The organism is Nostoc sp. 'Peltigera membranacea cyanobiont' 232 (genome assembly GCF_002245985.1).
Taxonomy (GTDB): Bacteria; Cyanobacteriota; Cyanobacteriia; order Cyanobacteriales; family Nostocaceae; genus Nostoc.
The window spans coordinates 1-57,671 of record NZ_NOLK01000014.1 but is presented as its reverse complement, the minus strand read 5'-3'; the positions used below and the strand labels follow the sequence as shown (position 1 = coordinate 57,671).

Below are 57,671 nucleotides of genomic sequence, written 5' to 3'. Positions count from 1 at the left end.
ATAATCCACAGATTTTCCAAATACTTGTTTTGTATGACTACTAATCAGCCACGTTTAAGCATCGGATTACCTGTATACAATGGTGAAAAATTTATCAAAGAAGCCATAGATTCACTCTTGGCTCAAACCTTTGAAGATTTTGAGCTAATTATTTCAGATAATGCATCTACAGATAAAACTGAGGAAATTTGTAGAGCTTATGCTGAGAAAGATAAACGTATCTGTTACTATCGCAACGATCAGAACATCGGTTGCGCCCGTAACTTTAATCGCGTCTTTAAATTGTCTTCGGGTGAGTATTTTAAGTGGGCAGCTTATGACGATCTACATGCTCCAGATTTTATCAAGAAGTGTGTTGAGGTGCTTGACCAAGACCCTAGCATAATCTTGTGTCACTCCCAGACATATTTCATTGATGAAGAGGGGAGTTTTCTCCAAAACTACAATATTAAACTCAAGGCAGATGCACTAAAATCACACAAGCGTTTTAACGAATTGCTGACGAAACATTTATGTTATCAATGTTACGGAGTAATTCGCTCTAATGCCCTGAGAATGATACCGCAGATGGGTGGTTACGGTAATGCAGATGGAATTCTTTTATTAAGACTTGGTATTCTTGGTAGGTTTTATGAAATCCCTGAATACCTGTTTTTTGCTAGAAGCCATCCGCAACAATCAATGAGTATGTATTTTCCTAATTATATGTTGTTTGCTAACAACACTAAAAAACCCTCATTGAGTATGCTACCTGATTTTTATGCCTATACAGTGTGGTTTGATTCAGCAAAGAAAGGACAAATTTTATTGCCACATTGGAGAATAATTTGGGAGTATTTACTCTCTATATGGCGTAGTCCCCTGAGTTGGGATGACCGGCTGCGTTGTCATCTAAGTCTATATCGGCAGTTAAAAGGGACAGAATATCTTTTGCTGAAAGATTTACTAAAAGTGCTGCAAGTACTTTGGAAAGGTTGGCAAGCAGCATCAATTAAAAAAACTAAAGTTTTACATTGAACAATTAGTTAAAAATAAAAGCTACTAAATATAGCTTTTATCCAGCCCCAAAACCACCTATTCTTTACTACAAAACTATGCTGAAACTATCTCAATTATCTCATTTTTTACTTGCTACTTTAGTGAGCTTCAGCTTTGCTAAAACGGTAAATGCAGAACCAACTGAAACACTAAGTGTTGTGGTAAATGGCATACAACACAAAAAAGGTGAGATTTGCTTCAGAGTTTACGCAACTGAAAAAGGATTTCCGATGAGTAATTCTAGTGGATCTCAAAGTGGCTGCGCTAAGATTACTGGCAATTCTGTTAAAAAAGAATTCTCAGGTTTGAAGCCTGGAACTTATGCTGTCGCCGTGGTTGACGATCAAAATGGCGATCGCAAACTCAATAAAGACTTTTTTGGTATTCCCACAGAAGGTTTTGGGATTTCCAAAAATCCAACTGTGTCCATACAAACAGGTTCACCAAAGTTTCGTGATGCCAGTTTTGTTGTAAATAAAAATACAACGGTCAACATAATCATGAAGTATTCGCTGGATTCATAGAGGGTACTGGGTACTGGGGACTAGGTACTGGGGACTGCTTCTCTAGAAGATACTTTTGATTTCTAATCCTCAATCTCCAATCTCCAATCCCCAGTCCCTAATCCCCAATTCCCAACAATCAAGGCAAGATTCTACCGGAGATTAAAAATTTAATGGAAGATTTGGCGATATTTTTGTCTAAGTCTTTGATGGGTTGGCTGGTTATTCAGGTGTGTTTTACGCTTGTCTTTATATGGTATCTGCGCTCATCCAAAAAAAACTTATTACCAGATGACCAGTTACCCAAAACAGCAGTGATTCTTTGCCTACGCGGAGCCGATCCGTTTTTGCCTAGATGTTTGCGATCGCTCCTGAACCAAAACTATCCACACTATGATTTAAAATTGATCGTTGATAGTCACGAAGATCCCGCTTGGAAAATTGCCAGTGAAAGCATCACAGAGCAAGAAGCGACCAACGTTCAAATTAGCCCTTTGCGAATAGTACGCAACAATTGTAGTCTCAAATGCAGTTCTTTAGTCCAAGCTGTCCGTGAGTTGGATGATTCCTACAAAGTGGTTGCCTTAGTAGATGCTGATACCATAGTCCATCTGAATTGGCTGCGAGAATTAGTTAGTCCTTTAAGTGATGCTAGAGTAGGGGCAACAACAGGTAATCGTTGGTACGTTCCGACAGGTAGGTATTGGGGATCTTTAGTACGGTATATCGGCAATGTATCCACAGTAGTGCAAATGTTTATCTTCCAGATTCCTTGGGGTGGGAGTTTGGCTGTGAAAACAGAAGTGCTTCGCCAAACAGAATTGCTAGATAAGTGGGGACAAGCTTTAGGCGAAGATTTTATGATGCACGACATCCTCAAAAAACATGGATTCCAGGTAAAGTTTGTGCCTTCGCTGCTGATAGTAAATCGTGAAGAGACTGATTTATCCAACTTAATCGACTATCTCAAGCGCCTAATACTTTATTCTCGACTGTATCACCCGCGTTGGTTAGCTTTAGTCAGTGAAGCTGTTTCTAGCATTTTGTTTCCTACGACACTGATCGTTTTAGTTCTAGAGTCCTTCTTAGAGGCAAAATGGGAAGCTGCGGCTCTCTTCTTGGTCTGTTATGGTGTCTATACTTTAGGATTACTGTTGATAATGCTCGTGTTGGAATTAGAGATCCAGCGAGTGGTTCGCTCTAATGACCAGACGATGCCTATGGGCAAGCCGTTGCACGTCTACGCCAAATTATCAGCTGCTACAATTATCAAAATGTTGATTGGGATTCCGCTAACACAGTGGGTTTATGGGTTAGCGATGCTATCATCTATTTGGATTTCAACAGTCACCTGGCGCGGTGTCTCCTATCGAGTTCAAGGGCCTTGGAATGTCCGGTTAGTGGAATATCGCCCTTATCAATGGTTAGATCAGCCTATTGATAGCAAGGTTTCTCTTTGAGTTGAATCACTAAATATGAACTAGGGCATGAAAGTTATTACACTAAACATTCCCTAGTATTCAAGTTAGATTATCTTATATTTAGTAGAAATATCCTAGCTATAACCCTTGTCAAAATACACGTTTTTTTGCGAATTTTCAAATTCCATTTGCATTAATAGCAAGGGTCTAGACAAATATATTAAGGGGAATTTTGACTTAGTACTTTGGATATTCTGATAGTTTAAACCAAGGTTTATAAGCATCCACTTCACAACCCACGCTTTCGACTGTTTGACAATGTTAAAATCCTTGATTTAACAGTATTGGTGGTAATTTCTGAGCTAGATAATCAGGATGCTCATGAAAGATTTGCTGTGTAAATCCTAAATTCAAAACCCGTATTTTCGTGAAATATTCCCCTTTTTTATGACTAAGCAAAAACTTCGCATTGCACTATTTACAGGATTGTACGCTCCTTTCTTGACTGGTGTTTCTGTTGCAGTTCACCAACGAGTTCGTTGGTTGCTAGAGCAGGGACATGAGGTTTTTCTAATCCATCCGCAAATCAACGATCGCTACCCCAAAAATGTAGGCGATCGCCCCATGCAAGGTTTAGAGGAAATTCAGTCTTTCCCCAACTTCTCTGCTTACGCATTCCCCACTGAACCACTGGTATTCTACAAGTCTCTTCCTCAACCATTGAACTATCGACATTGGAGCGATACCAAGTTGCTGGAGAAATTCAAGCCTGATATTATCGTGGTTGAAGAAGCAGCGCAAATGAGAGGCTTATACTCATTTTTCTTGCAAGGTTATGGTCGCCCAATTGGCACTCAATACGCAAAACGAACAGGCACGCCAATAATATCACTCTTCCATACAGATATCGTTGCGTATATCAAATATTACTTTGGAGACAGGTTCTTCAATTTAGTTCGTCCCATCGTTCCCGTTTTAGTTAAGCAATTTAGTGAGTCTTATGACTTCAATTACTTCTCTTCTAAAGAACAACTGACTAAATACGAAGAACTGAAATGCCAACGCGCTGAATACGTCGCTTATCAAGGTATCGATTGCGAAAAATTTCACCCGCGAAACATTTGTTATGACCCCATTCCCAATGACAATCGACCGACTCTTTTGTTTGTCGGACGCATCACACCCGAAAAGAATGTCAACCAATTGCTTGATATATTTCCAGTCATAGCTGCCAAAATCCCTGATGTCCATCTGGTGATTGTTGGTAGTGGCCCGCTAGATGAAGAGATCCGTCAGCGGGCTAAAAAGTTTGGATCGGGTATTACTGTATGGGGCGAGTCTCACGGTACAGAACTTTTAGGTTGGTTTGCTAGAGCGGATATTTTTGTTAACCCCTCCGTTACCGAGAACTTCTGCACTACAAATAATGAAGCACTGGCTTCTGGAACGCCTCTGGTTGCTGTTGTTGCACCTTCAACCTCAGAACAGGTATCTCCTGGTCATAACGGCTTTCTTGCTCAACCTAACAACCCTACAGACTTCGCCCAAAAGGTGATTTCGATTCTAGAAAATCCTGATTTGAAAGCAGATATGACTCGGCACGCTCGCCCCTCTATACTTGACTTTGATTGGTCAGCATGTATGCAAAAATTTGAACACAAACTTTACCAGATTGTTGAAGGATCGCAGAAGGTGGAGGTCGGTACAGGTGGTATAAGACCATAACGAGAACAAACACGATCGCTAACACTGCAACTTTTTGTATCAACGAGTTTTAGGATTAGGGACTTCCAATTAAAAAAATATCCAATTTTGTAGGGTGCGTTAGCGACAGCGTAACGCACCGCCAGATATCTCGGTGCGTTACGGCTTTCGCCTAACACACCCTACTGTATATTTTATTTTTTGGAAGTCCCTTAGCAAAAGCTGTGAATTGATAAAACTTTGAATTTTTCCCTTCCCTACCAGGCTGCAACTTAGATGCATTGACTTGCAACTTAGTTATATCGACCTACAACTTAGATGCATTGACCTACAACTTAGATGCATTGACCTGCAACTTAGATGCATTGACTTGCAACTTAGATGCATTGACCTGCAACTTAGTTACATTGACCTGTAACTTAGATGCATTGACCTGCAAAAATAAAACACCTTACTAGCGTGACAAGAGTAGTAGCATTGGCGTAGCCCACCGTAGGTATCGCTTGCTGGCAGAACTAAAATTAATTATCTTAAAACTTTGTAGTATAAATTATATAGAAATAACTCTGTGTCTTACTCATACTAAACACATCCGACTCGTACTGCGGTAGTTGCAGCCTCAGTGCGGTTCGTTACCCCTAACTTATTTAATACCTGGCTGACATGATGCCTAATGGTAGAAGGACTCAATTTCATCCGTTGAGCGATCGCTTCATTACTCAATCCTAAAGCCAGCAGTGCTAAGACCTCTTGCTGTCGCTTACTCAGTTCATAGATAGCTTGGGATGATGGTTTGCTTGGTTGCAGCAACACCTGAATCACCTCTGCTGCCAATATAGACCGACCGATCGCAGCGGCTCGTATGGCATTCGCCAACTCATCAATCGAGATACCCTTGAGCAAGTAGCCAATAGCTCCGGCTTGCATTGCTTTCTGTACCAAGTCATTCGCTAGAAAACTCGTCAAAATTAAAACTTGAATTTCTGGGTATTTTTTGCGGATAGCCCTTGTTGCTTCTGCCCCATTCATTCCCACCATCATCAAATCCATCAGCACCACATCTGGCTGCAACTGTTCGCACAAATCTACTGCCTCATCTCCATTACGCGCTTCACCCACTAATTCCATGTCATCAAACGCCAGCAAGACAAATTTAATACCTCCCCGCAGGATTGCATGATCGTCAACAGTAATCACCCGAATTGGTTTCAATGATTTATCTTTTTCCATATATAAATCCGAGTATTAAAACTATTTTTTATACATTTACATTATTGCTCTGTTTTCCATATTTATCCGTGAGATTCTTAATCTTTAGTTTTTCATTTCCTGCCAGTCAATCACACGAAAATCCCACAACATAATATCAAAATCTGTCTTTTCTAAATAAGTTGATGGAAATAAACATAACTATGTTAAAAAGCAAATACGCCTAAAACTCTTACCAATGACAAATGACAAATGACAAATGACAATCCTAGTAGTTAATTTTATTTGTGCCCAATACCCAATTCCCTACTCCCCACTCCCTATTTTCAAAACAGCGATTGACCAACTCAGGACAATCTCAGTCCCCTCCCCTGGATAGCTTGACAAATGGAAAGTAGCACCAATTGACTCAGCCCGTTCTTTCATAATTGCTATCCCAAAATGACCAGATGGTATTTTGTTGTAGTCAAAACCACAGCCATTATCGCTAATCCGCAAGATCGTCTTTTGTGAATCGCCGTGGAGGCTGACTGATACAAGCGTTGCTTGGGCATATTTAATAATATTATTTAGTGCCTCTTGAGTAATCCGGTAGAAGACAAGCTTCACCTCATTAGACAAAGAGCGATGATCGCCTTCCATCGTCGTTATTACCTGTAAACTTGCCCGTCCTTGAATTCCCTTCGTTAACTGCTGTAGCAATTCAGCTAATGGTTTATCTGCCAAACCATTAGGACGCAACTCAATCAATAGATTCCGCATTTCTGCTAACGCCCCTTGTGTCATTTGGGCTAGTTCCTCTAATCCCTGTTGGGCTACCTCTGGGTTGCGTTTCCACACCCTTGGCAAAGCTTCGGCAATTGTGGCCACAGTAAACAATGTCTGCGATACTGAATCGTGTAAGTCACGCGCAAGGCGATTTCGCTCCACTTCCACAGCAATCTTGCGTAGCCGTTCGCTTTCCATCAATTGTTCGCGTAGCTTCACCGCTTGCATCAAGTCTTTGACCAGGTTTAGGCTCATAATTACCACGAAGACCAAAAATCCATATTCAGCAATGTATATGGATTTGATCGTCCCCAAATCCACTAGGCGATCGTGTTGAACAGTTCCGACAAAAATCGCCAAGCTCAGACCTAGAGTCAGCCCAGCTTTCTTTTCACCACGCTGATATTGACGATAACAGGCGTAAAATGCGAAAACTACATTACTGATTAAAGCTAAGAATTGGAACCCTAATAGAGGATTGAGTGTACCTTCTGGCTGGGTAATCGGTTCACCCCAAGGCAAAGTAATACTTGATAGTCTGCTGATATGGGAATAGAGAATCCCAGTGGGTGAAATTTGGTTAATTAACAGACAGATGAGGTAGAGGCTATTCAGTACCAAAAGTAAGCGCACAGGCTTAAATTTAGTATATAAAGCCACAAACCAGATAGTAATAATCGCGTCAATATATCCCAAAGCAGATAGCAATTTTCTGGCATTTATATAATCATCTACATTCATGGTTTTATATTTGGCTATAAGAGCCAAGATATAACTAAAAATTACCAAGCAGGTTAACCCAAAAGATAAGTGCAGCGAGGGTTTTAATCGCCCAGAGGCAATTAGCAAGTGTAATAGACCAACATAAAGGCAAATACCAGCAAATATATTTAAAATAGTTGGAACAAGAGTCATTACTTGTTTGATGAAAAATTTATATCTAGCAACAAATAAGTAATATCACCTGAATAGAGACTTTTCACATTCTCTATTCATAAGTAATAGTTATATAGGACATTGATCCTAGTCAAAAATAGGACATCCGTCCGATGCATCGATCGAGGCGATCGCTGTACAATCCATTACACCAATGATTTAAGCAAAACTTTAGCGATCGCCTCGCCTCTGCGGTCAAAACCCGCAGGTGCAAAAGCTTGTGTGCCAATACATTTCAGTAAAAACGTTGCATTGCGTAGAGATGTTGCAATACAACATCCCTACAAATGTTTACGGGAAAATACCTCTAAAGTAACTACATCTGTGTAATCAATTTAAAAAGAAAATGAATAAAATCTTGTCTTGCAAAACTTTGTTGTTTAGTTCTGTTATTGCTTCCACACTGCTTGCCACGCCTAATATCGTTAGGGGTAATGAGTTGTCAGCACTAGAGACTAATAATACAGCACGTTGTAGCCAAAATGTCGGCGGTTCTTATCTGACAACAATCTTTAACTCAGATGGCAAAATCGGATCGCGTGGAGTCATAACACTTACCGAAGAAGGTAACTTTTTTGTCATTGACTCCAATCAAGGTGGTGTTACCAACGTCTTTAATCCCTTTAGCAATGGACAAGGTGCTTGGAAGTGTAATAGCAAAACTGGGGTCAGCGCCAGATCAATTACCTTTGCTTTTCCAGGAAGTGCAGGATCTACTGGTAGCATTGCCCGCTCTGACTATCAAGCCAGCTTTAATCCCCAAACGCAGACAGTACAAGGGACTATTACACTGCGTTTTTTCAACCTCAATGCTAATCCCTTATTAAATAATGTCCCGCCTGTAGCAACATTCAACTTTTCAGGGCAACAAATCAAAGCCGCCAATTAAACATAATGACTTATAAAATCCACTTTATCTCCGGCTTACCTCGCTCAGGTTCCACCTTGCTTGGAGCCTTACTGCGGCAAAATCCCCGGTTTCACGCCAGCATGACTAGCCCCGTCGGTAGTCTGGTGAGCCGAATGCTAGAAGCGATGAGTGAAGATAATGAATTTTCAGTCTTTATCACCCCAGAGCAAAAACGGGCATTAACCTTAACTATATTTTCTACCTTTTACGAACCCGAAGCTCAAAAAGAAGTCATCTTCGATACTAATCGCTTGTGGTGTGGCAAACTCTCCTTAATTCAAGAGCTATTTCCTGGCTCAAAGGTGATTTGCTGCGTGCGGAATGTCGCTTGGATTATGGATAGCATCGAACGGCTGATTAGAAAAAACGCTTTTGATGTGTCGCGGATGTTTAATAATGCTGGTGAACGCTCCACAGTTTACACTCGCACCGAAGCCTTGAGTCAAGGGGGACGGTTAGTAGGGTTTGCTTATAACGCCCTCAAGGAAGCATTCTATAGCGAACACAGCGCCTCTTTGCTTTTGGTGGACTATGACTTATTAACCCAAGCACCTGATAAAACCGTATCGCTGATTTATCAATTCTTACAAGAGGAACCTTTTAAGCATGATTTTGCCAATGTGGAATACGAAGCTTTGGAATTTGATAATCGGCTGAATACTAAAGGACTACATCAAGTGCGTCCGAAAGTTGAGTTTCAACCGCGACTGACGATTTTACCGCCGGATTTATTTGCTCAGTATGATTCGTTGTCTTTTTGGAAGAACCCTAGCAATAGTTTGGCAAATGTGATTGTCGCCCAGCCGGTAGAAGCGGTGAGTAAATAAAGCTTTCAATCTTAGAGATTGTTTGAAAAGTGGTTGGCTGTGATTTTAGGCACTTACCGATCCCCCCTAGCCCGCTTACAAAGGCTACGGTGTCTAGACAAGTCAAATTACCCCCCTTAATCCCCCCTTATAAAGGGGGGAGACCGGAAATCTAGTTCCCTCCCCTTTATAAGGGGAGGGTTAGGGTGGGGTAAAGCTAACACAAAAAACCAGGTGAGTAAACTATTTCAGACTTATGCATACACCGTAGCCCTAGAAAGGGAGGAACTTTTCCTACCAACCTGCAACTTTATTGCACCAACCTGCAACTTTATTGCACCAACCTGCAACTTTATTGCACCAACCTGCAACTTTATCGCATCAACCTGCAACTTTATTGCATCGACCTGCAACTTTATTGCATCGACCTGCACCTTTATTGCATTCACCTACAACTTTGCTGCATTCACCTGCAACAAAGTTGTACTGACCTGCAACTTAGAAACTTCCAACAAACAAATTATCCAATCTTGTGGGATGGGCAACATCAGCGCCCCTAGTTCAAGGCGACCGAGATGCCAATTCCACAAGAATTAATTGAGTATTTTTTATTTGGAAATCTCTTAGATGCATTTGCCTACCTGACAAATAACTCAGATCCCCGACTTCTTCAAGAAGTCGGAAATCTAAATCCAGCGATTTAGTCACTGACTATTTCACTCTACAAATAACTCTTCATTTACCTAAAACAAAGGAAAAAAATCAAATGACAAACTTCATCGTCAACCAAGCCACCGATGACGGCAGTGGTTTAACTACAGGCACTCTTAGTTATGCAATTCTCCAAGCGAACCAACTAGCAGGGGATGACACTATTACCCTCAATAATGATGTGCGTGTGACTGGAATAACGCAAACCTTAATTGACAGTAACATTACTATTGTGGGCAACAACCACAGCATCAGCGGCGATGCCAATAATAACGGCATCAACGACAATGGCGACGTGCGCCCCTTGTTCATCAAATCTGGAACCGTCGATATCTCTAATTTAACCATCACCAACGGACGATCCGAGGGCGGCGCTGGTATGGGCGGCGGCGGCGGCGCTGGTATGGGCGGCGGCTTGTTTATCTATGATGGCAACGTCTCCTTAAGCAATGTTGCTTTTAGTAATAACACAGCCCAAGGTGGCGCTGGTCTGTCCTACGGCAGTGGCCCCATAGTCAGCGGCAACGGCGGCGGACTTCTTGTTTCGATCAGCGGCTTTGGCAACGGCGGCGGCGACGCGGGCTTCGGCGGCGGCGGCGGCTACGGTGGCAAGGGCGGTTACGGTGGCGGCGGCGGCTACAGCGGCTACAGCAATGGCGGCAACTTCGGCGGTGCCGGCGGTTTTTCTGGTGACGGTGGTGGCGGTGCTGGGCTGGGGGGCGGTATCTTTGTCCGCAGTGGTTCTTTAACCCTCAGCAACACCAGCTTTACCAACAACATGGCTACGGATAATGTTGCAGTTTCTCGCCCAGGTCTAGGCTTAGGTGGGGCAATCTTCATCATGCAATCGCTCACCAATACCAACGGTAATAACCAGGGAATGCCCACCGTCCTTGGCACGATCAATTTTGTGGGTTCATCTACCTTCAGCGGCAACAGTGCGACTGACGATGCAGGAACTCTCACCAATAACGATGATGTTTACGGCACACAAATACCTTCCACCGCTCCTACTGTCAGCATTACTGCACAAACAGCCACAGCCAATGAAGGTGGTAGCAACGGTGTCTATCGCCTAACTCGCACCGACACCACAGGGGATTTAACGGTTAACCTCACCCTTGATGGCAGCAGCACAACCTCTACTGCCGACTATACCCTCAGTGGTGGCAGCGTCGCGGTTTCTGGCAGCACCTTAACGGCGACCATTGCTGCTGGACAAAGCTTTGTTAATATTAACCTAGCAGCCATTGACGACATCGCCGCCGAAGCAGACGAAACCCTCAAACTCAACTTGGATACTGGCACAGGTTACACCGTCGATGGTACGAATAATACCGCCACCGTCACCATTGCTGCCAACGATACCGTCGTCACTAACACCAACGATAGCGGCGAAGGTTCCTTGCGGCAAGCGATTCTCAATGCCAATGCTAATCCAGACGCAAATACAATCACCTTTGCAGGCAGCGTGTTTACCGATGGTACTCCTGATACCATTACCCTAACTTCTGGGGAATTAGACATTACCAACGCGCTAACTATCAACGGACTAGGGGCAAGCAATCTCAGTATCAGTGGCAACAATGCCTTCGCTGTTTTCAATGTGGATGATGGTAATAGTAGCAATGAAATTGCCGTAGCAATTAACGGACTGACGATTAAGGATGCGTCTGATTTCGCTAGCATCGGCAATATTGAAAACCTGACTATCAACAACAGCAGTATTTCTGGTAATGCTGGGTTCTTCGGCAGCATCTATAACTTAGGAACAGCTACTATTACCAACAGCACCATCTCTGGTAATTCTGGGGGCTACGCTGGCGGCATCGCTAACGCAGGAACAGCTACTATTACCAACAGCACCATCTCTGGTAATTCTGGGTTGGGCGGCGGCATCTTTAACGCAGGAACGGCTACTATTACCAACAGCACCATCTCTGGTAATACGGGAACAGATATCAGCGGCGGCATCTACAACCTAGCTATACTGAACCTAAGCAACAGCACTATTACCAATAACACTGCTGACTCTGACAACAATGGCAGTGGTGACGGTGGTGGTATATTCAATGATGCTAGTGGCACTGTCACCGCCCAAAACACGATTATCGCTGGCAACTTTGATTCTGGAAATGAAGCTCCTGATATTTTTGGCGCAGTAACAGGCAATGCCAACAACCTCATCGGTAGCTTGACTGGGGCATCTGGTACTATTGGCACTGGCAGCGATATCACCTTTGCCTCGGCTGGCATTACCAATATTAACCAAGTCATCGCCTCTCTCGCCAACAACGGTGGTGCTACCCAAACTCACGCGATAGTTTCTGGTTCGGCTGCCATCAACGCGGGAAACAATGCCCTCATCCCAAGCGGTATCACCACTGACCAACGGGGTACAACTCGCACCATTGGCGGTACTGTGGATATTGGCGCTTATGAATCAGGCTTCATCGCTCCTGTTGCCGCCAACGATACTGCCACCACTAATGAAAATACTGCTGTCAACATCAACGTCTTGGGCAATGACACTGATGCTAATGGCGACAGCTTGAGTGTGATTAAAGTTAATGGCAACAGCGTCACAGTCGGTACACCAATTACCCTAGCTTCTGGGGCGCTACTTACTCTCAACGCCAATGGCACTTTTAACTATAACCCCAACAGTCAATTTGAGTCTTTGGGTGTGGGTGCAACTGCCAGCGACAGCTTCACTTACACAGCTAGCGATAATGGTAAGGGCGGCACTAGCACAGCAACAGTTAACCTGACTATCACTGGTGTTAACGATGTAGCCACTATTACAGGTACAGCGACAAAATCTGTCACCGAAGATGCAACTACCCCCAATCTCACCGCTACAGGTTCTCTCACTGTCAGCGATGCCGATGCAGGTCAAAACATCTTCAACACCACCGTCACTTCAGCTACAGGTAATCTCGGTAGTCTCAGCATTACCAATGCCGGAGCTTACAGCTACAGTGTTGCTAACAGTGCGGTGCAGTTCTTGGGTGCGGGTCAAACTAAAGCTGAAACCTTCACTGTAAAATCTGTTGATGGCACAGCTACGCAAAACATTGTCGTTACCATCAACGGTGTTAACGATGTTGCAACTATTACAGGCACAGCCACAGCAGCAGTTACCGAAGATGCAACTACTCCCAACCTCACTGCCACAGGTTCTCTCACTGTCAGCGATGTTGATGCAGGTCAAAACATCTTCAACACCACTGTAACTTCAGCTACAGGTAATCTTGGTAGTCTCAGCATCACGAATGCCGGAGCCTACAGCTACAGTGTTGCCAATAGTGCAGTGCAATTCTTAGGTGCGGGTCAAACTAAAGCTGAAACCTTTACTGTAAAATCTGTTGATGGCACAGCTAGCCAAAACATTACTGTCACCATCAACGGTGTTAACGATGCACCAACTGTAGCAAATGCCCTGCCAGATAAAACCACCATTGAAAATAGTGGCTTCAATTTCACCGTTCCCGCCAACACCTTTGCAGATGTCGATACAAGCAACACCTTAACTTATACCGCCACCTTAGATAACGGTAACGCCTTACCCAGTTGGTTAACTTTCAATTCCAGTACTCGCATCTTCAGCGGCACACCTGTGGCTGCTAATGTGGGAACCATCGGTGTCAAAGTTACCGCCAAAGACAACAGCAACGCTACTGTCAGCGATATCTTTAACCTGACAGTTACTCCCCTCAACTTGACGGGAACCCCAAATGCTGATACTCTCACAGGCACAGCCAGCAACAACACCATTAATGGATTAGCTGGTAACGACACCATTACAGGTAACAAGGGTAACGACACCATTACAGGTGGCACTGGTCAAGATAGATTTGTCTACAACTTGGGCGACGGTGTTGACACCATCACTGATTTCGGTGGTGTCGGTCAAGGGGTAAACCCATCACCCGCAGTCATTGCCGCAACTGATACTCTGAAATTCCAAGGAACTGGCTTAACTGCTCAAAATCTGCTGCTGACTAAGAATGGTAGCAATCTAGAAGTCTCCTTTGAAAGCGTCGTCAATAGTCCTAAGGTAATCCTGCAAAACTTTGCCTTGGAAAACTTGGATAACCTCCGAAAAGTTAACGGAGCTAGTGTTGACTTGGGTAACATCTTGTTTAATGGGCAAACCACCATTCAAAATGACTTTGATGTTTTCGATGTCAACTCTACCCAAACTACTATTTCTAGGGAGAATATAGTCACCTTCCTTAACGACAGCAACAACACTGTTGACGGCTTTAACAACTCCAATGATGTGATTAACGCTCAAGGAGGTAATGACCGCATCGACGGCAAGAGTGGCAATGACCTACTGCGCGGTGGTGCTGGTAATGATATTCTCATTGGTGGTAGCGGTAATGACATCCTCATTGGTGGTGCTGATAATGACACCCTGACTGGCGGTAGTGGTAATGACCAGTTTGTTTACCAAGCTTTCAGTGACAAGGGGACTATTGGTGATACCATAACCGACTTTAACAAGAACGACGATAAGTTAGTTTTAACTGACCTGTTCAAGAGTTTAAGCTACAGTGGCACCAATGCGATCGCCGATGGCTACTTACGATTTGTGCAATCGGGTACTTCTACTAGAGTTCAGGTTGATGCCAATGGTGGTGCTGATGCTTTTAGTACTTTGACAACTTTGAATAACTTCACCGCGACAAATTTGGTGATTGGTAGTAACGTCTTCGTTTAGTCCGATATGTGTGGGGTGGGCAAATATTTGCTCACCTTACAACCTGCACCGAATGGCACTAAGAAAAGGGAAAATCGTTGAGGCCGCAGGGGTGCAGGGGTGCAGAGGGGAATTTCTAAATATCCGACCGCAATTGCCTAAAATTTCTTCTTTCTCCCCCGCTCCTCTGCACCCCTGCCCCTCTGCAATCCTTACGCCGCTTACCCTTCAGCTTAACTTAGTGCCATTCCAACCTGCACCTTTGATGTATCGGCTTGCACCTTTGATGTATCGACCTGCACCTTTGTTGCATCGACCTGCTTCTTTGTTGTATCGGCTTGCACCTTTGATGTATCGACCTGCAACTTAGTTGCATCGACCTGCTTCTTTGTTGTATCTAAGTTGCAAAAACGAGCTTACCCTTTCTTTAACCTTATTTTATCTAAAAACTTCACCTTACTGATATCTTTATGGTTGTAATGGGTACATTAAATATGTACCTTAGAGCAGTATCCTGATATGTCTACCCAAGATACAACACGCCGTTTGCGCCCTCAATTAATTAGTGAAGATGTTATTTCATGGCACGGTTTGCAAACCATCAGTACATACGACACAAACCGTGCTGATGCCTCTGTTGCAAATTTACAGCAAGCTTATCAAGCTATGCTGACCCAGCAACAAGCTGAAACCGAAAAATTAACTTTATACCGTGCTGCTGCTGATGCTGCGCGATTAGCAGAATGGGAATTTCACAATGCAGTATTAGCAATGAAAGAAGTTGTGCGCGGACAATACGGCTCAAATAGCGATCAAGCCCAAGCGGTAGGATTGAAGAAAAAATCAGAGTACAAGCGTCCCAGCCGCAAAAAGTTAGTCGCATCATGAGTGTCAACCTACAGTCAGGGCGGTTTCTAAATTGCTTAGTCTAGGGCGAATGGAATTGCCTGCGGCACACTGCGTGAACGCGGCTACACAAACAAAGTCCACCTCCGTGGACTAAGAGAAAATCAAGTGGTAACTTGCAGAGGTGGGTTTTACCTGTGTAGACGCGGTTTCTAATTCTACAATTGATGCAAGCTAGTTTTAGCACCATGCCACCCATGCAAAATCGGCATAGTAAACAATCCCCATGCCAAACCAGTAATCAACCCAAAAGGCGTAACCACATAATTATTAAAACTCCACAAACCGAAAATCTGTGCTGCTAATTCCAAAGGATAAGCCATCATCAGCACACTAGCTAAAGCTGCACCACTCCCACCATACTGACTTAACCAGTAAAATCCCTTACCACGAGTTACGCCATACAGCAGACGAGTAATCAGCAAACCCGTGACAGTGCCGTAGCAGCGCATACATACAGCCATAATAAACGGTGGTGCTAAATCTAACCCCATATCTGGTTGCGGACAGACATGATTACCCATGAAATAAATGATGTCCGCAATGCCAGGAAGCAAAGACACTCCAGACGCAGCCAAAAAGGGAGCGATAGGCGGGCCAAAAACCATTCCTAACAACAAGAAATCAGCAATCAAACTGACCCAATTAACCTGCAACTCTTCACTGAAAGCTACTCTTGTCATCTCCCTTTCTCTGCGTCCTCTGCGCCTCTGCGGTACCCTACGGGAAGCCCTTTCAGGTCTACGTTTTCCTAACCTACCTTATTTACATAAGGACTTGTCAACTTATCCAACTGCTGAATCAACAGACTGAGGAATAATCCCACATCCGTCACCACACCCACCGATTCTACAGAACCGCGATCGCTTAACTTAGTCACCACAGCTGGATTAATATCCACACATACCATTTTCACACCCGCCGGAGTCATATTCCCCACGCCAATGGAGTGCAGCATCGATGACAACATCAAAATCATCTCTGCACCTTCTAAGTGTTTGGCATATTCCTCCTGTGCTTGAATCAAATCCATTACGGTATCAGGCAAAGGCCCGTCATCCCGAATCGATCCCGCAAGCACAAAAGGTATATTATTGTGGACACATTCATACATCACGCCACTTTTAATTGCTCCCGCCTCCACAGCTTTGGGGATGCTGCCATAACGGCGGATACTATTAATTACCTTGAGGTGATGGCGGTGTCCACCCCGAACGGCGACACCCCGCTTCATGTCCACACCCAAGGAAGTGCCCATGATATTCTGCTCGATGTCGTGAACTGCGATCGCATTTCCACCAAGCAGCGCCTGTACATATCCTTCTCGAACCAGTTGCGCTAGGTGTTCGCCGCCACCAGTGTGAATCACCACGGGCCCAGCCGTGACAACTACTTTACCGCCAGCATCGCGGATTTTTCGTAATTCCCAAGCCACTTGTTCAACCACCAATTCTACGCGCCGTTCGCTGGAAACGCCCGCCGACATGAAGCTGAATTCTTGGGTGTTGCGGAGTTCGCGCGATTCTGTTTTGCGAATGGTACGGATACCTAAAACGTCTACAATTACCTGTTCGCCAACTTTTAAATCGCGGAGTATTTTACACCGAGCAACGAAGCCAGTGGGAGTTTGGGTAATTGCGATCGCGCCATCCATCCGTTGATTTTCTACCTTCACCCACTGTCCCTTAATTCGGACTTCGGTAGGATAAATTGTACTGACGTAGAAATCATCTGGCGCTACACCATCTTGGATTACAGGTTCCAAGATTGCGTCACGCTCATCATGGGGTAAATCTACTGCACCCAAATCAATTAATAAAGAGATGATTTCTTCCATCACCTCATGAGATGGTGCTGATACCCTCACCTCGGCGGCGGAGGTACTTTGCCGTTGTTCTCCTAAGTTGAAATTCAGGACTTGGAAGCTTCCCCCGGCATCTATAATCAAATCTAAGGCGCGGTTAATTAAGCCAGCATCTAGTAAGTGTCCTTCCATGCGAATGATCCGGCTTTCTACCGAGACATTGGCATGAATTTCATCTCTAACTGGTTCCGTTACCCGCAAAGTTAAACATTTAGCTGCGCCACCAGCTTTGAGAAATTCAGTAAGCGGTGTTTCCAGTACTTGGAAACCCACATCTGCAAGGCGGGTTTTCAAAGCCTCACTCGCCTTGTTCACGATCACAATGCTGTCCACATTCACCGAATTACAAGCGAAGTTGACTGCATCAGCTTCAGCAATTGCGATTCGCTTTTCTGGTGCGACTCGTATTTCAATTAAGCGATTAGAGTAAGAATCAAAAGCGCCAGGATAGTACAGCAAATAGCCATTTGCTAAGGGACAAAAACAGGTATCCAAATGATAGAAACGTTCGTCTATCAGTCGCAGTGAGAGAACCTCAATATCCAGCCATTTAGCTAGATAAGGGTGAGAATCTAATTCCGATCGGAAACCGTATCCCGCCCATAACCAGCGTCCTTCCCGATCTAGAAGTGCGTCTCCTGCGCCCTCAAAAGGCAAATCTTTGGGAAGTTCATTAACTGTATAACCATTTTCCTCAAACCATTGTTTGAAGTAAGGTTCCTCTCCTTGACGTTCTTTATGTAAAAAGCGACTGAGGACGACATTATCGCCCAGTACCAAGCCAGCGTTGGCGGTAAAAACCAAATCAGGCCAACCTTTCTGGGGTGTTACTAAATCTACGATGGCGTGTTGTTTAAGGATCTGGTGTAATCCTTGCCACTGTTCCACGGCGCGATCGCGCGATGATTTATGAATATTCCCTTCCATCCAGGGATTAATCACATAGTCTACATCGTAGTGGTCAGGAGGACACATCAAAAAGCGAATACGGGAAGTCATAAAAATCTTACAAGCGTTTATATATGCTACAAGCCCATTTTAGATACAGATTTTTGATTTACTAACATTTGGTAAAATCTGCTACTAAAGCTCTATCTTTGGATAGTTGAAGGCTTTACAAAAGCTTCACTTTTAATTCTATTACTGGAAGATGGCAATAAGTCGAGGAGGCGGCAAAATGACATACATCTATAACAGCCCGCTTTGATTTCTGTTCGCGCAGCTTGGCGTAGCCATATTTATTTGCGTCAAAAAGGGGCAAAGAGGCTCTAAATAAGGAAACATTATTTCTTTTTCTGGTTAGTAGGCGCGATCGCAAATATCGCAACAGCGATCGCTAGCTCAGTCTAAAAAATAAACCAGACCAAGGTTCGACTACTGCAAGGTTGAGTTTAAACAAACGTTAACGTACCTTTGCTTGCAATCCTACCCGAAGGCGTATTTATGGTATCTTTGTATAAACTTCATCAAATCTTTTTGTTTTTAACACAAGTATTTTACGTTTAGATTAATTTATACTATACCATGTCAAGTAAAAATTGTATTTATTGTGGTATTTTACTGCCAAAATCTGCAAATGTTTTGAGACTCATTTTGTTGACATAGAATACCTTTAGCCCAAAGATTTATAGAGAATTCGATCCTGGTTAACTGTTAATCTGAGATGATTATTCAGATGTTTACTTGCAGGCTTATACCTGTTATGCTAAACACGAATCTTAGATAAACTGCGATTAAAACTATTTTGAACTTTTGCTGATATCACTATTGATGTATGAATAACCAATTGTCAGAGAACTGGAATATTTCTAAATCTTGGTTGCGTTTTTTAGTAATTATCCTATTAGTTATAGGTATATTTTTTCGATTCGTTAATATTGACAAAAAACTTTATTGGGGTGATGAGGTTTTTTCATCATTACGCATATCTGGCTATATGCAGTCAGAAATGAAAAAGCAGTTAGGTAATGGTCATGTGTTCGGCACAGAAGATTTGCAGAAATATCAGTATCCCAACCCAGATAAAAATGCAACTGATACAATTAAAGGAATTATCTTAGAAGACTCACAGATTTTGCCGCTATACATTTTGATAACCCGGTTCTGGGTAGAATTATTTGGTAATTCTGTAGCAGTAACGAGAAGTTTCTCGGCATTCATTAGTCTGCTGACTTTTCCTTTTCTTTATTTGCTATGTAAAGAATTATTTGAGTCTTCACTAATAGGGTGGATAGCCATAGCTTTAGTAGCCGTTTCACCTGTTGACGTGGTGTATGCACAAGAAGCACGAGCATACAGTTTATGGATAGTAACCATCTTAGCATCAAGCGTAGCACTGCTGCGAGCCATGCGCCTTCAAACAAAGGTTAGTTGGTTCATCTATGCAGCAACATTATTAATAGGGTTTTATACCCATATATTTTTTACCTTAGTTGCTTTTTCACAGGGAATTTATGTAATTGCAATCGAACGCTTCCGATTGAGTAAAATATCGATTTCTTATCTGATATCATCGCTTGTGGCGTTTATAACTTTTGTACCTTGGATTTGGATTATTATTACCAATCCTCAACCAGAATCAGTAGGTTGGGCGGGTGTGAAACAAACATTATTTGCATCAGCTACAAGATGGGCTGGTATATTTAGTCGGACGTTTCTTGATTTAGGTATTAGCCCTAGCGATCCAGGAAAACTTAAGATTGCCTTAATTCCGTTTATTTTAATTATTTTAGTTTTAATGCTCTACTCAATTTATGTTCTCTGTCGAAGAACATCTAAAAGAGTTTGGTTATTTGTCTTAACCTTAATTGGCTCAGTAGGTCTTCCCCTACTAATAGCGGATTTCGTCTTTCGAGATCGATATGCTACTAGTCGATATACACTTCCCTCCGTTTTAGGTATCCAGTTAGCTGTTGCTTATTTATTGACCACTAAGCTCACATCTATTTATACTAAAGCTTGGCAGAAAAAGTTCTGGTCACTTGTAACATTTATATTAATAATGAGCGGAGTTATATCTTGTACGATCAACTCTCAAGCCCAGATATGGTGGAACAAATACCCGGAAAGATACCAAGAATTTCCGAAAATTGCTAATATTCTTAGTCAAGCAGATAAACCACTGTTAATTAGTAATACTGAGAACATACTTCCACCAGTACAAATACTTGGGCACTTAGTCGATCCAAAGGTGCGATTTCAAATTGTAGAAAAAAATCAGTTGCCAGAGATTGCTAATGGCTTTAGTGACATATTTTTGTTATTGTACGATCCGTCTGACTTCTTAAAGGCTGGAGTTGAGAAGGTTTATAACTCAAAATTACAGCAGATAAACCGCTTTTTCTGGAAAGTAACAAAATCCACCTAATTTCGGTGCAGATATGGCGCTTTAAATAAGAACATAACCACAGTAAGCTTTGCTCACCAGTGCAATTCCAAAGTGCATGACCTCATACTAGCTAGTAATGGCTAAAAGCTGGAGAAAGCGATAGCGGACAATCGATCGCTCTCTTTATTTTAGGTATTTTAAAAGGGCATGTTATGTATTAATGCTAATATAGGAATCATATTTGATTATTGAAAAAATATAGGAATCCGGTTTGATTTATGAAAATATACGTAGGATGTGTTAGCACGGAGAGTACGGCATCAAACCCGTGATAATAGTGCGTTACGAACTCCGTTCTAACACAACACCAGTCGCCTAGGTTGGGAAACCCGCCTACAGCGCTGGATTCACCGCAACGCACTGGCTCCCCTACAATACCTAATTTCGTTCAAAAATCAAATAGTAATCCTATATAAGTATCTGTAGGGTGTGTTAGACGGAACGTCGTAACGCACCATAAGCTTGGGATGGTGCGTTAGCGTAGCGTAACGCACCCTACATGGATTTCAAAAATCAAATACTAGTCCTATATCATGTAGCTTTATTGATTTGCCTCAAAATTGCCGTACACAGTGTACTGTCAGTGTCTAAAAAACCATTGATTGCCGTAAAGTGGTTTTCATTAGGCTGTGGTAAGTATTCACCAGGTAATTCTTTTTCTTTCCATGCAGCCAAAAAATCTAGCGATTGACGTTGAAATTCTGAAGTTTCTTCGCCACCAAAAGTTACAAGTAGAAAGCCAGATTTTTCAGGAAGATGACGGATAGGACTATTGCGAAGAACTTCAGCCCAGGTGAGTTGTATTTTGGGTTGTAGCCAGGTGTAAGGAAATGGCATCAAATCAAACAAACCGCTAATAGCACAACCACCTTTAATGATGTCATCTGGTAGTCCATAGTCGTTTTTCCAGTCTGTAGACATGAGCATCGCAGTTAAGTGACCACCGGCTGAGTGACCAGCTACATGGATGCGATTGGGGTCTGCACCAAAGCTTTCAGCATGATGATAAATCCAGGAGATCGCTGAACGATTTTGACGGACAATCTCATCAATGGTTACTTTTGGACACAAGGCATAGTTAACCACTACCACTGTAACATTGGCAGCTACAAGACCTTGGGCGACAAAGCTAAAATCTTTGCTGCTGGACATTATCCAATAGCCACCGTGGATAAATACCAAAATTGGTGCTTGTGGCTGCGCTGCGGGAAAAATATCTAGATGTTCGACTAGGGTAGAGCCAAAAGCAACATCTAGATGACAACGTAGTTTTTCACGCACTCCAGCACTGTTTGTGGCATAAAAATTTATGTATCCAGGTATATCAAGACCTAGTTCGCTGGGATTGTACTGGTAATCTAGGTCGGCTTGAGTTTGAAAATTGCGGTACAGCATTGAGTTTTATGGTTTAGCTTAAGTAATTTTAAAGGTAAAACTTTCAGTACAATCTCGGTCTAAATATTTTATTGAAGAAGAATTCAGAAGCCAGAATGGGCGTTTAGCCATTCTGACTCCTGACTCCTGAATTCTGTTTGATAAATTTACTATTTCTAGATTCTATTACGCAAGCTGAAAATTTATTCTTGAATAAATTTTTACTATTTCCTTACCTTCGTAAAGTTAAGATCGAATTACTGGACTAATTAATTTACTCTTTGTGGCAATTGCGCCAGGTAACAGCAGTATTTGTAGAGAAGCTATGGTAAGGCTTATTCCAGTCCCGTAGATGCTCTTAGCGGCTTGTCGCTAGTGATGTACTCCGAAGTCTTCGACAAGCCTGTGGTCTTGATGGAGCGGATAAACTGCTGCCTACTGTTGTTGCTAACACCATGCCACCAGGATACGATGCTGATGTGCGCGTGATTTAACACCTGCAAGCCCAGGCGTGATTCCGCCCACGCGCAACTGCAAGCATCCCCGTGACTACGACTTGGACTTGTACAAAGCTCGTCATTTAATTAAAAACTTTATTATGCAAACTTCTGGAACTCTTGCTGGTTTAGATATCCTGGTAGTTGAGGATGATAATGATACTCGCTTTTTCATCACTACTGTGTTGGAAATGGATGGAGCAAAAGTTATACCAGTAATATCGGCAGATGCGGCCCGCAAAGTATTATCTGAATTGCAGCCAGATGTGTTAATTTCTGATATTGGGTTGCCTGGTGAGGATGGCTACACTTTCATTCGCAAAATCCGTGCGCTTCAACCAAAGAATGGTGGACGAGTCCCCGCTATTGCTTTAACAGCTTATGCTGATAGTGAGGATCGGATTCGTGCCTTGGAAGGTGGTTTTGACACTCATGTATCTAAACCGATCGATCCAGAAGAACTAGTTCAGATAGTGGCTAGCTTGGTTGCTTCTTGTAATTGGTAATTATTGTAATATCTTGCTTTTTACACACTTAAATGTGGTGAGATTTATTAACAGTAAGAAACTATTTATAAAGTAATCAAAATTTAGGGTGTGTTACGGCTTTAGCCTAACGCACCGCCATGTGACACAGTGTGTAAGGCATTTTGAGGACATTTTCTGCGAGCGCTCGTCTAGAAATAAGTAGGTAAACATAATTAATTACACAATGTCATTGCGAATTCATCGGTCGCGTTAGCGTCTCGTAGAGAAGCGAAGTGAAGCAATCGCAAGGGCTGGGATTGCTTCACTTCGCTCGCAATGACTGTAATTAATTTTGCGTAGTTACTTATGTACTTAATACACCCGACGCTAATTTTATTTTTACTTTATAAATCAATCCGCTTGGGTTAAGGCTAAAACTCTTTGTCAAAGTCAATTGTAACTTTTGAATTGGTATTTTTTGAGTAACTCTTTAACTTGAGCAGACACCAAAGGATGTGGATCTTTTTGTAACTGGGGTAAGATTTGCAGGAGAACACGATATGAAACCATATTTAGATATGCGATCGCAGCTTCTCTAACAAAGCCTGTTGGATGACGCAAACTGACTAAAATCTCAGAGCTTGTCAGTCTGGTGCGAGTCACTTGAGCAAAATGAAAGCAGCAAGCTAGGCACCAGTCAGAAAGGAAGTTACCCAGCATCAGCAATCTGTGGAGGCGATCGCTAACTACCATATTTTCATATTCTACGATCTTGGCTTCTACAAGATGTTGCAATTTTTCTGCCTGTGGTCGGTTATCTAAAATATTCAGCAACAGAGACTTTGAAGACAAAGTTACGGTATGCTCTAGGATTTCTAACCCCCGCGCTAAGTTTACCACTGAGAGCGATCGCAGATTAAATGCTGCTGCCTGCATCTTTTCTGGCGAGTAAAGCAGTTTCAATAATAGTAGCAGCCGCTCTTTGACATCCAATTCCAATTCTAAAAGGGCGCGTTGCAGTAACTCTGAGACAATCACAATCCTCTCACTTGATTGATGATTTTCTTTTTCGTCTAATATTTTCAAGTCTATATATGCGGCGTAAATTTCGCCTAAAAACTTTAATTCCTGCTCGATTAAATTTTCTACCCGACTTTCATAAAATCGATCGACTAAACCTCTAATTCCTGGTTGTTTATGTATTTTTAGTAAACTGCGAAGTATATGATCCCTCGTAGTTCCCCAGGATGTCTCCAAGTTTTCCCATAAAGTCTCCAATGCCTGTTGAGTACCAATTTGAGCAATGGTACGCCAAGCGTACATCCGCACTACTTCTGGTTTGTAAATATTGGTAGCTAACCGCAACAGCATTTCTATAGCTTCATTCTCTAGTCGTACTAGGGCTGACATTGCTGTAGTGCGGGTTGATTTGTAATAAAGTGCTGCTATCAGTGCTGAATAGTACTCTTCTAAATGGGTTGCTGCAATCATTTCCAATACGGCACAGCGTACCCGTAACGACTCATCTTGTAACAAATTCGGGATGTGAATCCGCAACGCCTGCAAATAAACTGCTTCTCTGAGCGCTCTAACTCCATTCACCCGTTCTCGTTCTTGCTTATGAGTCAACATTCGGCGCATGGTTTTAGTAGCTGCTACCTTTTGCATCGGCGTTCCCTGGCGTAAGACTAAAGCGGCGGCGGTGGCGCGGATGAGTGAGTTTTGCCGGGGGTTCAGGTATTCTTCTAGGATGGTTAAATTGGGATTTGGTTCAGCCAGCCAAACGTAGCGTAGCGCCAAGGCAAAAACTTCGGGGTTAGTTTCTTGGGGTTGTTCTAACAAAGGACGGATGGCGGATAGATAAGCGGGATTTGCACCTGCCATCAGCATGACTTCCAAACTTTGGCGCTGTAAATCTGGGGTTAACTTGACTAACAGAGGTGCTAAAACTTCCGCAGAGCCTTGGGTGTCAATTTGGGCTAAAAGTTCAATACAAGAGCGTTTATCAGCCTCACTGCCTTTTTCTCCTAAAGCTTTGACTACGCCTTGTTTGAAGAATCGTAAGCCGACATTGGTTGCACTCAAGTGACCCCGGGCCACACTTAAAACTAGCAGTTCAACGTAGCGCGATCGCAATTCCCAAACTACTTTTAAACAGGTGCCAGCTATCAACATTGTTTCTGCTACTAACACCAACTTTTGTAGTGGTACGGGTACAAACCGCCCAGAAAACAATAGAGTTGCAAAAATTAGCGCTCCTGTCAAACCTGTAGCGATCGCTTCGGCGGTTCCACCAGATAAAGTCTGCATCCGGCTGCGAATTGCCTCTGGAATCGGTTGGTAGAGGATGGGGCCGCTACTCATGACAAAGGTGTAGCGCAGAAGTTCATCGCAAAATTTGACAATTATCAAACCCCAGAAAAAGCTTTGCGATTGGATGGCTGGAATTAAATTCAACAATACCAACACTCCTGGTAGTGCAAAGCCGACGGTGATTGGTAAAAGGGTCGCTGTGAAAAATACTCCCATCCGTTCGATGAGTCGGCTAGAAATAAACCATTGCAACAACAATTCACACAGTCCCAACATTCCACCAAAAAGACCCAAAAAACTGGCGAGTTCTCGATCGCCCAAATTAGATTGGAGTTCGCGCAGATATTGAAAATCTATTAACAACCCAATCACTTGCAATAGACCGACAAAGGCAAACAATTGCCAAACATAGCGCTTTAGGGGACTTTTAATGAAACGCTCTCGTGAAACTTGTTCTTCAGGAATTAGTTTTTGTGGGGTTTCAGGAAAAGCCGCTCGATAGCGATTAGTTAAATAGAGTAAAATCCCCGATCCTAAGAAAATCACTAGACAGGCGATAAAGATGATCTTATTTAGTGAGGTGTATTGCACTAGCCAAGGCAAACTAAAACCACTAATCACATCTGCGACCAAAAGACCACTACTCACCAGTGGGTAAGTGCGCTTAATCTCCCGAATATTAAATATTTGGTTAGCAACGATGGAGGTGTTGAGGTCATTAACTACATAAAGGGCATCTACCCACAACCGCAGCAGAAAGGCCGAAATAACTGCCAGGTAGGAAACATGCGCTCCCCAACGTAATACAACTAATAAAAGTAATGGCATCAACATACAAGGTGCGATCGCCACAATCACTCGGCGTAAGGGAAAAATCCTTTGCAGCCAAGAGTATAAAAAAACCAGTCCTGCACTCATTGCGGCACTGGCAATATACATCCACGGCAAGAGATGAGTCCCATATTCATCTAAAAACAGCGCCACCGTACTGTCTTCTGCCCACCGCAATCCTACACACACGGTTGTGTAAAAAATAAACATTATCTGAGTTCGTTCGCTCTCCTCTGGTCGGAGATTCACCCACTGTAGTAGTCGTGGTAAAGCAACTTTATTTACAGCCAACCAGTGATTTTTCAGTTCCATGCAGTTTTATTTTCTGGTAGTATCACCGCGTAATGGGGGGCAAGGGAAGAAATGAAATATACTTCCTTGTCCTCCTTGTCCTCCTTGTCCTCCTTGTCCCCTTGTCTCCCGCGTCCCCTGGAAATAGCAAAAGTCCTGAGTAACTGAGTATTATGTTTCCCACTCAGCCTTCAGGACTATCGATTTTAGATAAATTTAAATGACCTTAAAGTTTTGAGCGTATCTTGCATCCCAACGAAAAAACCCCTGACTTATAGCCGGGGGTTTTTCAAACTTGGTCTATTCAACAGTTAGAGGATTATTTTTTGGGCGAGATGAGCATCATCATGTTTCGCCCTTCTTTTTTAGGCGCTTGTTGAAGCTCGCCATAAGGCTCCAAATCCATTGCCATTCGCTTGAGCAATTCTTCTGCTAGGTCGCTGTGTTGAATTTCTCGACCCCGGAACATCACAGTCGCTTTGACTTTATCGCCATCTTTCAAAAAGCGCTCTGCTTGCTTAACACGTACGTTGTAGTCGTGTTCTTCTATTTTGTAGCGCATCTTAACTTCTTTGACATCAGCCGTGTGCTGCTTTTTCCGGGCTTCCCGCGCCTTTTTCTCCTGCTCAAACTTATATTTCCCGTAGTCCATAATCCGACAAACTGGCGGGTCAGCTTTGTCACTTATAAGCACCAAATCTAACTCTTTTTCTTCTGCTAGTTGTAGTGCTTCTTGTGGGGGCATAATTCCCAGTTGGGCACCATCAGTATCAATTACCCGAATTTTCGGGAAGCGAATTCGTTCGTTAATTTGGGGCAGATCGCGAGTTCTTTTCTTCTCAATCACAGGCATTATGATTTGTGGGAGCTCTTAATGAAGGATTTGGTGTAGTCTTGATTAGTATGCCTCAGAGGCAAAATACGGAAATAACTCAGGACTGAAAACGTAGTCTACAGTTCTAGAGTAACTAATCCATAAAATAGTTGCCTCGTTGTATTTGTCATTCTACTAACTCTGAGAGAATTTCTCTGCAATAGTTAATCTAAATTACACAACCTAGACTCATGTTAAATATTATTACAATTTTTGAGCAATACTTTTGGCGATCGCATTGAGCAATATCATCTCTCAAAATGGATGACTAGTTTCAACTCATCCTCTGGTGCGAACATGCACGTCAGCCACTTCCAGCCTTAAATCCCAACGATAAGAAAAAGGGAGTCTATGAATTAGACTTACCGCGTGAGTGGTTCACCAAGGCAATCCCTAATCTCAGAATTTTGACCGGAACCCTGAGTCTAGTCTTATCTGTAGCAGGTTCCACAACTAAATTTATACTGGATGAAAGGGAGCATCCCAAATGTGCAAGTTTAATTTACATACGGAATTTTGACTTACCCCGGAGGATAAAAAACGAATCGCATACCCCTGCGGGGAAGCAAGCTACGCGCAGCGTCTCGTTAGAGAAGGACACATGACGCGGAGCGGCTTCCCGCAGAGTAGGACAGAAAGGGAAGACGATTTAAAAGGGTTTTTGCATCAGTTCCGTATATGTTTGCTAAATTGGAATGCTCCCGGTACGACCTACAAAGCCAATACAGGAAACAGAATCATGTTAAAAGTTTTTGCTGATAGAGGTGGTACATTCACAGATATTGTTGCCGTTACTAATAATCAGGTAATTATAGACAGACTCTCAAGACATCCTGAACGTTTTTTAATTGTTTCTCTGCCTAATCAGCAATGGATTATAGTTTATAAACTGCTTTCAGAAAATCCAGAACAATATCAAGATGCAGCTATTCAAGGTATACGAGATATTATAGGTATTTCTGGTAACGAACCCATTCCTACTGAAGCAATAGAAGTTATAAAAATGGGGACAACAGTAGCAACAAATGCACTGTTAGAACGGAAAGGAGATAGAGTTGTTCTTATCATCACCAAAGGGTTTAAAGATGCGCTACGAATTGGCTACCAAAACCGTCCTAACATCTTTGCCCGTCAGATAATTTTACCAACTATGCTTTATGAACAGGTAATTGAGATTAACGAACGTTATGATGCTCATGGTAATGAATTAATTCCTGTAGATATTCAAAAAGCAAAAAAGGAATTGCAAGCATTTTACAACATAGGAATTCGGAGTTGTGCTATTGTTTTTATGCACAGCGATCGCTATCCAAATCACGAACAACAACTATCCCAAATCGCCCAAAAAATCGGCTTTACACAAATATCTGTATCTCATCAAGTTAGTCCTTTAATGAAGTTAGTTAGCCGAGGAGATACAACAGTAGTTGATGCTTATTTAACTCCGATTCTCCGTCGCTATGTCAACCAGATAGCAAGTCAGTTACCTGGAGTAAAATTAATGTTTATGAAATCTGACGGGGGTTTAGTCGCAGCCCAACAATTTCAAGGCAAAGATAGTATTTTAAGTGGCCCGGCTGGCGGTATTGTCGGCGCAGTTCAGACTAGTAAAAGAGCAGGTTTTGAATCAGTTATTACCTTTGATATGGGAGGAACAAGTACAGATGTCGCCCACTTTAAAGGAGAATACGAACGACAACTAGATTCGGAAATTGCTGGGGCGCGGATGCGAGTTCCCGTATTAGCAATTAATACCATTGCTGCTGGAGGCGGTTCAATTCTCTTTTTTGATGGTTCTAGTTATCGTGTCGGCCCTCAATCTGCTGGTTCTAATCCTGGGCCTGCTTGTTATCGACGTGGCGGCCCATTAGCAGTTACTGATGCCAATGTAATGTTAGGCAAAATTCACCCACAATATTTTCCCTCAGTTTTTGGAATTGATGGCAATTTACCTTTAGATAAAGATACTGTCATTCAGCAATTTACCCAATTAGCCCAAGATATTCAAGGCGCGACATTAAATCATTGTACTCCCGAACAGGTAGCGGCTGGATTTATTGCGATCGCAGTAGAAAACATGGCGAACGCAATTAAAAAAATCAGTCTGCAACGAGGTTATGATGTTAGCAAATATGTGCTTTGTTGTTTTGGCGGCGCAGGCGGACAAGTTGCTTGTTTAATTGCCGATACCTTGGGAATTAAAAAGATATTTCTTCACCCTTATGCTGGTGTTCTCTCTGCTTATGGAATGGGATTAGCTGATGTCAGGGCGATTAGAGAAGGAGGAGTAGAACAGCCTTTAACTCAAGCATTAATTCCTAAATTACAGCATTTAATGGAATATTTAGAAACTCAAGCTAGAAATGAAATAAATGAATTACCTATTCAAATAGAAATAGTCCGAAAAGTTAACTTGAAATATGAAGGAACTAACTCTACTTTAAGCGTTAATTTTGCCCATGATTGGGTATTAATGCAACAAGAGTTTGAGGTTAAACATCAATCACGTTATGGTTTTATTCAATTAGAAAAAGCTTTAATTGTGGAATCAGCCTCAGTCGAAGTAATTCAGAAAATGGATACTCCTGAAGAACCTTTAATTATTCGGACTCGCCCTTTAGATGAAGCTCCTATATCTGTTGAAACAGTAAGGATGTATAGTACTGATAAATGGCATGATACCCCTGTTTATCGACGAGAATATTTACAACCAGAAGATAGCATTAATGGGCCTGCGATCGTTGTCGAAAAAATTAGCACAATCGTAGTTAAACCTAACTGGCAAGCGAGATTAACTGAACGCAATCATTTAATTTTACAACTTATAAACAAATAGAAATAAACATGTACACAACATCTCAACCCGATCCTGTCCGTTTAGAAATATTCAAAAATCTCTATCAGTTTATCGCCGAACAAATGGGTATTGTGTTACAAAACACAGCCACATCTGTGAATGTTAAAGAAAGGCTAGATTTCTCCTGTGCTATTTTTGATTCATCGGGATTGTTAGTAGCAAATGCCCCCCATATTCCCGTACATTTAGGTTCGATGAGTGAAAGTGTTCGCAGTTTAATTAACAATAAAGGCGACACCCTAAAACCAGGAAATGTCTATCTATCTAATAACCCCTATAACGGCGGAACCCACCTTCCTGATGTCACTGCAATTACTCCTGTTTTTCTAGAGAATTGTGAAAATACTTTATTCCCCACTCCCCTATTTTTTGTTGCTTCTCGCGGACACCAAGCAGATATCGGTGGAATTACCCCCGGTTCAATGCCTCCCCACAGTACCACAGTAGAAGAAGAAGGAATTTTTTTTGATAATTTTCTCTTGGTTGAAGAAGGAAATTTCCGAGAAATCGCAGTAAGACAGCACCTATCAAATCATACTTATCCTGCGCGTAACCCTGACCAAAATCTTGCTGATTTTAAGGCACAAATTGCCGCAAATGAACGGGGAGGACAAGAACTTTATAAAATGGTTTCGCAATATGGTATTGAGACTGTTCAAGCATATATGAACTTTGTACAAGCTAATGCTGAGGAGTCTGTCAGAAAAGCTATTAACCTTCTCAATGATGGCTCATTTATTTATGAAATGGATAATGGAGCAATAATTCAAGTAAAAGTTACAATTCATCAAGAAAGCCGCAGTGCAACCATTGATTTTACTGGAACTTTTCAACAACTAAATAGTAATTTTAATGCTCCTAAAGCTGTAACTCAAGCAGCAGTCTTATATGTCTTTCGGACTTTGGTTGATGATAATATTCCTCTCAATGCCGGGTGTCTTAACCCATTAGAAATTATTATCCCAGTTGGCTGTATGCTGAATCCAACTTATCCAGCAGCAGTGGTAGCTGGTAATGTCGAAACTTCTCAAACCATTGTTGATGCTTTATATGGCGCTTTGGGTGTCATGGCTGCTTCTCAAGGGACGATGAATAATTTTACTTTTGGGAATGAGCAATATCAATATTATGAAACTATCTGCGGCGGTTCTGGAGCAGGAATTGATTTTGATGGAACTGATGGCGTTCATTCTCACATGACTAACTCCCGGTTGACCGATCCTGAAGTTTTAGAAACTCGTTATCCTGTACTTTTAGAAAGCTTTAGTCTTCGTCCCGATAGCGGTGGTAAAGGAAAATATTCTGGTGGTAATGGAGTTGTTCGCCGCATCCGTTTTTTAGAACAGATGACAGCTAATATTCTCTCTGGACATCGGGTTATCCCTCCCTTTGGATTAAATGGTGGGGAAGCCGGAATTGTTGGACGCAATTGGATACAACGTCAGAATGGAATTGAAGAGAATTTAGATAGCACAGCAACAGTAGAGATGAAGACAGGGGATATTTTTGTGATAGAAACTCCTGGAGGAGGCGGATTTGGTAAAGTTTCCTAGTACTTTTTTAACAGGACTTACGCAAAGTCATGAAAAAACGAACCGCATACCCCTGCGGGGAAGCAAGCTACGCGCAGCGTCTCGTAAGAGTTGGACGCATAGACGCGGAGCGGCTTCCCGCAGGGGTAGGACACAAAGAAATAAGAGTTTCAGAGAGTTTTTGCGTAAGTCCTATTTAAGTTAGTTGTGAGAGTTGATAGTAAGGACTTTAGTCCTAATTGTTTTAAGCACTAAAGTGCTTACTACGAACTTACTTATCTATCAATTTAAACTTGATGCACTACTATTACCAGTAATTTGTGCTGATTTTAAAAGCTGTCAATATATGTGAATTGTCTCCGATTGTCCTGAAGTGCCTATTTGTCATATTGATTAGCAAATTATTTTATCTGTAATAACACTTGTCAATCCAAATTCGTATTTCTTCTTCAGAACCAAAACAGGCAGAGCGCCCTGTAATTGGATCGTAGGCGTGCCAACAAGAAATGTTACCATGCCAGTCTGACTCCTGCCACACTTGGAGGTCAGAGCCACTTGCTATCCAAATAACAAAATGTTGCCAATATTTTCGTAAATTTAACAAAAAATTAAATTTATTCATAGTGAAAATACCCGATCGACAGTGAACTATTACTTTTACTTTCACGTAATAATTGGCAACTGAGAAGGTACAGTTTTGGTAGATTTGATCTAGTACAGTTAAGCTGCATTTCAACTGGTATAGTCAAAAAAGTCTCAACTGTACTAGGTAAAGTTGGTAGAAATAGTTTATATTGCCAGTATTGATGATTATTTAGTCATTGACGAGTGCGCCAAAATGAACATTTTATTAGAACGGCAGTCACACAAACCGATTTATTTACAGATCCGCGATCGCATCAGTCATCTGATTAAATCTGGCGCACTCAAAAATGGCGATCGCCTCCCTTCAATCCGCTCTCTGGCAGAGAGTTTACAAGTTAACAAACTCACGATTATTGAAGCATATAACGTTTTAGAAGCAGATGGGATTGTTTCTGCTCGTCAAGGTTCAGGATATTTTGTCAGCAGCGTGTCTCTCAAGAGTGCCAACCTAGAATCTAAATTTGCTCCAGCCCAAAATGTCATAATTACAAAACCAGAAAAGTGTTCTTTTTATGATATGTACACTCCACTGGTGCAAGCACAAACACAGCCAGGAATGATTAATTTTGGCTACGGCTATCCTCGTCCACCAAAAGATATTAACCTGATTGCCAGACGAGCGCTAAGACAAGATGATGCTGATATTTTCTTTCCCCATGAAATGCCTCAAGGACAACTAACTCTGTGCAGACAAATTGCTCAAATGTTAGTACATCAAGGATTAGAGGTTTTTCCAGAAGATTTAATTATTACTAATGGCTCTCAGCAAGGGTTGTCATTAGCTATGAGTTATTATGTCCAACCTGGTGATTGGGTGATTGTGGAAGCTCCCACCTATTATGGTGCAATTTCTATTTTAGAAAACTTAGGAGCCAAGATTATTGGTATTCCCATGACTGCGGAGGGGATGAATTTAGATTTATTAGAGCAATATCTCCACAGCCACCGCCCGAAATTAATTTATACGATTAGTACTTTTCACAATCCGACTGGATTGACGACAACACAAAATCATCGTCAACAATTACTAGCATTAGCTGAAAAATATGAGTGTCCCATTTTGGAAGATAATGCTTATGAAGGAATAAATTTTGATGCAGTGCCAGCACCAATTAAAGCTTTAGATAAAAATAATTTGGTAACTTATTTAAGTACTTTTTCTAAAACTTTAATGCCTGGTTTACGAGTTGGCTATATGGTAGTTACAGGTAAGCATTATCAAGCAATTATTGAGCGGAAGTTACTCCACGACTTGCACACATCCAGTATTTCGCAAACAATAGTTAGCGAATATCTCGCTTCAGGACATTACCGCCGTCACCTCAGCCGACTTCGCACAGATAATCTGCAAAGTCGTAATACTATGTTGCAAGCTTTGGAGCGTTATTTTCCTGAAGAAATCCGGTGGACAGTTCCCACGGGTGGATTGTTTCTCTGGGTACAGTTACCAGATGATATTCCGATTGGGACAATTCGTAAGGAAGCTTTTGCACAAAATGTATATTTGGCGTGTGGTTCGGCATTTTTTCCCGATAAGCAGGGTTATCCAGCGATGCGTCTAACTTTCTGTCTCCCGCCAGAGGAAATTGAGCAAGGTATTTCGATTGTGGGTAAGTTGCTGAAAAAGTATATTTATAGAGGATGCGTAGATACAGAGCGGCTTGTTGCCAAACATCGCATATCTCATTACCAACCACTTGTTCACAGTTCGTAGATTAATACAGATTTCCTAATCTACTTCACGCTGAACGAGCTTTTTTCTGCATACATCGACATGAGAAGATGAAACTTGAATATTAATGCGATCGCAAACGGTTCGGATAAGATCCCCGCGCCTTTGGCAACTACCTTTTTAAGCAAGGCTGTTTCATTCTACAAAAGCAAGAATTTAGTTCTGTTTCAATAAATCTGCAATTAGATTAAATACGAAGAAGATACTATTAGCTATAGTGATTCAGATATTTGGAGTACTCCTGCAAAATTTTTGCTCAAAAAAGGGTGCTTACTGAGTGTCTTGGCACAAAAATGCAATAGCTCTGGCACAGGAACTCCAACATTTTAGTTTATAATCCAATCCGAATTATTGCATTTTGAATTTAACCAAGCAAAGTATGCCAGTTAATCTAATTTTTTCAAGGTGCTATTAACAACAGGACATCAAAATTATGCAGCAAGGCGGTATGAATGAAGAGGGAAAACAATACTTAGACTATGAAGACAATAATCCAGCACTGTCTAAAATCATAGAACGGAACATTCGTACTATCATCCGTCTTCGGCTTCAGGCTGCTAACAAAAGAAACTTGCAAGATCGAATTGCGGATGTGATTACCTCCTTTTCAGGACATATAGTTTTTGTTTATGTACATATAGTCTGGTTTGGAGCTTGGATTATTTTAAATACGGGAAGAATTGGCGTGCATCCGTTCGATCCATTTCCCTACGGACTATTGACAATGGTGGTATCGCTGGAAGCAATTTTTCTGTCAACATTTGTGTTAATTAGTCAAAACCGCCTCAGTGAAGAAAGTGAGTATCGCGCCAACTTAAATTTACAAATTGCATTATTGACAGAGCATGAAGTCACACGAGTATTGCAAATGCTTGATGCTATTCAAGACAAAATGGGGATTAATAATGATGAAGACAGTGAGCTTGCTGACTTAGAAATGGAAACGAAGCCCGAAGATGTATTAACTGAAATTGAGCGACTTCAGCAGCTAGCACTTAAGAGAAAAAAGCCGAACAAACGTAACCACAGATAATATCGTATTCGGTTAAAGACTTGTAATTTCACCCTGTGCTGGATTCTACTTCACTTTATCGCCTTTTTTTAATTCTTCAGCCACGAGTTTTTCTCTGGGCTATTTTATACCTGCTTATTATCTTAGGTGTCTAGAAAAATTAATCAGCCGAACGATAGAAAAATGGTTATGGGGAGCTAACTTTTTTGGTAAAGCGATCGCTTACTAAGTTTCTGTCGGTTCAGCTAATTTCACTCTTACTTCACCAATCTGTCAGCCCAGCAACTAAAACCGGGAGCAGTGGGGTTTTTTGGTGGCTGAGGAGAAGGTATGACGTGCTGAATAACGGAAATACTAAAAAGCTGTATTTATCATTTTGTTTATTTTTTGTCAACTAACTAATAGGAGATTTACAATCTGGCTAATTGGAATAGAATTTACCTTGAAATCAGTAATTTACTCTGGACAGAGAGTAAAATAAGTAACTCCTTGACGGCTACTTAACTCTACCTCTTCTGATTTTCTGTGCCACCAGATGTACGGAATTTTTTCAATAATCACATACTAGCCCTATGTAAAAAAGATGAATACCATACAAGAATATCTCTATCGAAAACAGGAAAGATTAATTCAAAGCGATCTGTTTCAAAATTTAAAAACCTGTGAATATGATTTAGAAGATTTTGCCAGGCTTGCACACAATATTAGTTTTTGGGTAATGTCTTTTCAAGATTTATTAAGAATAAATTTATTACAAATTTCTGACAAGAAATATTATACATTGATTCAACAACACCTTCTGGAAGATATGGGACACGAAAAGTGGTTTTTAGATGACCTCCAAGAAATGAATGTTGAACAACCCAACTTACAAGTTCTATACAGCAAACCTTATACTGCTGTGCGTGATGCCACATTTTTTCTGATGTCAGAGGTATTTCGCACTACTTCTGATTACGAAAGAATTATTCTAATCCTGACTTTAGAATCTGCTGGTCATATTTTCTTTGAATGTATTGCAGATTTTTTAGAAAAAAATAACTGGAAACCAAATCTTAAATATTTCTCCAAACACCATCTTAGTGCTGAGAAAAACCATGATATTTTTGAGAACGAAATACAACTATATTTGAATACTATACAACTCAATTATCAACAAGAGATTCACCTCTTTAAAATGATAGACCGTATATATGAAGCTTTCAGTCTCATGTTTGACGGACTATCTATCGCGTTATCTTCTTCAAAAAAAGTTGAATTTGCTCTTTAATTTATATGGATCAGAATTTTCGTGAATTGGTCTAATCTCATGCCCGTCAAATTACTATATGATATGTCATTGCGAGTGCAACCTTCGCAATGACAATTGTTTAACCGGACATGATTATAAGCTTGACTTTATCCGATTCCACAACGACAGTATAATGCATAAATGTTAACTGCCGCTTCTGGATGTTGATAAATTTAACTTATGATGAGGTGTTAAGTTTTACCGCCGACTGCGAAAACCCTGCTTTCCATTAATTTGGTCAAAAAGGATATCGTATTTATCAAAAAAGGCAATTCCAGTATTTACAAATATAGGCAGTTCTGACTGTGGCGAGATATTCAGATTCCAGCGATTAAATCCATCACGGGTTCCTGGTTTCAAACTGTAATCAAAAATGCCATTAATTCCTACTTTCACAGCATTTGCTGAACCTAATACTCCTGGTTTAAGTTTTCCTGCTGTAGAAGCTGACTTGAATTCAGTCAAACCATTAATAGTGCCGGTATCAGCGATCGCTGTGGCATTACAAGTATTTTTAGCAGAACTCCCAGCAATAGTTAAACAAACTTTGCCTAGCCGAGAGTCCCACCTATTACCGGGTACACCATTAATTTCAGGTTGTTGACTCCAAGAAGCCATTTTGAAACCTGCTTGATTTTCAGCAGTTAAACCGAGAATTAGGCTGCCATTGTTATTACTACCACCATTTCCAATCACGATAAATCCGTTACTCAAATTGCCTGGTAATTTTCTTAACGGGTTATAGGGAAGTGATTTTTCAAAATAGTTGACACCAACAATACCAGAAAATGGCACACCGTTATTTGCGGAACATTTTGGTTTTTGAGCAGTACATTGGCGACTAGTAACAATCTGTACGGGAACAGGTTCGGCGGCGGGAAGCAAACCAAATCGGACATTAGTATAAACTAATTCTCCTTCTAGGATAGTACCATCACTTAATACCTCCTTGATATTTTGACCTGTACTTTGGATCGGAGCATTACCCAAAAACTCTTTGGGAACTCGCAGCCCTGCTGACCCAGTATCTAATAAGATCCGTTTTGGTTGACCACCTGCGATCGCTACTTCCAAAAAATAGCCGCGAACACGTTGACCAAGAGAAGGTTTTGGATACAAAGGTAAGCTGATGGTGTTAAAAGTTGGCTTGCGGGGTGTATTTTGAGAGATATCGCGCGACGCTAAATTGGGAAAAAGAGCCGCAAATGCTGACTGGCGTTGCGCTGCTGGTTCAGGCGCGATATCCCAAAGGCTTTCGTAGTAAAAAAAGCCGATACCTAAACCGCGTTGTTGCACTGCTTCTACCTGGGATTGGATTCGTGCTATAGAAACTGGGCGATTTCGTAACCCCGCCATAATACCGATACCAGTTGGAATGATTTGTTGAGTTTCTAAAATTTCTGGGCGGGTAATTTGAGCAATAAAACTTTCTAAATCATCACGGTATACCTGCATAACCAACTCATCAACAATACCCAACCTTACCCAGTTCAGCCAGTCTTGTAGTTGCAGCTTGTAAGCAAAATCATAGTAATTGGGAGAAACTGAGAAGATAGCATTCGGTTTTCGGGCTTTCACAGTTTGGTAGAGGTCTACCATGAATGCAGTAATTTTATCTGCCCGCCATTTTTTCCATGCTTGGGCTTGGGGATTGGGTGGAGGAGGATTGCCAGTTTCTTGAGTATATAGACTAATCGTGTATTTATCATAACCAAACTCTACGGGTAAACTCGTATGATCGTCAAATTGCACCCCATCAGCATCGTATTGAGTAATAACTTCCATAACGAGTTCCCTGATAAACTTTTGCACTTCGGGGTGGAAGGGATTCAACCACGCTACTTCACCCGCAGCACTAATTGAAGTTTGAGTTCCATCCCCCTTTTGTGTCAGCCAATCTGGATGTTGGGATGCAAGTTCCGAAGTCAGAGGAACCATGAAACCAAATTCAAACCAGGGTATCGCTAGTAGACCTTCTCTGCGGGCTTGGCTGATAATATCTGCAATCACATCTTGCCCATCTGTTCCCTTGAAGAAGAAGGGAATACCCATTTTTTGCATGATGGCACTGGGGTATTGTGTGTAACCATCATTCCAGACTACGGGATACACAGTATTAAAGTTTAACTGCCGTAGTTGGCTCATGGCTGCAAGCACCTGTGAGCGATTTCTGAAAACGCTAAAGTCGTTACCACTCAACCACACCCCCCGAATTTCCTGACGAGGTTGAGCGGGTAGTTGGGCAATGGCAGGGGCAAAGCTGTTGAGTAGCAATACTGCAACAAATGATATCAGACATAATAATGGCAGCAGACGCTTCCTTAAAAGCCACCAACTTCGATCGATCAAAGGCAATGAGTTGTTTGGAGTCCCATTAATTTCTCTGCTTTTTTCCCAAAACTGAGTTGTCATTACTTCTGCTTACTAAATAAGGTTAATTGGTTATATTTCATTCCATATAAATGTTAAATTGTTACACCAGAAAAACTGATGCAGTAATTTAGCTGCAAGATAGCTGACGCAGTTATAAGGTTAGTAGTGCCAAATAGCAATGTTTCAAATGTAAGCTGTAGTTAGGCTATCTGAGACAATGCTAGATATTGTGATGAAATTTATTACAAGGTCAACTAAGAAACTTTCGATTGCTGCCATAGAATGAGTTTCAATTCAGTGCAGTTACAAGCCCCATCGCTAATTTCTCCTTCATGGACAGCTAGCCAATCATAAATCTGTGTAGCTTTTGCTAATGCCACTTTTTCTGAACGATAAAGCTGAGGAGTAGGGCAGTAGGCTTGGCCATTGATGTGTATAGCTACAATCTGCCAATAATCGCTCTCTGGTACAACTTCTAAAAACCCGTTACTGTAAGACTCGATTATTCCTGTATTCATCTATACCATCAAACTTTCATAACGTTGGGCACAACAAAGCCGATACCAGCCAATTCTTGCGAGTCAAAGCTGGAATCACCAGGGAATGCAGTACAACCCTTACTAATAATTGTGGGTTTATAGTCAATGAAAATCTGAATTATTGGTCACGTTTTAGCTAGTTGTCTTAAAGAGCGTGTCGTTAGCCAAGCAATATTTTGGTAGTCATTGGTCATTAGTTTATCCCTTCCTACGCCCCGCTACGGCTAACAGCAGTGATGAGGGTCATTGGCAATACTTGTCGGGTTTTGGGGAAAAGGGGAAGGGGAAAGGGGAAAGAAAAAACCTTTAACCTTTACCCTTTAACCTTTTCCCCAAACCCAATTCCGAGTTAAAAATCCTTAACCGAGCAGTATTGGGGTCATTGGTACTAATGACTAAATCGGTGGGTGGCTATCCCAGACATCCCTCTTGTTGGGATGGGATTCCTGCCAATTTTTTTTGAGAAGAATCTGGAAAAGCTTCTGATATTTCATCAAACCTCGTTCATTTTATAGTCCATATTATGAGCAATTGTTCATCGCTTGACCTACCTAATACCCAAGACAAACCACTAGATAGATGAAGAGTGGGGGAACTGATGATAGGTTGAGATGAGTAAAAACTCCTATCAACCCCATTATGAAAAAGTAGCTATTATGATCGTTGTTCATCATCTCAACAACTCGCGATCGCAGCGTGTGCTATGGCTGCTTGAAGAATTAGGTATCGAATACGAAATTAAGTTCTACGAACGCGATGAAAAGACGATGCTAGCACCGCCATCGCTGCGCGAAGTCCATCCCCTCGGCAAGTCACCAGTAATTACAGATGGAGAAGAGACTGTTGCTGAATCGGGCGCTATCATCGAATACATAGTGGATCGCTACGGTAATAGTCGGCTAATTCCACCATCTGATACGCCAGAGCATCTGCGCTACACCTATTGGCTGCATTACGCCGAAGGATCTGCAATGCCACCTCTGGTAATGAACCTCATCTTCAACCGTTTTGAGACAGCAAACAGCAGCGTAAAAGACGCATTTATCGCGCCCCAAATCAAGCTTCACTTTGACTACATAGAAGGTGAACTTCATAAGAGTACCTGGTTTGTAGGCGAAGAATTCACTGCTGCCGATATTCAGATGAGTTTTCCTCTGGAAATAGTCGCTATGGAAGCTGAACTCATATCAAGCCGACCCAAGATTAAGCAATTTATCGAACGCATCCATGCACGACCTGCTTACGAACGCGCCCTTGAACGCGGAGGCAGATACGACTTCGCTAATAGCATTCAATAATTCTTGTACCCCGAAAATAGCGCTTTTCGATTGCACAGAAGCGATCGCTTCTGTGCTTCTGTTGAGGTAATGAGTGATTTTTAAGATAAAACTGGAATTAAGCTAATTAAACGCCTACGGCAAGTTATGACGCGCTCGTTGGCGTAGCGGATGCAAAGTACTCGCCCTCCTGAAAATCAAGCTTTCAGGCAGTGTTGCAGTGTCTCACAGAGAGGAAAAGTTGGGAAAGAGCGATCGCTGCTCTCATTCAAGCATTCGTGTTCCGCGTCTGGTAAAGAATGGAGCAATGGCGGAGGCGATCGCCATCAAGCCCTAGCCAGAAGAATTAAAGAACTAACGCACTGTGTATAACCATTTCAAGATTCCACCAGTGGGATACTAAGAAATCGCAGTCGAAATAGAATAACGACGGATATCTGGTGGCACAGCTATTAATCCTTCTAGCTTGGCTATTGATGCTTGCAGATGGGGTGACGCTAAATGATTATCCAATGCTGCCGCAGATTCCCACTCTTCTACAAAAGTAAAATCTGTTGGATCTGATTGATTTTGTAAAAGTTCATATTTTATCGCACCCGCTTCAAGTTTTGTTGGTTCAATCAGTCCCAATAATAAAGTTTTGAGTTGTTCTACTTTATCTGGTAAAGCTACAAAACGAGCTACAACATGAATTGTTTGGTTGGTCATTATATCATTAGTCATTATAGCGGTGTGCAGTTCAGTGAGATACAAAAACTTTGCTGAAATGATTTGACAGCAAGGACTTTGGTGTTCTCATCCAATCGATAACCGCTATAGCTATTAATCCATAGTCAATCCTCTCACACCATGCACTACGGCAAAGCTATATCCCTGGCTTCCTGTGGTCGAGGGATGTAGCCTTAGCTAAATATAAGCGCGGAATGCGGTTGGATGGATGATATTGTGTAAAGCAGAACCGACAACTCGCAACGCTCATCCAAGAATTACCGAAAATAATTGAGTGCTATTTAAACGTGAGGAGTTAATTTATCATGTCACATCTGCTAAAAAGCTTCCGAAAGCAATTCTTACGGAGTATCATCTTTGCAATACTCATAACTTTGATTAGTAGTTTAATATTTCCTGCTGCTACTTGGGCTGCCTCTTCTAGCTTGGGAGTTGATAATGGTCATCTTAGTTCTTGTCCGGCTTCAGATAACTGTGTTGTGAGTCAAAACGCAGATTCCAAACAGACTATCAACCCGATTACTTATCATCTAGACCGCAATGCAGCTAGAGAAATCTTACTAAAAGTTATTAGTGTTGTACCACGTACAGAAATTGTAGAACAGACTCCTAATTACATTCATGCTCTTTCTAAAAGCCGCATCTTCAAATTTGTTGATGACGTAGAGTTTTATTTACCTCCCAACGAGTCAGTAATTCATTTGCGCTCTGCATCTCGCGTGGGAGAGTCGGATCTTGGTGTCAACCGCAGGCGTATGGAACAAATTCGTTTGGCTCTCTTAGATTTAAATATTTGATTTTGCTAGCCGTCAGGAGTGCCAAGATTAGGGATGCGATCGCAACTAACTTAAATTTGGCTGAACTTACCAGAGGAAAGCTCATCAGACACTTGTTTGAGTTCTGGTTCAACTACTGTCAGATGTTGCTCCAAAATTGCCAAATTACGAATATTGGACTTATAGAAAGCATCAAATAAATCACCGAGAAAAGGCACAGTACCAACGACTGTTTCCAAACCAACATTAAAGATCATTTTGGCTAAGTCTTCACGTGGGATGCCAAAGCGGGTAGCTAAAAATATGATGTAAGCTGAAAATGCTGTACTGATTAAATCGCCAGCACCCGGAACTAAACCAAGAATTGGGTCTATTCCAATGCGAAAACCTGTTAGAGGGATACGTATCGATGTATCCATCAAGCGGCTAAGTTTGCGGATGCGATTTAGAGTAGCAAGGCGTTTGGCAGCGTCCATAATTTACGATATTTACACTACTCTCAAGTTCCACCATTTTTAGTTCTTTGTCTTGTACCGTTAGAAAGAAAAATGATGACGACTGCCCATAAAGCAGATATAGGATTACTATTTGATTTTGAACGAAATTAGGTATTGTAGGGGAGCCAGTGCGTTGCGGAGGTTCCCGACGCTCGCAAACTCGCTTGCCGCCGGCGCTATCCGTTGTAGCAACTGGCGTTGTGTTAGAACGGAGTTCGTAACGCACTGTTATCAAGGGTTTGATGCCGTACTCTCCGTGCTAACACATCCTACAGATATTTTCAGAAATCAAATCGGAAGGCTATATATATGGATCATACAGTTTATTGCGATCGCTCTATAACAATCCAATTTTATTTTTGAAAAATCCTAAATATATATCGTATAGCATTTCCCTACCTGGTGAGGTACGTTTTCAACCCTACTAACAAAAAGGGTGTACCTCAGTAGACCGGGAAATGCTATAAGGGTTCAAAAATTTCCCATTCTGCATCAGTGAGGTTACTGGAATACGCCATTAGCATTGGATTGTAGATGCTGAGGAGTACCTTAATTCAAAACCGCATAAGATGTCAAATGGGTTCTATATAGTTTTGTACAAGGCTCTACCCGTCTGCCAATGATTATGAATTTTGGTAGAGCCTTGCAACCACGCCTTTTAAACCCTTTTTGGGGCAAGTAATTGGTGCTGCCCGCCACTAGAAATTTGCTGGCAATAACTGTAAATATTTTTGTCAAACTACTTACTCAATATTCCAATTTTTCAGCCAGAGCTTCACACCAAAATTGAGAGAATCATCTATCAGGTTTGGTTTTGACTATTAATTTTTAGAAGTTGAGAAGTTCAATTCTTTTTGAATGCTTTCGGCATCATTATACAGATTTGTCACTTTAGGATCATTGCTGGGACAGCTAATATCTGGAGATTTTTGTCTTTGATACTTGATTTCAGTTGATGTCCCGAACGAAACAGATTTCGCACATGAGATACTTGGTAATTTTGACAGTGGTTGAGCTACTGAAATATCATTGAAAAATTTAGTGGCTGTGTTCACTTTAATTTCACCTGCACCTTTCCGGTTGCAAACAGTGTAAGTTGCCTTCCCTGACGGAAATACGCGAATTCTATAGCCGCAAGCATTGGTAGAACCGCTATTAATAATAACTCCTGGCTTTTGAGGAGTTGGAGTGTTTGCAAGTGTTTTTAGACAAAAAATACATAAAGGGGTAGCTAGCAACACTGAAGCCAAGCTAATTTTATAGAAGTTAAAAAATTTCATTGTTACCTCCCATTGATTTTTTAGTTATTTAGTCAAGTATTAACTGTTGAAAAATACTTGATTACAAAAAGCTATGTAATGGTACTCCTTTGGTTAATACTCGATTAAGAAAATTTAGGTTTATAAGCAGCATAGTTATTAGACATAAAATATGCTGAATATTTAAAACTATAATTTACTGTTCACTTTTTAGATATGTTATTATTGTGTCAATATTGTGTCAAAATAACAAAAGATTTTCATCTGGTATCCCGATTGAAGATATTCTCTGTCAATGAAGATAGCGACGCTTTTGGGGCGACCAATGGGGACATATTTGGTGATTTGAGCTTCAGCTAGTTGTTCGGTAGAGAGGTCAGTTATTTAGAAGTCGATCTTGAGTGGTAAATTCACTAATAAGTAGTATTTTTTGAGATAAATGCATTTTTGTGAGGTGAAACTGACAAGATACTCCTTGTAGTTTACATTTACGACTGAAAACTTAAAAAAACTCATTTACGGAGGTGATTGTTCGCTTATGCTAAGTAGAGCAATTACTTGCTTTTTACGTATTAAGAGGGTTGGGGTGAGGGGGCTAGCACTGCAATCGTTAAAGTATGCCGACAAATATAATATTCATAAATCAATCCCTGTGGTTAGGGATTGATTATGGCGATCGCTCATACGGAACTGCGATCGCTTCTCTACTAGATAAGCCCACCATTGCTTCTATAGTTCAAACTTAGGCTGCATAAGCTTTATGCAATTGTGGTATGAGTGATAGTGTCAATCTACTCTCGCGAGAAAAGTAGGATGATATCTCTGATACTGCGATCGCCTTTTTAGCTTCATCATTCCACCTCAGAACTCAGAACGCCAAGTTTTCTTCTCAACCTGTCGAGTTAAGAAGCTGATAAATCTAAACCTTGCCGAAAAGAGATTAGTATTTCATTCAATGCAGCCATGTCAATTAAAAACGCATCATGTCCGTGGGTTGACTTTAGCCACGCCAGTTGAGCATTAGGGATTAAATTTGCTAGTTCTTGTTGTTCTATTGGAGGATAAAGGATGTCAGAATCAATAGCAACAACTAGAGTCGGTTGCTGGATGCTTCGCAGAACAGATTCATAATCTGATAAATTAGGACTTGGGCGATCGCGTGCAACATCGTGGCGATCCATTGCGTGGGTGAGAGTGATGTAAGTGTTGGCATCAAATCGTTCTGTCAGCTTTTGACCCTGATGCTGTAAGTAACTCGCGATAGCAAACTCCTCAGATACATCATACTGCCGCCCAAAGCGGATTGTAAAACTATCCCAAGAACGGTAAGTAGACATCGCCATCATCCTCGCCACAGCTAGTCCTTGGTTTGGGGGTGCATCCAGCGTGTAGTTTCCTCCTTGCCAATTTGGATCGGCATAAATTGCCTGTCTTTGGGCTTCACTTAATCCAATACACCAAGCGGAATGTCTGCCAGAAACAGCAATGGGTGCAATACCTTTCACTTTTTCTGGATATAATAACGCCCACTCCAGTGCTTGCATCCCACCGAGTGAACCGCCAATTATAAACCGCAGAGATTGAACACCCAGATATTCTAGTAGTGCAGCTTGCAGGTGAACCATATCTCGGATTGTAATCTTAGGGAAGGATACTCCATAAGGCTTTCCCGTTGTTGGGTTGATAGTAGTTGGCCCAGTTGTACCGTAACAACTTCCCAATATGTTGCTGCACACAATAAAATCGCGTTCTGGATTGAAGGCTTTCCCTGAACCAAACAAAGGTTCCCACCAATCATCAGCGTCACCCGTACCAGTTAAGGCATGACAAATTACTACCCCATTATCACCTTGAGCATTTAACTGTCCCCAGGTGCGATAAGCAACTTGAACCCCAATTAATACTTCGCCGCATTCAAGTTTAAATGGCACTGTAAGCTGGTAAAACTGGGTTTGCGCTGAGATAAAGTTTGGGTAGATCATATCTGGGAGTGGGGGAATGAGGAAGCAGAGGAAGAATAACTATTGTCCAATGCCCATATAACTAACTCCTAACTTGCCGAAATGCCTGCTCAAAGTCCTCTTTAATATCATCGATATGTTCAATTCCCACTGATACCCGCACCAAATCGGATGTCACACCTGCCGAAAGCTGTTCATCATCACTTAGCTGTTGATGGGTTGTGGAAGCGGGATGAATGACGAGGGTTTTAGCATCACCAACATTTGCTAAATGACTCGCCAACTTTAGATGATTAATAAAGGCTTTACCTGTCACCAATCCACCTTTGATGCCAAAATTTAAAACTCCCCCAAAGCCATGCCGGAGATATTTTTTCGCTCGTTCATGATAGGGGTGATTGGGAAGTCCCGGATAATTAACCCATAATACTTGCTCTTGCTGCTCTAACCACCTAGCCAATTCTAGGGCATTGCTCACATGCCGATCTACGCGCAAAGAGAGAGTCTCTAATCCTTGCAGTAAAAGAAAGGCGTTAAATGGACTCAAACACGGGCCAAAATCCCGTAACCCCTCGACTCTGGCGCGGATAATAAAAGCAATGTTGCCAAAGGAACCACCAGGCCCAAACACTTCTTGGAAATTCAAATCGTGATAACCGGGGGAAGGCTCAGTAAATAGGGGAAATTTGCCGTTACCCCAGTCAAATTTACCCGAATCGACTATTACGCCACCGATGGAAGTACCATGCCCACCAATCCATTTAGTTGCAGATTCTACTACAATGTCTGCACCATATTCAATTGGTCGAGCTAGATACCCACCAGCACCGAAGGTATTATCCACAATTAAAGGGATGCCGTTTTCGTGGGCAATGTCAGCTAAAGCGGCAAAGTCGGGAATGTTGAATTGAGGATTACCAATGGTTTCAACGTATAGTGCTTTGGTGCGATCGTCGATCGCCTGACGGAAACTTTCTGGACGATCTCCCTCAACAAACTTGACGTTAATACCTAAACGTGGTAAAGATACTTTAAACTGGTTATATGTTCCCCCATACAAAAAACTAGTGGAAACGATATTATCTCCAGCCTGAGCGATCGTACTGATTGCCAAAAATTGCGCCGCCTGACCACTAGCAGTTGCTAATGCTGCTATACCCCCTTCTAGAGCAGCAATCCGCTTTTCAAATACATCCGTCGTCGGATTTGAGATTCGGGTGTAAATATTACCAAATTCCTGTAGAGCAAATAACCGCGCTCCGTGTTCGGTGTCGTCAAAAACGTAGGAAGTCGTTTGGTAAATAGGTACTGCACGAGCATTAGTTCCGGGAGCCGGCTCTTGTCCAGCATGAACTTGCAGGGTTTCAAAACGATATTGTTCAGACATCAGCAGTTATTTGAGTTTCCAATTATACAAACTGATAATAATACTATTTGAGCCTTGGTTTGAATTAATCAACGGTAATGCTTAGGGTTGACCGTATTTTAATCTAAAGTATTCTTCACACAAATAATTTTATCTGTTCAAAATACCACAGTCTTGCTGGTATTCATGTACTATTTACTGCTGAATAATTGCTGTAATACTTGGAAAACTCAAGACGGAAATTGAAAAATTGCATAAATTTTCAATTTGCCTCAGTTAAGTACTAGAAAATTTCAATCACTCTGTAATTTGTCTGGATTTAACGGACTTTTTATCACTCAATTCGCTCACCCTTTTGGGTGAGTCATATATCAACCGATCAGATGACCTGACTGAAGGAAGCTGAGATTAATAATAAAGAGGACTCTATTACTAAAGAAGACCGATCGCATTTTACCTAAGAATAAGCTTATGAAACTCACTACTTTAATAAATTCTGCACTTATTTTTGCTTCTATTACTCTTGTACCTGGAATCGCTGGCGCTCAAGTAGCTACTAACAATAGTAGTGAAACAATCGCTATTAACTCTAACAATTTACCTAGTAACTCTACCTATGTTAATTACTTCCAGCCGTTCAATCTAGTTACTTTTGCTTATCAAGGAGGTCTAAAGCAGCACGGTATTCCTAGTGGAGAAACACTAGTATTTGAAACTCAGAACAGAAATATTATGGCAAAAGATTTGGTGAAGGCTGCTGTTAACGCAGATAAATTGCCATCACAACTTTTAAACGACCAAAATTATCTCAGTGCTGTTAATTTACAACTCAACGCATTACCCGATTATGCAGCTGCTGATTGATTGGTTTTTCTTATATTTTTTTAAAAAGCGAAATTGATTAGTATACTATATTTGTGCGCTTGTTACCAATATAAATAAAAGCCTTTTACACACGGCGAACACTGTGTATAAAAGAAAGTTTAATATTGAAGAACGATTTCTAGATTTTGACAGAACTTGTGCCTATAAGTTCTGTTATTCTGTGCTGTAAGTACAGAAAATTGTATAATCAACAGCCTATCAAGCAAAAATTTCGTTTTCTATAGAGAATGACAGAAGTAATTGGAACAGGGAGCCTAAATAACATCGAGTCCATTGAGTTTGAAAAGCGGTGCTTGCACAAAGCCAGAGAAATAGGCGATCGCAACGGGGAAGTCATTTGTTTAGCAAGTTTGGGCAATGCTTATCATTCAATTGGGGAATACCACCTAGCAATTGAGTTTTATCAGCAGTGGTTGGACATAGCGAGAGAAATAGGCGATCGCACTGGGGAAGCCAAGTCTTTGTCTGGGTTGGGCAACGCATATCAATCACTGGGAAAATACCAGCGAGGGATCGAATTTTATCACCAGTGGTTGAGGATCACCAGGAAAATAGGCGATCGCACTGGGGAAGGTATTTGTTTGGGAAGTTTGGGCAATACTTATGAATACCTGGGCAAATACGATCGGGCCATTGAGTTTTATCAGCAGTGGTTGAGTATAACCAAGAAAATAGGCGATTGGACTGGGGAATGCATTTGCCTGGGAAGTTTGGGAAATACTTATGAATCATTGGGGCAGTACCAACTGGCAATTGAGTTTTACCAGCAATGGTTAGAACTAGCAAGATTAATTAGCGATCGCAATGGCGAAGGCATGGCCTTAAGTGGGTTGGGTAATGCTTATAAAGCTCTAGGAAAGTATCAAAGATCGGTTGAATTTCATCAGTATTCATTAGAAATCAGAAGGAATCTTGATGACCAAAATGCAGAAGCAAACGCCTGGTTTAATTTAGGTTTGGTGTTAGAAAAAATTAATCGAAAATCAGAAGCGATGCAAGCCTTTTGCAATGCCCGCGAAATTTATCACGCAATGGGACTTGATGTAAGTCTGCAAGATTGTAACCATGCGATTGAGCTTCTTTCTCAAAATATTTCAACTCTAACATCTCACTTCTGGTTTGGGAGATGGTTTAGTCATTTGTCGCAGTTGCTCAAAACTGGTTATAACTAGTAAGATATCTCATCACTGACTTAGATAGTGGGAGGATGTTTTAAAAGCATTAGGTAATTTCTAATCGTCAAATATAGATTAGAAAACCCACTTTTAAAATATCCTCTGAATATCTCAAGAGGATGGGTACTTATTGAATACCGCAACTGAGTTATTGCGATCGAAGGTAAACACAGTAAACGGGTCTTTTTGATTTCCTATCTCCATCCCAGGAGTGCCTATAGGCATTTGGGGAACAGATAAACCAGCAACATTTGGCTTTTCTTGAAGCAGACGTTTAATATCGTTGGCTGGGACGTGTCCTTCGATGACATATCCATTAACAATTGCTGTGTGGCAAGATGATAAGTTATCCGGTACGTTGTACTTTTGTTTAACTGTTTCAATTTCAGGCGTGGGAAAGTCTGTAATTTGAAAACCTTGTGTCTTTAAGTGGTCAATCCACCCGCCACAACAGTTACAATCGGGACTGTGATATACAGTGGCATTTAGCGCTATTGGTTTTGATGGTATCTGTTTATCCTGGATGTGCTTAGTGGTACTTACCAGTTGAGCATTACTCATAGAAGCAGTGCTTCCCAAGATCCCCAACACCCCTGTTGTGAGACAAATTGTTAGCACTGCACGGCTCAAAATGGGAAGTAACCATTTTTGCCAGCAATAAATAAACTGTTTGTGCAACATCTAAGGCTTCCTAAATCCGATAAAGCAAAAGCTATTCCTTATTAGTCATCATAACTGCAAACATGTGTAGACGCGTGGGGCTTGTCGCCAGACATCGCTCTTTGACATTCCCCAGACTTGTTTTTAAATTAAAATTGGTTGGAATGAATTAAATGTATATGAAATAGATAAGTACAAAGAATAAAAGAATATTGTCAGAGCGATTATTTGCGGTAGAAAAAATTGGAACAATGCTAATATATTGGTATATACATATTTTTGTAGCTTCTGATGTGTCGTTATAAAAAACCATAGATAAACTACACATCTCTATATTTTCATCCTCTTTTTTTGACGAAGGTACTAAATTATTAACCCATTTGCACCACTTGTAGGACAACAACAAGGTATAGAATTACTCACTCAGGCTGTCAGACAAAACCGGGTTGCTCCGGCGTATCTATTTGTGGGGCCAGATGGTGTGGGAAGAAGTTTAGCAGCAAAGTGCTTTGTAGAATTGCTATTTTCTAGTGAGATGGGAGTCACTGCGACTTTACAAAACCGTTTGCGTCAGGGGAACCATCCAGCTTTGTTGTGGGTGCAACCGACGTACCAATATCAAGGACAACGATTAACAGCAGTAGAAGCGGCTGAGAAAGGACTTAAGCGTAAAGCCCCACCTGTAATTCGGCTAGAACAAATTCGGGAAATTACCGAGTTTCTGAGTCGGCCGCCCTTGGAAGCACCAAGAAATGTGGTGGTGTTGGAAGAAGCCCAAACAATGGCAGAAGCCGCAGCCAATGCTTTACTTAAAACCTTAGAAGAACCGGGACAGGCGACGTTAATTTTAATTGCACCTACACCTGAGTCTGTTTTGCCAACTTTGGTGTCACGCTGTCAACGCATTCCTTTTTATCGCTTAGATGCACAGTCTTTGGCTGTTGTACTTACACAAACAGGTCATGAAGGAATTTTGCAAAATCAGGCAGTACTGAGTATAGCAGCTGGTAGTGCGGGAAGTGCGATCGCATCTTACGAGCAATTACAAGCTATTCCCCCTGAGTTACTCGAAGACTTGAAAAAAGCCACTGCTTCATACCGCAAAGCCTTGGAGTTAGCCAAAAAAATTGATAAAGATTTAGATACAGAAGCCCAACTGTGGTTAGTTGATTATCTTCAGCAATTCTACTGGCAGCGTTGGCATCAACCCAGTATTATTAACTACCTAGAACAATCTCGCAAATACTTGCTTAGTTACGCTCAACCCAAGCTAGTTTGGGAATGTCTGCTTTTATCTATGTGTAAAAAATAAAATAGGAGTCCTATATTACTTAAATCATTACCGTAGTTGATGACGAAAAGTTAATAATTCGTCCCCCTTCTGCCATCTGTTGCGCGGCTTGTTGGCAAGTAAAAAAAGTGCCATTAACGTTAATGGCAAAAATCGCGTCAAAATCTTCTTCTGATGACATAGATTAATCTAGTTTTTTTGATTCACCTAACTGATTATCTGCTGTTAAAGTACTATACCAAGGTTAAATTTAGCGATCGCACTCATGTTGGGCATTGGGCATTATGTATAGGGTTATTCTCCTTGTCCCCTCAACCTGAATTAAGATTCTGGAACGATCGCAACACCATCTCTAAGATTGAGCAACCCTGAGATAATAACTTTATCTTCTGGCTGTAATCCTTCAATCACTTGGTAATTATTATTTTTGATTTCGCCTAGCTTCACGCGCTTTTGCCGAGCTACTTCTTGAGATCCACCTTGGGGAGATGTTTCGGTTTCAACTACATAAACAAAAGTGTCCCCACCTACACGAGTCATTGCTGTTGTGGGGATTAAAATTCCGGGGCGCTGATTCCAAAATAATCTAGCTCTTACCAATTGATCTGCATGTAGCTGACCGTTCGGGTTGTCAAAAAGTGCTTTAACAAGTATCCCTTGTGTTTCATTATTAGCACTAGGTGCAATGAAAAATACCCTACTTCTACCCAATTTTTGACCTTGTGTATTCATCACTTCCACTGGCATTCCCTTACGCAATTGCGGCCCTTGCTGTAGTGGCACAGAGATATTGACTTCTAAAGGTCGATTTTGGGTGAGATTAATTAATTGTGTGGAAGTATTAACTAAATCGCCTACTTTCACAGCCATGTTACCAACTGTGCCATTAAAGGGAGCGGTAATTTTGTCGGACTGGATTTGTTGTGTTTGAGTATTTGCATTAACTTGCTGTAAGGTTTTTTCAGCCTGCAATATGTTGGCTCGTTGTGCTTGAATCCTAGAATCAATTGCATCAAGACTAGTCTTAGCATTGGCGAGCCGATCGGCAAGCTGATTGCGAGTTTGTCGAGAGACGGCTCCTTGTTCAGCTAGGATGGAATACTTTTCGTAGGTCTGCTGATACAATTGCACATTCGCAACGTAGGATGAACGTTGGGATTCCAGAGATTTGAGTGCAGCGCGGGCATTTTCCAGTTGCAATAAAAATGCTTGAGGTGCGGCATTGTTAGGAGCGATCGCAGCTTGTGGTGTACGATCTACTTGGATAATTGGCGCTCCTTCGGGGACTAAATCTCCCGATTTGACAAATATTTGGGTAACTTGACCCTGAATCCTCGGCTGGAGGATAATTGAGCGCTGGGACTTCAGGCTAGCAATAAAATCTGAACTTTCCTCAATTATGCCGCTTTGTACTGTGGATATTTTGACTCTTACCCCTTGAGGTTGAGTGTTAGCAGTTGCAGGCGCTGAATTTTGGGGAGTGAGCAAACGCCAAACTAGGGCTGTTCCGCCCCCTAACAACAGTAGTGCAGGTAAAAATAACCAAAGCCACCGCCGCTTTCCAGAAGGTGGCTCAAAAGAGGTTTGTGGAGTTTTGTCTCCATAATCAGTTTGAGGCTCAGGGGATGTCATGGCTTATGAGGATAAGGAACAAATTAACTAGAATTACATCAAAATTTCATCTGTTGATATTGAAATTACTGATTTAGCATGAGGTTTTGTGACAAATTATGTGTTACCCCATCCAAATATACAGTTTTGATGATTCTGTCTAAATCTACCGAAAGGTGAATCCGTTCCTTAAAACCTATATAAATCTCATATAAATCTCACTTGTTTCTTACTTCTGCTGGATTTAAATCCCCAACTTATTCAAGAAGTCGGGGTTCTTGGCAGCACCTTTGCTCAGATCGCTGTAATAACTGTTCCCGCACTCTCATTGGCCAATCTATCCACCGCACATACGGCATAAGTTCCCGCTTGTTGGACGGTAGCAAAGGTTGTGCCAGCCGACAAAATTCGTTGAATTGTCCAAGTATCGCCAGTTTGCCGATAAAGTGTCCAAGAACGAACTGGCTGATTATCTCCAGGCTGCCAACTCAGTTTGCGGTTATTGACTTGTAATCCAATGGGTGGAGGGGGTGGTGTTATATCTTGCCAAGGCAAAGTTGGCGGTAGCGCAGGTTTGTTATAAAGCAGACTTTGGAATTTATCAGCTATGCCCTGACTATTTTCCGTCAAAACAGCGAGATTAAAAAAGATATTGCCCAGTGACAAACGTCCCGCTTGGCTACGACTAATTTTCACCTGCTTTTCAATCTCATCACTCTCTCGACTCTTATTGCTTGGTTCTGTCAAATTGTTACCAGCGTAAACGTGTCTTTGCTTTGTGTTTACCTGTGTCCACCACTGTAGCAACGCCGAATAACTTTGTTGTGGTTGGTCTGTACGCCAGTAAAGTTGAGGCGCAATATAATCAATCCAGCCTTGTTCTAACCATTTCTTCGAGTCTGCATACAGCACGTTGTAAGCATCTAACCCAGTAATCCCAGTGGGTTGTCCGGGGCGATAAATCCCAAAGGGACTAATACCAAATTTTACGTCGGGTTTGGTTGTTTTAATCCCCTGGTAGAGGCGCTGTACCATTCTGTTAACATTGTCCCGTCGCCAATCGCTAAGGGTGAGTGTACCACCGCTTGCTTTATATGCAGAGTATGTTTTTTCATCGGGGAAAGACTGCCCCTCGATGGGATATGGATAGAAATAATCATCTAAGTGAATGCCATCAACATCGTAGCGCTTCACTACATCGATAATTACGTTGTAAGCTCTGTCTTGAACTATTTTTAGTCCTGGGTCCATCCAGCGTTGAGTTTTCCACAAATAAACGCTTTCTGGATTAGTAGCTGCTATGTGGGGACGGACTGTTTTCGCTGGGTCGGTGGAAGTACTGGCGCGGTAGGGGTTGAACCAAGCATGAAGTTCAATATTGCGCTTGTGACATTCTGCGATCGCAAACGCTAAAGGATCGTAAAATGGTTCTGGTGCTTTCCCCTGAGTTCCTGTAATCCAAGCACTCCAAGGCTCTAATTGCGATTCATATAAAGCGTCTCCCTCTGGTCGCACTTGGAAAATCAGGGCATTAAAGTTTAGTGCTTGTAATTTAGTAATAATCTCGGTGAGTTCAGCTTTTTGTTGAGCAACAGGAAGTCCTGCTTTGGAAGGCCAATCACCATTCCACACAGATACAACCCACGCCCCCCGAAATTCCCGACTATGATTTAACCTAACGCTACCGACTGGCGTTGGTGTCGGTGTTGGTATTGGTGTCGGCGTTGGTATTGGTATTGGTGTCGGCGTTGGTATTGGTATTGGTGTCGGCGTTGGCGTTGGTATTGGCGGCTGTACTAGATAAATAGAAGCTATTTTTTCTGCCTGACCTAAATACACCAAAGCTTGATAAATAATCACTGCCACATCTGCACGGGTGGCTGCAAGATTGGGATTGAGTAATTTGATATTTGGGAAACTAACCACCAATCCAGCACTAGTGGCAATAGCTACCTGATTTTTACCATACTCAGGAATTTGAATATAATCTTGATAAATTTGTGGGAGTGCTGAGAGGAGGTCGGGTTTTATTTTGGTGGCAATTTCTAAGCCTGCTACCAAGGAAACTAAAACTTCCACTCTAGTAATTCGGTTAGCGGAACGGAAACTTTTATCAGGAAACCCGCTTATAAATGCTTTTTCGTAAGCTGCTTGAATGGCGGCTGCTGCCCAATAACTAGTTGGAACATCAACAAAGGGGATATACTGACGCTTCTTGGTAACTGTCCCAAATGCGTTGGCGACGATGGCGGCAAATTCAGCACGAGTGAGTGAGTTATCGGGGCGATAGGTGCCGTTAGGCAACCCACTAACAATACCACGTTGGGCTAAGGCTGTAATAAATAAGCGTGCCCAATGGTTTTGAATATCCGAGAAGGAAGTAGCAATAGATACCATTGTTGATTGCAGCTAGCTGGCCTTGATTTTGATTTCCTTAGTTAATTTAGCAATTTTCTTGGCGTAGGCATAGACAGGCGTAGGCATCGCTGCTGCAATATCTTGTAAACTTTGTTTGGGAATTGGGAATTGGGAATGGGGAATGGGGAATTGGGAATTGGGAATTGGGAATTGGGAATTGGGAATGGGGAATGGGGAATTGGGAATCGTCTCTACAATAATCAGTTTTTCGTAGAGACGGCGATTTATCGCGTCTTTATGATATTTATCGCATTTTTACGATCTAGAATCTCCATCAAAAATCTTAACTGAACCGTATTGCCCCTACTCCCATCTACTAAGTAGGATTTGCAGCTTGGTCAGGAGGATTTGAGTTAGAACGCGCATTCAACGATAGCATCACACGGGAAATGCCACTGAAAATAATGCTGATACCAACTAGTGTCCCAAGAAGCCAGGGCGCATTGAAGGGCCACTGAAACCAAATCATTGCACCTAATACCAGCGTAATAATTCCATTACTTAGTATCCACGTCCAGTTTTGTTGCGGGCGTAACTGGAATGCCAGAATTAACTCGAATGTGCCTTCAGTTACCAAAAAGGTACCAAGTAACAGGGTCAGTGTAAGAACACCCGTATAAGGATAAACGAATAACATTATGCCCGTTGCAATATAGAGTCCGCTTAATAAAAGTTTCCAAATGAAACCTCCGCGATCGCGGGTTTGAGTGGCATACACTAGTTTTGTAAATCCGGCGAAAATCAAAATCGCCGCAATCCAAGTTTCAGCGAATAGGGTGGTGAAATTAGGCGCTGCGATCGCAATCACCCCCACAATACTCAGGAGAACACCAGTTATCAGCGCTCCATTAACATTCTTGTTATTATTTCTAGAAATGTCAGTTGTCATATAAACTTTTCCCTAACTCTACAATTACGTTAGGGAATTTATCAGTCACAGCATAGAACCCTAAGATAGACTCATCGGTATTAAATTTTCAGTAGTCACTAGCCCTCATAAGAGTTTTGCAAGACCGCTTAGGCGTTCATAAACAGAGATAAGGCGATCGCCTTCAAGTTCAACAGAAGTATTAGGATAATTCTGAATGGCTCCAAGCAGTGTAACTTCACCATTTTGTTGAATAGATGCACTTAAAGCACTTCGCAGCGCCTGCTGATCTAGTTGTCCTACAGGAGGGTGAACTACCTCACCAATTTGGGTAACTAAAATTGGCCCTGCCCAGCTAGACAGTAAGTTATTTAAAAAGGCAGGATCGGCTTTTATTGGGGCTTTCAATGCCTTCCGAGCTACTTCGGGGTCTTGTTTAGCCGCCTCTAAATAAGCTTGTAATGTCGGGGTAGTCTTGCCAGTTTCTGTAAACTGACTTAATTCTTGAACAGAGATTTGCCCCTGAAAAGTACCATATTTTAAAACAACTTGCTCGGCAGCATTCGCATTAGTACTAGACAGGAGAACAATAGCACCTAAGCCTAAAGCTACTGTTTGACTGAGTAACTTAGTGAATTTCCTATTGTTTAATCGATTGAAAATTTGATAAATCTGCATTTTGTCTAACTTCTAATCTTAATGATGTGGAGTGTAAGCTGATAATCTTGTAATTTGCACATTGTGATTTATTCAAATCATTGTAGCCCGCGTCGAGCGTGCAAATTAAATGCAGGACAGCTTACCTAGGCAAAAAATGCCCAAGCGTTATATTATTTTACAAAATTCCTGCTGGAGTAGAGGCGTACAAATGTACGCCTCTACTCGCAATTTGTTGCAAATATCTTTGGAAATGGTGTTATTTTCTAAAAGTCTTCATTAGGCGAAGCTGCTTGAGGTAAAATTGACTTATCTTCATCTAAAGTTGGTGCAGGTATGCCCAAATGCTTCCTTGTAGATTCTTCAGCTAGCTTTCGATCTTGCTCATTCTGGAACTGACTCTCATCTAACAAATGAGGGTTTTTTGCCGCTTGATCTCGGCTTGGTCGATAGCCATTTTTCCACCTGTACTTCCAGTCCATAATTTGAAAGGCAGATATACTGCAATTTGATTTCCTAGTTTTTCATAGTAGGCGCTTAATGGAACATGACACTCCTACTAGAGGTTGAACCCGCATTTCTCACAAGCTTGAAATGCAGAGGGGCAGAGGGGCAGAGGGGAAAGAACTTGTACAATAACTCTCCTTTGCTCCCCTGCTCCCCTGCTCCCCTGCTCCCCTGCTCAAGAGTACAAGGTTTTAAGAGATGTGGTGAGAAATCCGGGTTGAAGAGGCTCATTCC

General features: G+C 41.7%; 47 protein-coding genes. 25 read left to right on the top strand and 22 right to left on the bottom strand.

Annotation, left to right across the window (positions count from 1 at the left end; genetic code table 11):
• Positions 1-33: 33 nt before the first annotated feature.
• From CDG79_RS07170 to CDG79_RS07155, 4 genes are all read left to right on the top strand, one after another.
• Positions 34-1,017: a glycosyltransferase family 2 protein gene (locus CDG79_RS07170; protein WP_094341526.1), complete on the top strand. Its 984-nt coding sequence runs from the start codon at positions 34-36 to the stop codon at positions 1,015-1,017.
• A 77-nt stretch (positions 1,018-1,094) separates the two neighbouring features.
• On the top strand, positions 1,095-1,562 hold the full coding sequence (locus tag CDG79_RS07165; RefSeq protein ID WP_094331487.1) for a DUF2141 domain-containing protein: 468 nt from the start codon (positions 1,095-1,097) through the stop codon (positions 1,560-1,562).
• A 152-nt stretch (positions 1,563-1,714) separates the two neighbouring features.
• A complete protein-coding gene (locus CDG79_RS07160; RefSeq protein ID WP_094341525.1) occupies positions 1,715-3,001 on the top strand; it encodes a glycosyltransferase in 1,287 nt (428 codons plus the stop codon).
• 408 nt (positions 3,002-3,409) lie between these two features.
• On the top strand, positions 3,410-4,687 hold the full coding sequence (locus CDG79_RS07155; protein WP_094341524.1) for a glycosyltransferase: 1,278 nt from the start codon (positions 3,410-3,412) through the stop codon (positions 4,685-4,687).
• Between the two features lie 561 nt (positions 4,688-5,248).
• On the opposite strand, the gene CDG79_RS07150 is transcribed toward CDG79_RS07155, so the two are convergent.
• Positions 5,249-5,896 (bottom strand): response regulator, encoded by a 648-nt coding sequence (locus CDG79_RS07150; protein WP_223278045.1) that lies wholly within the window; start codon positions 5,894-5,896, stop codon positions 5,249-5,251.
• Positions 5,897-6,181: 285 nt separating this feature from the next.
• On the bottom strand, positions 6,182-7,558 hold the full coding sequence (locus CDG79_RS07145; RefSeq protein ID WP_094341523.1) for a sensor histidine kinase: 1,377 nt from the start codon (positions 7,556-7,558) through the stop codon (positions 6,182-6,184).
• A gap of 102 nt (positions 7,559-7,660) precedes the next feature.
• Between CDG79_RS07145 and CDG79_RS40835 the strand changes: the two genes are divergently transcribed.
• The 8 genes from CDG79_RS40835 (at position 7,661) to CDG79_RS07120 (ending at position 15,602) form a co-directional block, all read left to right on the top strand.
• On the top strand, positions 7,661-7,909 hold the full coding sequence (locus CDG79_RS40835) for a hypothetical protein (protein ID WP_143855439.1): 249 nt from the start codon (positions 7,661-7,663) through the stop codon (positions 7,907-7,909).
• 16 nt (positions 7,910-7,925) lie between these two features.
• Entirely contained in the window at positions 7,926-8,468 is a 543-nt protein-coding gene (locus tag CDG79_RS07140) for a hypothetical protein (protein ID WP_094341522.1), read from the top strand.
• Between the two features lie 5 nt (positions 8,469-8,473).
• Entirely contained in the window at positions 8,474-9,316 is an 843-nt protein-coding gene (locus CDG79_RS07135; protein WP_094341521.1) for a sulfotransferase family protein, read from the top strand.
• Between the two features lie 292 nt (positions 9,317-9,608).
• Complete coding sequence (locus tag CDG79_RS42150; RefSeq protein ID WP_189524914.1) at positions 9,609-9,785, top strand: hypothetical protein; 177 nt, start codon at positions 9,609-9,611, stop codon at positions 9,783-9,785.
• An 85-nt stretch (positions 9,786-9,870) separates the two neighbouring features.
• Positions 9,871-9,999, top strand: coding sequence for a hypothetical protein (locus CDG79_RS44745; RefSeq protein WP_262985778.1), 129 nt, complete (start codon positions 9,871-9,873; stop codon positions 9,997-9,999).
• 62 nt (positions 10,000-10,061) lie between these two features.
• Complete coding sequence (locus CDG79_RS42145) at positions 10,062-14,735, top strand: beta strand repeat-containing protein (protein ID WP_094341519.1); 4,674 nt, start codon at positions 10,062-10,064, stop codon at positions 14,733-14,735.
• Between the two features lie 52 nt (positions 14,736-14,787).
• Positions 14,788-15,084: a hypothetical protein gene (locus tag CDG79_RS40810; RefSeq protein WP_143855438.1), complete on the top strand. Its 297-nt coding sequence runs from the start codon at positions 14,788-14,790 to the stop codon at positions 15,082-15,084.
• A 149-nt stretch (positions 15,085-15,233) separates the two neighbouring features.
• Positions 15,234-15,602, top strand: coding sequence for a hypothetical protein (locus CDG79_RS07120; RefSeq protein WP_094331499.1), 369 nt, complete (start codon positions 15,234-15,236; stop codon positions 15,600-15,602).
• Positions 15,603-15,778: 176 nt separating this feature from the next.
• Here the strand turns inward: CDG79_RS07120 and CDG79_RS07115 are convergent, their stop codons facing one another.
• Both CDG79_RS07115 and argZ read right to left on the bottom strand, forming a co-directional pair.
• Positions 15,779-16,303 (bottom strand): DUF2085 domain-containing protein, encoded by a 525-nt coding sequence (locus CDG79_RS07115; protein WP_094341518.1) that lies wholly within the window; start codon positions 16,301-16,303, stop codon positions 15,779-15,781.
• A gap of 68 nt (positions 16,304-16,371) precedes the next feature.
• Positions 16,372-18,483, bottom strand: coding sequence for a bifunctional arginine dihydrolase/ornithine cyclodeaminase (gene argZ, locus CDG79_RS07110; RefSeq protein ID WP_094341517.1), 2,112 nt, complete (start codon positions 18,481-18,483; stop codon positions 16,372-16,374).
• A gap of 775 nt (positions 18,484-19,258) precedes the next feature.
• Here argZ and CDG79_RS07105 point away from each other — a divergent pair.
• On the top strand, positions 19,259-20,851 hold the full coding sequence (locus CDG79_RS07105; protein ID WP_094341516.1) for a glycosyltransferase family 39 protein: 1,593 nt from the start codon (positions 19,259-19,261) through the stop codon (positions 20,849-20,851).
• A gap of 552 nt (positions 20,852-21,403) precedes the next feature.
• Here the strand turns inward: CDG79_RS07105 and CDG79_RS07100 are convergent.
• Positions 21,404-22,267: an alpha/beta hydrolase gene (locus CDG79_RS07100; protein WP_094341515.1), complete on the bottom strand. Its 864-nt coding sequence runs from the start codon at positions 22,265-22,267 to the stop codon at positions 21,404-21,406.
• 577 nt (positions 22,268-22,844) lie between these two features.
• On the opposite strand from CDG79_RS07100, the gene CDG79_RS07095 reads away from it, so the two are divergent.
• On the top strand, positions 22,845-23,249 hold the full coding sequence (locus CDG79_RS07095; protein ID WP_094331509.1) for a response regulator: 405 nt from the start codon (positions 22,845-22,847) through the stop codon (positions 23,247-23,249).
• Positions 23,250-23,660: 411 nt separating this feature from the next.
• Here CDG79_RS07095 and CDG79_RS07090 read toward each other — a convergent pair whose 3' ends face one another.
• Both CDG79_RS07090 and infC read right to left on the bottom strand, forming a co-directional pair.
• The gene (locus CDG79_RS07090) at positions 23,661-26,666 is read right to left on the bottom strand and encodes an MFS transporter (RefSeq protein ID WP_094341514.1); all 3,006 of its coding nucleotides are present in this window, start codon (positions 26,664-26,666) and stop codon (positions 23,661-23,663) included.
• Between the two features lie 298 nt (positions 26,667-26,964).
• A complete protein-coding gene (gene infC / locus CDG79_RS07085; protein ID WP_094341513.1) occupies positions 26,965-27,498 on the bottom strand; it encodes a translation initiation factor IF-3 in 534 nt (177 codons plus the stop codon).
• A gap of 760 nt (positions 27,499-28,258) precedes the next feature.
• Here infC and CDG79_RS07075 point away from each other — a divergent pair.
• On the top strand, positions 28,259-30,355 hold the full coding sequence (locus CDG79_RS07075) for a hydantoinase/oxoprolinase family protein (protein WP_094341546.1): 2,097 nt from the start codon (positions 28,259-28,261) through the stop codon (positions 30,353-30,355).
• An 8-nt stretch (positions 30,356-30,363) separates the two neighbouring features.
• Entirely contained in the window at positions 30,364-31,929 is a 1,566-nt protein-coding gene (locus CDG79_RS07070; RefSeq protein WP_094341512.1) for a hydantoinase B/oxoprolinase family protein, read from the top strand.
• 385 nt (positions 31,930-32,314) lie between these two features.
• On the opposite strand, the gene CDG79_RS07065 is transcribed toward CDG79_RS07070, so the two are convergent.
• On the bottom strand, positions 32,315-32,530 hold the full coding sequence (locus CDG79_RS07065; protein ID WP_094341511.1) for a hypothetical protein: 216 nt from the start codon (positions 32,528-32,530) through the stop codon (positions 32,315-32,317).
• A gap of 216 nt (positions 32,531-32,746) precedes the next feature.
• Here CDG79_RS07065 and CDG79_RS07060 point away from each other — a divergent pair, with 216 nt between their 5' ends.
• The 3 genes from CDG79_RS07060 (at position 32,747) to CDG79_RS07050 (ending at position 36,567) form a co-directional block, all read left to right on the top strand.
• Positions 32,747-34,267: an aminotransferase-like domain-containing protein gene (locus CDG79_RS07060; RefSeq protein WP_094341545.1), complete on the top strand. Its 1,521-nt coding sequence runs from the start codon at positions 32,747-32,749 to the stop codon at positions 34,265-34,267.
• 451 nt (positions 34,268-34,718) lie between these two features.
• Positions 34,719-35,318, top strand: coding sequence for a DUF1003 domain-containing protein (locus CDG79_RS07055; RefSeq protein ID WP_094341510.1), 600 nt, complete (start codon positions 34,719-34,721; stop codon positions 35,316-35,318).
• Between the two features lie 562 nt (positions 35,319-35,880).
• Complete coding sequence (locus tag CDG79_RS07050; protein WP_094341509.1) at positions 35,881-36,567, top strand: hypothetical protein; 687 nt, start codon at positions 35,881-35,883, stop codon at positions 36,565-36,567.
• A 219-nt stretch (positions 36,568-36,786) separates the two neighbouring features.
• Here the strand turns inward: CDG79_RS07050 and CDG79_RS07045 are convergent, their stop codons facing one another.
• Entirely contained in the window at positions 36,787-39,000 is a 2,214-nt protein-coding gene (locus CDG79_RS07045) for a glycoside hydrolase family 10 protein (protein ID WP_094341508.1), read from the bottom strand.
• 215 nt (positions 39,001-39,215) lie between these two features.
• The gene (locus CDG79_RS07040; RefSeq protein WP_094341507.1) at positions 39,216-39,479 is read right to left on the bottom strand and encodes a hypothetical protein; all 264 of its coding nucleotides are present in this window, start codon (positions 39,477-39,479) and stop codon (positions 39,216-39,218) included.
• Positions 39,480-40,156: 677 nt separating this feature from the next.
• Here CDG79_RS07040 and CDG79_RS07035 point away from each other — a divergent pair.
• Complete coding sequence (locus tag CDG79_RS07035) at positions 40,157-40,798, top strand: glutathione S-transferase family protein (protein ID WP_094341544.1); 642 nt, start codon at positions 40,157-40,159, stop codon at positions 40,796-40,798.
• Between the two features lie 378 nt (positions 40,799-41,176).
• Here CDG79_RS07035 and CDG79_RS07030 read toward each other — a convergent pair whose 3' ends face one another.
• The gene (locus CDG79_RS07030; protein WP_442944925.1) at positions 41,177-41,500 is read right to left on the bottom strand and encodes a putative quinol monooxygenase; all 324 of its coding nucleotides are present in this window, start codon (positions 41,498-41,500) and stop codon (positions 41,177-41,179) included.
• A 311-nt stretch (positions 41,501-41,811) separates the two neighbouring features.
• On the opposite strand from CDG79_RS07030, the gene CDG79_RS07025 reads away from it, so the two are divergent.
• A complete protein-coding gene (locus tag CDG79_RS07025; protein WP_094341506.1) occupies positions 41,812-42,303 on the top strand; it encodes a DUF1499 domain-containing protein in 492 nt (163 codons plus the stop codon).
• Positions 42,304-42,353: 50 nt separating this feature from the next.
• On the opposite strand, the gene CDG79_RS07020 is transcribed toward CDG79_RS07025, so the two are convergent.
• Positions 42,354-42,758, bottom strand: coding sequence for a DUF4112 domain-containing protein (locus CDG79_RS07020; RefSeq protein WP_094341505.1), 405 nt, complete (start codon positions 42,756-42,758; stop codon positions 42,354-42,356).
• 842 nt (positions 42,759-43,600) lie between these two features.
• Positions 43,601-44,059 carry a hypothetical protein gene (locus tag CDG79_RS07015; RefSeq protein WP_094341504.1) on the bottom strand — a complete coding sequence of 153 codons (459 nt, stop codon included), beginning with the start codon at positions 44,057-44,059 and terminating at the stop codon, positions 43,601-43,603.
• A gap of 596 nt (positions 44,060-44,655) precedes the next feature.
• Between CDG79_RS07015 and CDG79_RS44740 the strand changes: the two genes are divergently transcribed.
• Positions 44,656-44,784: a hypothetical protein gene (locus tag CDG79_RS44740; RefSeq protein ID WP_262985777.1), complete on the top strand. Its 129-nt coding sequence runs from the start codon at positions 44,656-44,658 to the stop codon at positions 44,782-44,784.
• Positions 44,785-44,940: 156 nt separating this feature from the next.
• Here CDG79_RS44740 and metX read toward each other — a convergent pair whose 3' ends face one another.
• Together metX and CDG79_RS07005 are read right to left on the bottom strand one after the other, a co-directional pair.
• Positions 44,941-46,020 carry a homoserine O-acetyltransferase MetX gene (gene metX, locus CDG79_RS07010; RefSeq protein ID WP_094341503.1) on the bottom strand — a complete coding sequence of 360 codons (1,080 nt, stop codon included), beginning with the start codon at positions 46,018-46,020 and terminating at the stop codon, positions 44,941-44,943.
• A gap of 61 nt (positions 46,021-46,081) precedes the next feature.
• Entirely contained in the window at positions 46,082-47,386 is a 1,305-nt protein-coding gene (locus CDG79_RS07005; protein WP_094341502.1) for an O-acetylhomoserine aminocarboxypropyltransferase/cysteine synthase family protein, read from the bottom strand.
• A gap of 450 nt (positions 47,387-47,836) precedes the next feature.
• On the opposite strand from CDG79_RS07005, the gene CDG79_RS07000 reads away from it, so the two are divergent.
• Positions 47,837-48,229 carry a hypothetical protein gene (locus CDG79_RS07000; protein WP_094341501.1) on the top strand — a complete coding sequence of 131 codons (393 nt, stop codon included), beginning with the start codon at positions 47,837-47,839 and terminating at the stop codon, positions 48,227-48,229.
• A gap of 248 nt (positions 48,230-48,477) precedes the next feature.
• On the top strand, positions 48,478-49,422 hold the full coding sequence (locus CDG79_RS06995) for a tetratricopeptide repeat protein (protein WP_094341500.1): 945 nt from the start codon (positions 48,478-48,480) through the stop codon (positions 49,420-49,422).
• A 114-nt stretch (positions 49,423-49,536) separates the two neighbouring features.
• On the opposite strand, the gene CDG79_RS06990 is transcribed toward CDG79_RS06995, so the two are convergent.
• Positions 49,537-50,106 (bottom strand): DUF411 domain-containing protein, encoded by a 570-nt coding sequence (locus CDG79_RS06990; protein WP_094341499.1) that lies wholly within the window; start codon positions 50,104-50,106, stop codon positions 49,537-49,539.
• Between the two features lie 346 nt (positions 50,107-50,452).
• Here CDG79_RS06990 and CDG79_RS06985 point away from each other — a divergent pair, with 346 nt between their 5' ends.
• Positions 50,453-51,397 carry a DNA polymerase III subunit delta' gene (locus CDG79_RS06985; protein WP_094341498.1) on the top strand — a complete coding sequence of 315 codons (945 nt, stop codon included), beginning with the start codon at positions 50,453-50,455 and terminating at the stop codon, positions 51,395-51,397.
• Positions 51,398-51,416: 19 nt separating this feature from the next.
• On the opposite strand, the gene CDG79_RS06980 is transcribed toward CDG79_RS06985, so the two are convergent.
• From CDG79_RS06980 to CDG79_RS06955, 6 genes are all read right to left on the bottom strand, one after another.
• The gene (locus tag CDG79_RS06980; protein WP_223278043.1) at positions 51,417-51,557 is read right to left on the bottom strand and encodes an SDR family oxidoreductase; all 141 of its coding nucleotides are present in this window, start codon (positions 51,555-51,557) and stop codon (positions 51,417-51,419) included.
• Between the two features lie 140 nt (positions 51,558-51,697).
• Positions 51,698-53,008 carry an efflux RND transporter periplasmic adaptor subunit gene (locus CDG79_RS06975; RefSeq protein WP_094341497.1) on the bottom strand — a complete coding sequence of 437 codons (1,311 nt, stop codon included), beginning with the start codon at positions 53,006-53,008 and terminating at the stop codon, positions 51,698-51,700.
• Positions 53,009-53,281: 273 nt separating this feature from the next.
• Positions 53,282-55,384, bottom strand: a complete 2,103-nt coding sequence (locus CDG79_RS06970) for a glycoside hydrolase family 10 protein (protein ID WP_094341496.1) — start codon at positions 55,382-55,384, stop codon at positions 53,282-53,284.
• A gap of 337 nt (positions 55,385-55,721) precedes the next feature.
• Positions 55,722-56,294: an HdeD family acid-resistance protein gene (locus tag CDG79_RS06965; RefSeq protein ID WP_094341495.1), complete on the bottom strand. Its 573-nt coding sequence runs from the start codon at positions 56,292-56,294 to the stop codon at positions 55,722-55,724.
• 105 nt (positions 56,295-56,399) lie between these two features.
• The gene (locus tag CDG79_RS06960) at positions 56,400-56,951 is read right to left on the bottom strand and encodes an alpha/beta hydrolase (RefSeq protein ID WP_094341494.1); all 552 of its coding nucleotides are present in this window, start codon (positions 56,949-56,951) and stop codon (positions 56,400-56,402) included.
• Positions 56,952-57,196: 245 nt separating this feature from the next.
• A complete protein-coding gene (locus CDG79_RS06955) occupies positions 57,197-57,412 on the bottom strand; it encodes a bromodomain-containing protein (protein WP_094341493.1) in 216 nt (71 codons plus the stop codon).
• Positions 57,413-57,671 lie beyond the last annotated feature (259 nt).

What these genes read in the sequence shown, in the direction of transcription:
- CDG79_RS07050 (WP_094341509.1), top strand. Translation starts at nt 35,881, where the DNA reads ATGAATACCATACAAGAATATCTCTATCGAAAACAGGAAAGATTAATT.
- CDG79_RS07160 (WP_094341525.1), top strand. Translation starts at nt 1,715, where the DNA reads ATGGAAGATTTGGCGATATTTTTGTCTAAGTCTTTGATGGGTTGGCTG.
- CDG79_RS07015 (WP_094341504.1), bottom strand. Translation starts at nt 44,059, where the DNA reads ATGAAATTTTTTAACTTCTATAAAATTAGCTTGGCTTCAGTGTTGCTA.
- CDG79_RS07000 (WP_094341501.1), top strand. Translation starts at nt 47,837, where the DNA reads ATGAAACTCACTACTTTAATAAATTCTGCACTTATTTTTGCTTCTATT.
- CDG79_RS06970 (WP_094341496.1), bottom strand. Translation starts at nt 55,384, where the DNA reads ATGGTATCTATTGCTACTTCCTTCTCGGATATTCAAAACCATTGGGCA.
- CDG79_RS07060 (WP_094341545.1), top strand. Translation starts at nt 32,747, where the DNA reads ATGAACATTTTATTAGAACGGCAGTCACACAAACCGATTTATTTACAG.
- CDG79_RS07055 (WP_094341510.1), top strand. Translation starts at nt 34,719, where the DNA reads ATGCAGCAAGGCGGTATGAATGAAGAGGGAAAACAATACTTAGACTAT.
- CDG79_RS07070 (WP_094341512.1), top strand. Translation starts at nt 30,364, where the DNA reads ATGTACACAACATCTCAACCCGATCCTGTCCGTTTAGAAATATTCAAA.
- CDG79_RS44740 (WP_262985777.1), top strand. Translation starts at nt 44,656, where the DNA reads ATGCCGACAAATATAATATTCATAAATCAATCCCTGTGGTTAGGGATT.
- CDG79_RS07140 (WP_094341522.1), top strand. Translation starts at nt 7,926, where the DNA reads ATGAATAAAATCTTGTCTTGCAAAACTTTGTTGTTTAGTTCTGTTATT.
- CDG79_RS44745 (WP_262985778.1), top strand. Translation starts at nt 9,871, where the DNA reads ATGCCAATTCCACAAGAATTAATTGAGTATTTTTTATTTGGAAATCTC.
- CDG79_RS07165 (WP_094331487.1), top strand. Translation starts at nt 1,095, where the DNA reads ATGCTGAAACTATCTCAATTATCTCATTTTTTACTTGCTACTTTAGTG.
- CDG79_RS06975 (WP_094341497.1), bottom strand. Translation starts at nt 53,008, where the DNA reads ATGACATCCCCTGAGCCTCAAACTGATTATGGAGACAAAACTCCACAA.
- CDG79_RS07075 (WP_094341546.1), top strand. Translation starts at nt 28,259, where the DNA reads ATGTTAAAAGTTTTTGCTGATAGAGGTGGTACATTCACAGATATTGTT.
- CDG79_RS07020 (WP_094341505.1), bottom strand. Translation starts at nt 42,758, where the DNA reads ATGGACGCTGCCAAACGCCTTGCTACTCTAAATCGCATCCGCAAACTT.
- CDG79_RS07025 (WP_094341506.1), top strand. Translation starts at nt 41,812, where the DNA reads ATGTCACATCTGCTAAAAAGCTTCCGAAAGCAATTCTTACGGAGTATC.
- CDG79_RS07120 (WP_094331499.1), top strand. Translation starts at nt 15,234, where the DNA reads ATGTCTACCCAAGATACAACACGCCGTTTGCGCCCTCAATTAATTAGT.
- CDG79_RS07005 (WP_094341502.1), bottom strand. Translation starts at nt 47,386, where the DNA reads ATGTCTGAACAATATCGTTTTGAAACCCTGCAAGTTCATGCTGGACAA.
- infC (WP_094341513.1), bottom strand. Translation starts at nt 27,498, where the DNA reads ATGCCTGTGATTGAGAAGAAAAGAACTCGCGATCTGCCCCAAATTAAC.
- CDG79_RS07045 (WP_094341508.1), bottom strand. Translation starts at nt 39,000, where the DNA reads ATGACAACTCAGTTTTGGGAAAAAAGCAGAGAAATTAATGGGACTCCA.
- CDG79_RS06995 (WP_094341500.1), top strand. Translation starts at nt 48,478, where the DNA reads ATGACAGAAGTAATTGGAACAGGGAGCCTAAATAACATCGAGTCCATT.
- CDG79_RS07035 (WP_094341544.1), top strand. Translation starts at nt 40,157, where the DNA reads ATGATCGTTGTTCATCATCTCAACAACTCGCGATCGCAGCGTGTGCTA.
- metX (WP_094341503.1), bottom strand. Translation starts at nt 46,020, where the DNA reads ATGATCTACCCAAACTTTATCTCAGCGCAAACCCAGTTTTACCAGCTT.
- CDG79_RS06960 (WP_094341494.1), bottom strand. Translation starts at nt 56,951, where the DNA reads ATGCAGATTTATCAAATTTTCAATCGATTAAACAATAGGAAATTCACT.
- CDG79_RS07170 (WP_094341526.1), top strand. Translation starts at nt 34, where the DNA reads ATGACTACTAATCAGCCACGTTTAAGCATCGGATTACCTGTATACAAT.
- CDG79_RS07155 (WP_094341524.1), top strand. Translation starts at nt 3,410, where the DNA reads ATGACTAAGCAAAAACTTCGCATTGCACTATTTACAGGATTGTACGCT.
- CDG79_RS06990 (WP_094341499.1), bottom strand. Translation starts at nt 50,106, where the DNA reads ATGTTGCACAAACAGTTTATTTATTGCTGGCAAAAATGGTTACTTCCC.
- CDG79_RS42145 (WP_094341519.1), top strand. Translation starts at nt 10,062, where the DNA reads ATGACAAACTTCATCGTCAACCAAGCCACCGATGACGGCAGTGGTTTA.
- CDG79_RS07030 (WP_442944925.1), bottom strand. Translation starts at nt 41,500, where the DNA reads ATGACTAATGATATAATGACCAACCAAACAATTCATGTTGTAGCTCGT.
- CDG79_RS06965 (WP_094341495.1), bottom strand. Translation starts at nt 56,294, where the DNA reads ATGACAACTGACATTTCTAGAAATAATAACAAGAATGTTAATGGAGCG.
- CDG79_RS07105 (WP_094341516.1), top strand. Translation starts at nt 19,259, where the DNA reads ATGAATAACCAATTGTCAGAGAACTGGAATATTTCTAAATCTTGGTTG.
- CDG79_RS07100 (WP_094341515.1), bottom strand. Translation starts at nt 22,267, where the DNA reads ATGCTGTACCGCAATTTTCAAACTCAAGCCGACCTAGATTACCAGTAC.
- CDG79_RS40810 (WP_143855438.1), top strand. Translation starts at nt 14,788, where the DNA reads ATGGCACTAAGAAAAGGGAAAATCGTTGAGGCCGCAGGGGTGCAGGGG.
- CDG79_RS07145 (WP_094341523.1), bottom strand. Translation starts at nt 7,558, where the DNA reads ATGACTCTTGTTCCAACTATTTTAAATATATTTGCTGGTATTTGCCTT.
- CDG79_RS07115 (WP_094341518.1), bottom strand. Translation starts at nt 16,303, where the DNA reads ATGACAAGAGTAGCTTTCAGTGAAGAGTTGCAGGTTAATTGGGTCAGT.
- CDG79_RS07090 (WP_094341514.1), bottom strand. Translation starts at nt 26,666, where the DNA reads ATGGAACTGAAAAATCACTGGTTGGCTGTAAATAAAGTTGCTTTACCA.
- CDG79_RS07065 (WP_094341511.1), bottom strand. Translation starts at nt 32,530, where the DNA reads ATGAATAAATTTAATTTTTTGTTAAATTTACGAAAATATTGGCAACAT.
- CDG79_RS07150 (WP_223278045.1), bottom strand. Translation starts at nt 5,896, where the DNA reads ATGGAAAAAGATAAATCATTGAAACCAATTCGGGTGATTACTGTTGAC.
- CDG79_RS07135 (WP_094341521.1), top strand. Translation starts at nt 8,474, where the DNA reads ATGACTTATAAAATCCACTTTATCTCCGGCTTACCTCGCTCAGGTTCC.
- CDG79_RS07040 (WP_094341507.1), bottom strand. Translation starts at nt 39,479, where the DNA reads ATGAATACAGGAATAATCGAGTCTTACAGTAACGGGTTTTTAGAAGTT.
- CDG79_RS06980 (WP_223278043.1), bottom strand. Translation starts at nt 51,557, where the DNA reads ATGTCATCAGAAGAAGATTTTGACGCGATTTTTGCCATTAACGTTAAT.
- CDG79_RS07095 (WP_094331509.1), top strand. Translation starts at nt 22,845, where the DNA reads ATGCAAACTTCTGGAACTCTTGCTGGTTTAGATATCCTGGTAGTTGAG.
- argZ (WP_094341517.1), bottom strand. Translation starts at nt 18,483, where the DNA reads ATGACTTCCCGTATTCGCTTTTTGATGTGTCCTCCTGACCACTACGAT.
- CDG79_RS06955 (WP_094341493.1), bottom strand. Translation starts at nt 57,412, where the DNA reads ATGGACTGGAAGTACAGGTGGAAAAATGGCTATCGACCAAGCCGAGAT.